This is a genomic window from Chroococcidiopsis cubana SAG 39.79 (assembly GCF_003991895.1).
Taxonomy (GTDB): Bacteria; Cyanobacteriota; Cyanobacteriia; order Cyanobacteriales; family Chroococcidiopsidaceae; genus Chroococcidiopsis; species Chroococcidiopsis thermalis.
The window spans coordinates 1-50,805 of record NZ_RSCK01000048.1; the positions used below are offsets into that span (position 1 = coordinate 1).

Annotated in this window: 51 protein-coding genes and 1 pseudogene; 24 read left to right on the forward strand and 28 right to left on the reverse strand. The window is 45.6% G+C overall.

Going from position 1 to position 50,805, the window contains the following annotated elements:
• Positions 1-116 precede the first annotated feature (116 nt).
• Entirely contained in the window at positions 117-998 is an 882-nt protein-coding gene (locus DSM107010_RS23280) for an ABC transporter ATP-binding protein/permease (RefSeq protein ID WP_241994314.1), read from the forward strand.
• Positions 999-1,076: 78 nt separating this feature from the next.
• Here the strand turns inward: DSM107010_RS23280 and atpC are convergent, their stop codons facing one another.
• Together atpC and atpD are read right to left on the reverse strand one after the other, a co-directional pair.
• Entirely contained in the window at positions 1,077-1,496 is a 420-nt protein-coding gene (atpC, locus tag DSM107010_RS23285) for an ATP synthase F1 subunit epsilon (protein ID WP_015153842.1), read from the reverse strand.
• Between the two features lie 123 nt (positions 1,497-1,619).
• Positions 1,620-3,068 (reverse strand): F0F1 ATP synthase subunit beta, encoded by a 1,449-nt coding sequence (gene atpD / locus DSM107010_RS23290; protein WP_015153841.1) that lies wholly within the window; start codon positions 3,066-3,068, stop codon positions 1,620-1,622.
• Here atpD and DSM107010_RS23295 point away from each other — a divergent pair.
• Positions 3,061-3,318, forward strand: a complete 258-nt coding sequence (locus tag DSM107010_RS23295) for a hypothetical protein (RefSeq protein ID WP_127024054.1) — start codon at positions 3,061-3,063, stop codon at positions 3,316-3,318. The two genes, atpD and DSM107010_RS23295, sit on opposite strands and share 8 nt — an antisense overlap.
• A gap of 114 nt (positions 3,319-3,432) precedes the next feature.
• Here the strand turns inward: DSM107010_RS23295 and minE are convergent, their stop codons facing one another.
• The 4 genes from minE to DSM107010_RS23315 all read right to left on the reverse strand — a co-directional run bounded on the left by minE (position 3,433) and on the right by DSM107010_RS23315 (position 5,635).
• Positions 3,433-3,708 (reverse strand): cell division topological specificity factor MinE, encoded by a 276-nt coding sequence (gene minE / locus DSM107010_RS23300; protein ID WP_041462942.1) that lies wholly within the window; start codon positions 3,706-3,708, stop codon positions 3,433-3,435.
• Between the two features lie 38 nt (positions 3,709-3,746).
• Positions 3,747-4,553, reverse strand: a complete 807-nt coding sequence (minD, locus tag DSM107010_RS23305) for a septum site-determining protein MinD (protein WP_015153839.1) — start codon at positions 4,551-4,553, stop codon at positions 3,747-3,749.
• Entirely contained in the window at positions 4,550-5,341 is a 792-nt protein-coding gene (gene minC, locus DSM107010_RS23310; RefSeq protein WP_015153838.1) for a septum site-determining protein MinC, read from the reverse strand. The genes minD and minC overlap by 4 nt, the downstream gene beginning before the upstream one ends.
• Positions 5,342-5,449: 108 nt before the next feature.
• A complete protein-coding gene (locus DSM107010_RS23315) occupies positions 5,450-5,635 on the reverse strand; it encodes a hypothetical protein (RefSeq protein ID WP_127024057.1) in 186 nt (61 codons plus the stop codon).
• 49 nt (positions 5,636-5,684) lie between these two features.
• On the opposite strand from DSM107010_RS23315, the gene DSM107010_RS23320 reads away from it, so the two are divergent.
• From DSM107010_RS23320 to DSM107010_RS23345, 7 genes are all read left to right on the forward strand, one after another.
• Entirely contained in the window at positions 5,685-6,755 is a 1,071-nt protein-coding gene (locus DSM107010_RS23320; protein ID WP_015153837.1) for an AI-2E family transporter, read from the forward strand.
• Positions 6,752-7,543, forward strand: a complete 792-nt coding sequence (locus DSM107010_RS23325) for an alpha/beta fold hydrolase (protein ID WP_106168840.1) — start codon at positions 6,752-6,754, stop codon at positions 7,541-7,543. Before DSM107010_RS23320 ends, DSM107010_RS23325 begins: the two co-directional genes overlap by 4 nt.
• Positions 7,544-7,716: 173 nt before the next feature.
• Positions 7,717-8,148 (forward strand): DUF6335 family protein, encoded by a 432-nt coding sequence (locus DSM107010_RS23330; RefSeq protein ID WP_015153835.1) that lies wholly within the window; start codon positions 7,717-7,719, stop codon positions 8,146-8,148.
• Positions 8,149-8,179: 31 nt separating this feature from the next.
• A complete protein-coding gene (locus tag DSM107010_RS23335) occupies positions 8,180-8,986 on the forward strand; it encodes a PD-(D/E)XK nuclease family protein (RefSeq protein WP_373425487.1) in 807 nt (268 codons plus the stop codon).
• A 96-nt stretch (positions 8,987-9,082) separates the two neighbouring features.
• On the forward strand, positions 9,083-9,196 hold the full coding sequence (locus DSM107010_RS43075; protein WP_199197710.1) for an MGMT family protein: 114 nt from the start codon (positions 9,083-9,085) through the stop codon (positions 9,194-9,196).
• A 25-nt stretch (positions 9,197-9,221) separates the two neighbouring features.
• On the forward strand, positions 9,222-9,383 hold the full coding sequence (locus DSM107010_RS43080; RefSeq protein ID WP_199197711.1) for a hypothetical protein: 162 nt from the start codon (positions 9,222-9,224) through the stop codon (positions 9,381-9,383).
• On the forward strand, positions 9,380-10,753 hold the full coding sequence (locus DSM107010_RS23345) for a glutamine synthetase family protein (RefSeq protein ID WP_241994315.1): 1,374 nt from the start codon (positions 9,380-9,382) through the stop codon (positions 10,751-10,753). The genes DSM107010_RS43080 and DSM107010_RS23345 overlap by 4 nt, the downstream gene beginning before the upstream one ends.
• 63 nt (positions 10,754-10,816) lie before the next feature.
• On the opposite strand, the gene DSM107010_RS23350 is transcribed toward DSM107010_RS23345, so the two are convergent.
• The gene (locus DSM107010_RS23350) at positions 10,817-11,500 is read right to left on the reverse strand and encodes a hypothetical protein (RefSeq protein WP_106168838.1); all 684 of its coding nucleotides are present in this window, start codon (positions 11,498-11,500) and stop codon (positions 10,817-10,819) included.
• A gap of 269 nt (positions 11,501-11,769) precedes the next feature.
• Between DSM107010_RS23350 and DSM107010_RS23355 the strand changes: the two genes are divergently transcribed.
• On the forward strand, positions 11,770-12,279 hold the full coding sequence (locus DSM107010_RS23355) for an allophycocyanin subunit beta (protein WP_015153831.1): 510 nt from the start codon (positions 11,770-11,772) through the stop codon (positions 12,277-12,279).
• 25 nt (positions 12,280-12,304) lie between these two features.
• On the opposite strand, the gene DSM107010_RS23360 is transcribed toward DSM107010_RS23355, so the two are convergent.
• Both DSM107010_RS23360 and ubiE read right to left on the reverse strand, forming a co-directional pair.
• Positions 12,305-13,543, reverse strand: coding sequence for a DUF445 domain-containing protein (locus tag DSM107010_RS23360; protein WP_015153830.1), 1,239 nt, complete (start codon positions 13,541-13,543; stop codon positions 12,305-12,307).
• Between the two features lie 174 nt (positions 13,544-13,717).
• Positions 13,718-14,410, reverse strand: coding sequence for a bifunctional demethylmenaquinone methyltransferase/2-methoxy-6-polyprenyl-1,4-benzoquinol methylase UbiE (gene ubiE / locus DSM107010_RS23365; RefSeq protein ID WP_015153829.1), 693 nt, complete (start codon positions 14,408-14,410; stop codon positions 13,718-13,720).
• 317 nt (positions 14,411-14,727) lie between these two features.
• Here ubiE and DSM107010_RS23370 point away from each other — a divergent pair, with 317 nt between their 5' ends.
• On the forward strand, positions 14,728-15,789 hold the full coding sequence (locus DSM107010_RS23370; RefSeq protein WP_127024060.1) for a RuBisCO accumulation factor 1: 1,062 nt from the start codon (positions 14,728-14,730) through the stop codon (positions 15,787-15,789).
• 254 nt (positions 15,790-16,043) lie between these two features.
• Here DSM107010_RS23370 and thrS read toward each other — a convergent pair whose 3' ends face one another.
• Complete coding sequence (gene thrS / locus DSM107010_RS23375; RefSeq protein ID WP_015153827.1) at positions 16,044-17,900, reverse strand: threonine--tRNA ligase; 1,857 nt, start codon at positions 17,898-17,900, stop codon at positions 16,044-16,046.
• A gap of 256 nt (positions 17,901-18,156) precedes the next feature.
• Between thrS and DSM107010_RS23380 the strand changes: the two genes are divergently transcribed.
• From DSM107010_RS23380 to DSM107010_RS23390, 3 genes are all read left to right on the forward strand, one after another.
• Positions 18,157-18,492 carry a DUF2605 domain-containing protein gene (locus DSM107010_RS23380; protein WP_015153826.1) on the forward strand — a complete coding sequence of 112 codons (336 nt, stop codon included), beginning with the start codon at positions 18,157-18,159 and terminating at the stop codon, positions 18,490-18,492.
• A gap of 189 nt (positions 18,493-18,681) precedes the next feature.
• Entirely contained in the window at positions 18,682-19,008 is a 327-nt protein-coding gene (locus DSM107010_RS23385; protein ID WP_106169280.1) for a DUF2973 domain-containing protein, read from the forward strand.
• 596 nt (positions 19,009-19,604) lie between these two features.
• A complete protein-coding gene (locus tag DSM107010_RS23390; RefSeq protein WP_127024063.1) occupies positions 19,605-20,135 on the forward strand; it encodes a DUF1269 domain-containing protein in 531 nt (176 codons plus the stop codon).
• Positions 20,136-20,206: 71 nt separating this feature from the next.
• Here the strand turns inward: DSM107010_RS23390 and DSM107010_RS23395 are convergent, their stop codons facing one another.
• Positions 20,207-20,806, reverse strand: a complete 600-nt coding sequence (locus DSM107010_RS23395; protein ID WP_199755707.1) for a hypothetical protein — start codon at positions 20,804-20,806, stop codon at positions 20,207-20,209.
• A gap of 488 nt (positions 20,807-21,294) precedes the next feature.
• Here DSM107010_RS23395 and DSM107010_RS23400 point away from each other — a divergent pair, with 488 nt between their 5' ends.
• Positions 21,295-21,924 carry a DUF1802 family protein gene (locus DSM107010_RS23400; RefSeq protein WP_106169282.1) on the forward strand — a complete coding sequence of 210 codons (630 nt, stop codon included), beginning with the start codon at positions 21,295-21,297 and terminating at the stop codon, positions 21,922-21,924.
• Here DSM107010_RS23400 and DSM107010_RS23405 read toward each other — a convergent pair.
• The 3 genes from DSM107010_RS23405 to DSM107010_RS23415 are packed head-to-tail and all read right to left on the reverse strand — an operon-like array spanning position 21,858 to position 24,178.
• Entirely contained in the window at positions 21,858-22,925 is a 1,068-nt protein-coding gene (locus tag DSM107010_RS23405) for a WD40 repeat domain-containing protein (RefSeq protein WP_106218559.1), read from the reverse strand. The genes DSM107010_RS23400 and DSM107010_RS23405 overlap by 67 nt on opposite strands.
• 3 nt (positions 22,926-22,928) lie before the next feature.
• Positions 22,929-23,219, reverse strand: a complete 291-nt coding sequence (locus DSM107010_RS23410) for a hypothetical protein (protein WP_127024066.1) — start codon at positions 23,217-23,219, stop codon at positions 22,929-22,931.
• Entirely contained in the window at positions 23,207-24,178 is a 972-nt protein-coding gene (locus DSM107010_RS23415; RefSeq protein WP_106170153.1) for a CobW family GTP-binding protein, read from the reverse strand. The genes DSM107010_RS23410 and DSM107010_RS23415 overlap by 13 nt, the downstream gene beginning before the upstream one ends.
• Before the next feature lie 877 nt (positions 24,179-25,055).
• Between DSM107010_RS23415 and DSM107010_RS23420 the strand changes: the two genes are divergently transcribed.
• The 3 genes from DSM107010_RS23420 (at position 25,056) to DSM107010_RS23435 (ending at position 28,639) form a co-directional block, all read left to right on the forward strand.
• Positions 25,056-26,504, forward strand: coding sequence for an ATPase domain-containing protein (locus DSM107010_RS23420; protein WP_015153819.1), 1,449 nt, complete (start codon positions 25,056-25,058; stop codon positions 26,502-26,504).
• Positions 26,497-26,868, forward strand: a complete 372-nt coding sequence (locus DSM107010_RS23425) for a response regulator (protein ID WP_015153818.1) — start codon at positions 26,497-26,499, stop codon at positions 26,866-26,868. The genes DSM107010_RS23420 and DSM107010_RS23425 overlap by 8 nt, the downstream gene beginning before the upstream one ends.
• 214 nt (positions 26,869-27,082) lie before the next feature.
• Positions 27,083-28,639, forward strand: coding sequence for a sensor histidine kinase (locus DSM107010_RS23435; protein ID WP_015153817.1), 1,557 nt, complete (start codon positions 27,083-27,085; stop codon positions 28,637-28,639).
• Here DSM107010_RS23435 and DSM107010_RS23440 read toward each other — a convergent pair.
• The 6 genes and pseudogenes from DSM107010_RS23440 to DSM107010_RS43085 all read right to left on the reverse strand — a co-directional run.
• On the reverse strand, positions 28,636-29,547 hold the full coding sequence (locus tag DSM107010_RS23440) for an alpha/beta fold hydrolase (RefSeq protein ID WP_015153816.1): 912 nt from the start codon (positions 29,545-29,547) through the stop codon (positions 28,636-28,638). The two genes, DSM107010_RS23435 and DSM107010_RS23440, sit on opposite strands and share 4 nt — an antisense overlap.
• A 208-nt stretch (positions 29,548-29,755) precedes the next feature.
• Positions 29,756-29,914 (reverse strand): hypothetical protein, encoded by a 159-nt coding sequence (locus tag DSM107010_RS38690; RefSeq protein WP_158631851.1) that lies wholly within the window; start codon positions 29,912-29,914, stop codon positions 29,756-29,758.
• 142 nt (positions 29,915-30,056) lie between these two features.
• Positions 30,057-31,469: a cation:proton antiporter gene (locus DSM107010_RS23450; protein ID WP_015153815.1), complete on the reverse strand. Its 1,413-nt coding sequence runs from the start codon at positions 31,467-31,469 to the stop codon at positions 30,057-30,059.
• Positions 31,470-31,597: 128 nt separating this feature from the next.
• A complete protein-coding gene (locus DSM107010_RS23455) occupies positions 31,598-31,930 on the reverse strand; it encodes a P-II family nitrogen regulator (RefSeq protein WP_015153814.1) in 333 nt (110 codons plus the stop codon).
• 96 nt (positions 31,931-32,026) lie between these two features.
• Positions 32,027-33,157 (reverse strand): sodium-dependent bicarbonate transport family permease, encoded by a 1,131-nt coding sequence (locus tag DSM107010_RS23460; protein WP_106169398.1) that lies wholly within the window; start codon positions 33,155-33,157, stop codon positions 32,027-32,029.
• 138 nt (positions 33,158-33,295) lie between these two features.
• Positions 33,296-33,513 (reverse strand): annotated as a pseudogene (locus DSM107010_RS43085) (SulP family inorganic anion transporter); the annotation flags it as partial.
• A 493-nt stretch (positions 33,514-34,006) separates the two neighbouring features.
• On the opposite strand from DSM107010_RS43085, the gene DSM107010_RS23470 reads away from it, so the two are divergent.
• Positions 34,007-34,402 (forward strand): nuclear transport factor 2 family protein, encoded by a 396-nt coding sequence (locus tag DSM107010_RS23470; protein WP_127024069.1) that lies wholly within the window; start codon positions 34,007-34,009, stop codon positions 34,400-34,402.
• 436 nt (positions 34,403-34,838) lie between these two features.
• Positions 34,839-35,945: a hypothetical protein gene (locus DSM107010_RS23475; RefSeq protein ID WP_106169057.1), complete on the forward strand. Its 1,107-nt coding sequence runs from the start codon at positions 34,839-34,841 to the stop codon at positions 35,943-35,945.
• Here the strand turns inward: DSM107010_RS23475 and dapF are convergent.
• Positions 35,935-36,795, reverse strand: coding sequence for a diaminopimelate epimerase (gene dapF / locus DSM107010_RS23480; RefSeq protein ID WP_106169058.1), 861 nt, complete (start codon positions 36,793-36,795; stop codon positions 35,935-35,937). The two genes, DSM107010_RS23475 and dapF, sit on opposite strands and share 11 nt — an antisense overlap.
• 235 nt (positions 36,796-37,030) lie before the next feature.
• Entirely contained in the window at positions 37,031-38,944 is a 1,914-nt protein-coding gene (locus DSM107010_RS23485) for a transketolase C-terminal domain-containing protein (RefSeq protein WP_106169059.1), read from the reverse strand.
• On the opposite strand from DSM107010_RS23485, the gene DSM107010_RS23490 reads away from it, so the two are divergent.
• Both DSM107010_RS23490 and DSM107010_RS23495 read left to right on the forward strand, forming a co-directional pair.
• Positions 38,943-39,122: a hypothetical protein gene (locus DSM107010_RS23490; protein WP_127024072.1), complete on the forward strand. Its 180-nt coding sequence runs from the start codon at positions 38,943-38,945 to the stop codon at positions 39,120-39,122. The two genes, DSM107010_RS23485 and DSM107010_RS23490, sit on opposite strands and share 2 nt — an antisense overlap.
• Before the next feature lie 118 nt (positions 39,123-39,240).
• Positions 39,241-40,008: a DeoR/GlpR family DNA-binding transcription regulator gene (locus DSM107010_RS23495; protein ID WP_127024075.1), complete on the forward strand. Its 768-nt coding sequence runs from the start codon at positions 39,241-39,243 to the stop codon at positions 40,006-40,008.
• Between the two features lie 497 nt (positions 40,009-40,505).
• Here DSM107010_RS23495 and tkt read toward each other — a convergent pair whose 3' ends face one another.
• From tkt to acpP, 3 genes are all read right to left on the reverse strand, one after another.
• Positions 40,506-42,536, reverse strand: a complete 2,031-nt coding sequence (gene tkt / locus DSM107010_RS23500; protein WP_127024078.1) for a transketolase — start codon at positions 42,534-42,536, stop codon at positions 40,506-40,508.
• Between the two features lie 181 nt (positions 42,537-42,717).
• Entirely contained in the window at positions 42,718-43,968 is a 1,251-nt protein-coding gene (gene fabF, locus DSM107010_RS23505; protein WP_015153805.1) for a beta-ketoacyl-ACP synthase II, read from the reverse strand.
• Positions 43,969-44,133: 165 nt separating this feature from the next.
• Positions 44,134-44,385 carry an acyl carrier protein gene (gene acpP / locus DSM107010_RS23510; RefSeq protein ID WP_015153804.1) on the reverse strand — a complete coding sequence of 84 codons (252 nt, stop codon included), beginning with the start codon at positions 44,383-44,385 and terminating at the stop codon, positions 44,134-44,136.
• A 373-nt stretch (positions 44,386-44,758) separates the two neighbouring features.
• Here acpP and DSM107010_RS23515 point away from each other — a divergent pair, with 373 nt between their 5' ends.
• Positions 44,759-45,664: a CoB--CoM heterodisulfide reductase iron-sulfur subunit B family protein gene (locus tag DSM107010_RS23515; RefSeq protein ID WP_106171577.1), complete on the forward strand. Its 906-nt coding sequence runs from the start codon at positions 44,759-44,761 to the stop codon at positions 45,662-45,664.
• 276 nt (positions 45,665-45,940) lie between these two features.
• Positions 45,941-46,909: a glutaminase A gene (gene glsA / locus DSM107010_RS23520; protein WP_241994316.1), complete on the forward strand. Its 969-nt coding sequence runs from the start codon at positions 45,941-45,943 to the stop codon at positions 46,907-46,909.
• A 76-nt stretch (positions 46,910-46,985) separates the two neighbouring features.
• Here the strand turns inward: glsA and xseB are convergent, their stop codons facing one another.
• The 3 genes from xseB to xseA all read right to left on the reverse strand — a co-directional run bounded on the left by xseB (position 46,986) and on the right by xseA (position 50,727).
• Entirely contained in the window at positions 46,986-47,234 is a 249-nt protein-coding gene (xseB, locus tag DSM107010_RS23525) for an exodeoxyribonuclease VII small subunit (protein WP_015153798.1), read from the reverse strand.
• A gap of 120 nt (positions 47,235-47,354) precedes the next feature.
• The gene (locus DSM107010_RS23530) at positions 47,355-49,367 is read right to left on the reverse strand and encodes a glycoside hydrolase family 55 protein (RefSeq protein WP_106169838.1); all 2,013 of its coding nucleotides are present in this window, start codon (positions 49,365-49,367) and stop codon (positions 47,355-47,357) included.
• A 124-nt stretch (positions 49,368-49,491) separates the two neighbouring features.
• Positions 49,492-50,727 (reverse strand): exodeoxyribonuclease VII large subunit, encoded by a 1,236-nt coding sequence (xseA, locus tag DSM107010_RS23535; RefSeq protein ID WP_106169835.1) that lies wholly within the window; start codon positions 50,725-50,727, stop codon positions 49,492-49,494.
• Positions 50,728-50,805 lie beyond the last annotated feature (78 nt).

The following is a 50,805-nucleotide window of genomic DNA, read 5'->3' on the forward strand; positions in this document are numbered from 1 at the left end:
GTCACCCATCAGCAATACTTTACTTTTGACAAGGCATTTATGTATGGATAACCATACATCCTATTTAGGATTGCTATACTAGCTACAACTACTTTGTTTACGCACTGCCTTATTTAGTGGTCGCACCAATTTACTTTGCCGGAAACACGGAATTCGGGACGTTTGCCCAAGCAGCGATCGCCTTTCGACAAATTTTCGATGCCTTATCTATTGTCGTAGATCAGTTTGAGAACTTAACAGCTTTCGCGGCGGGAGTCGAGCGTCTCAGCAGCCTTACCAATGCTTTAGAAAACCCATCTCAGGTACAGCCTGGATCGACGACAATCGACGTAACAGAAGCTGCCAAACTAGCCATGCAGCGCGTGACGCTGCTGACTCCCAACCATCAAAGAACTTTAGTTGAAGATTTATCGCTCAGTTTAGAGCCAGGAGAAGGGCTAGTATTAGTGGGGAATAGCGGTAGCGGTAAAAGTTCGATTTTACGAGCGATCGCAGGGCTGTGGAATGCGGGTACAGGTCACCTTACCCGTCCGCAGCTCCAAGAAATGCTGTTTTTGCCCCAACGTCCCTACATGGTATTAGGTTCCTTACGCAGCCAGTTACTTTATCCCCATACAGATCGCCAAATTGATGAGGAGCAATTGCGTCAAATATTAGCACAAGTCAACTTAACAGATTTACCAGAAAGGGTAGGGGGATTTGATGCTCAATTAGACTGGGCGAACGTACTTTCTTTAGGGGAGCAGCAGCGGCTTGCGTTTGCGCGGCTTTTACTGACTCAACCAGCCTACGCGATCTTGGATGAAGCAACAAGCGCGTTGGATCTGGCTAACGAAAAACGTCTTTACCAACAACTCAAAGCAATGGAAACTACGACAATTAGTGTCGGACACCGTGCTAGTTTGTTGCAGTATCACAAGTATGTACTAAACTTAGCAGAAGACACTCGCTGGCAGTTGATGCTAGCTGAGGAATACCAGCAGACCCAGCAAATTTGATTTTACGTTCTGAGAAGCGTAGAATTCTTAGGGGCGCACAGATGTGCGCCCCTACATAGAAATATCGGCAAGAAACGATTAAACTGTAACCATACCACCTGCGGCTTGAAACCTAGCCCGAGCGCGTTTAAACGCTTGAGTTGCTTGGATCTGTTCTTGACGAGAAGCGCCTTGAACCTGGTTGAGCTTAGTTTGAGCTTCGTTATATGCAGCACGGGCGGCTTCCATATCGATTTTGTCGCCACGTTCTGCACCGTTGACGAGAATTGTCACCTCATCGCTCTCGACTTCGGCAAATCCACCCATCAGGGCGATCGCCACCCAACTTTGCCCTTTTTCAGGACGAACGCGCATCACGGCAGTATCGAGGGCAGTTAATAAGGGAGCATGTCCGCTGAGAATACCCAGTTGTCCAGTGGTACTGGGTAAAATCACTTCTTCAGCTGAAGCATCCCAAACAGTCTTGTCTGGGGAAATTACACGAACTGTCAATGTCATAGAAAAGTGAGTAGTGAGTAGTAAATAGTGAGTAGGGGCGCACAGCTGTGCGCCCGTACAGGAGTAGCGAGCAGTGGTTAGTGGTTAGTCTTTTTCTAGCCACCAGCCACTAGCCACTAGCCACTAACCTTTCATTTTTTCCGCTTTGGCGACTGCTTCTTCAATGCTGCCTACCATGTAGAAAGCCTGTTCTGGCAGGCTGTCTAATTCTCCAGACAGAATTGACTTGAAACCTTTAATTGTTTCTTCTAGCTTCACGTACTTACCAGGAGAACCAGTGAAGACTTCAGCTACGAAGAACGGCTGCGAGAGGAAGCGCTCGATCTTCCGCGCCCGTGCGACTGTCAGTCTGTCTTCTTCCGACAATTCATCCAACCCCAGAATGGCGATGATGTCTTGCAGTTCTTTGTAACGCTGGAGGGTCGCTTGAACGGCGCGAGCTGTACCGTAGTGATCGTCACCGACGATATTGGGTTGCAACATGGTGGAAGTAGAACCCAGTGGATCTACAGCCGGATAAATGCCCTTAGCCGCCAAACCACGAGACAGTACGGTAGTACCGTCTAGGTGAGCGAAGGTCGTTGCTGGTGCGGGGTCGGTCAAGTCGTCCGCTGGAACGTAAACGGCTTGAATGGAGGTAATAGAACCTTCTGTAGTCGAAGTGATCCGCTCTTGCAGTTCGCCTACGTCCGTACCCAGAGTGGGTTGGTATCCTACCGCTGAAGGCATCCGTCCTAGTAGTGCGGATACTTCCGAACCCGCTTGGACGAAACGGAAGATGTTGTCGATAAACAGCAATACGTCTTGCTTGTTGACATCGCGGAAATACTCAGCCATTGTCAACGCTGATAGTCCCACCCGCATTCTGGCTCCAGGTGGTTCGTTCATTTGACCGTAAACCAGAGCGATTTTCGACTCGTTGAGGTCATCTTTATTGATTACCCCAGATTCTATCATTTCGTTGTAAAGGTCGTTTCCTTCGCGGGTGCGTTCGCCCACGCCACCGAATACAGACACACCGCCGTGTTGAGTTGCAATGTTATTGATCAACTCCATCATGATTACGGTTTTGCCGACACCAGCACCACCGAACAGACCGATCTTGCCACCACGTCGATAGGGTGTGAGTAGGTCAACCACTTTGATCCCCGTTTCAAACACGGAAGGTTTGGTTTCCAAATCTACGAGTTTGGGTGCTTCGCGGTGGATGGGGAATTTTTCTTCTGTGTTAACAGGTCCTCTGTTATCTACGGGTTCGCCCAAGACGTTGAAAATTCGACCCAAGGTAGCCTTACCTACTGGTACGGAAATGGGAGCGCCTGTATCAACCGCTTCCATCCCGCGAACTAGACCATCGGTGGAACTCATGGAAACTGTACGCACCTGTTGATCGCCCATAAGTTGCTGCACTTCACAGGTGACAGAAACTTCTTGTCCAGCTTCATTGGTGCTTTTGATAGTCAGAGCGTTGTAGATCGCTGGCAGTTTGCCTTCTGGGAATTTTACGTCTACAACAGGACCAATGATTTGTGTAATGTATCCAATACCTGTTTTTTCTGCGGTGGTGACCATTCTCTCGCCTAAGTTCGATTTCAGCTATGTTTTAGATCCGGTCGGACAGTTTATCTACAAACTTGCCATCATTCAGACGGATGCGAGTTTGCCATCTTTACAGACAGACATAAACTTGCCATCTTCCAGAGTACCACCGATCAGTTATCAGTTATCAGTTATCAGTTATCAGGGAGTCGGGAGTCGAGAGTCGGGAGTCGTAGGGGCGGGTTTAGCCAGCAGATTCACGGCTTCCGTCTATAAATTGTGACTTAAAACCCGCCCGTACAGGGGAGTCGGGGAAGAGAGCTTCAGGTGCAGAGGGGTACAGGAGCAAGAACTATCAATCGTCAATTACCAATTACCAACTACCAATTACCACGTTTCATTCGTCTGTTTTCACTCGCCGAATTGGTAAATTAGCAATTAAAGCCGTAGCTCTTTGGTTGTTTTCTAAAGAAAACTCCATCCCTTCTACATCCAGTTCGACGTACCGACCAACCACTTCTAATATTTCCCGCCGCATTTTTTCGATTGTTTGCGGACTCAAATCGCTGCGATCGTGGGAAATTACTAATTGCAGCCGTTGCTTGACTTGAGAACGACTGTTGTTATCGTTCGGATTATTAGAAAAAATTTTATCTAAAAGATCGCTAAACATGGCATCTGGATGCAGGTTGCAGGTTGTTAAATTGGGGCTTAAATTAGTTTCGTCCACAACAATTTGCGCAGACGAGAAAGAAAACCCTCATGCACGGGATGGAGATCGAGAAATTCGATTTTTTCGCCTTCTAATCGGCGGGCAATATTATCAAATGCCTTACCAGCTAGGGTAGGGTCTTCAGCTAAAACCAGGGGTTCGCCTCTATTAGTGGAAACGATCACGCGCTCGTCTTCTGGGACTACGCCTAATAGGGGAATGCCCAAAAGTTCCTGCACGTCCTGCACTGACATCATATCATTCATTTGCACCATCGCGGGGCGCAGGCGGTTGACAATTAACTGAATCTGCTTGACTCCGTTCGCCTCCAATAAACCGACTACGCGATCGGCATCGCGGACTGCGGCGATTTCTGGTGTAGTGACAATGATTGCTTCTTGCGCTGCCACGATCGCATTTTTAAAGCCCGTTTCAATTCCGGCTGGGCAGTCTATAACTATGTACTCATAACTTTTGGTCAAAGTCCCCACCAGTTGTTTCATCTGTTCTGGGGTTACTGCCTCTTTGGTACGATTTTGGGCGGCTGGTAGCAGGACTAGTTTTGGTTCGCGTTTATCTTTAACCAAGGCTTGTTCTAAACGACATTCTCCAGTGACAACTTCAACGGCAGTGTAGACTATCCTGTTTTCTAGACCTAGCAGTAGGTCTAAATTACGCAGCCCGAAATCCGCATCGACTAGGACAACCGTGCGCCCCATGCGGGCTAGTGCCATGCCAATGTTGGCTGTGAAGGTAGTCTTACCCACCCCTCCTTTTCCAGATGTTGTGACGATGATGCGAGTCATGGCTTAGATATAAACTGGGACTTAGAAAAATCAGCGGCTTTTGTGATGCGGATGCCTTCGGGTGTAACGTAGGCAACTTCAGGATAAAACCGATCTGGTATCGTTGTTGGCGCTCTAGCTACAGAATCGGCAATTCTTAACTGCGTGGGTTCCATTTGCAGGGCAACAATTAGGCATTTAGTATTACCGCTGGCTCCTGCGTGGGCAACTCCCCGCAATCGCCCCCAGACTAAAATGTCTCCATCGGCAATGACGTTTCCACCTGGGTTAAGATCGCCCAAAATCACGACCGTACCAGGGTGGCGAATTTCCGTCCCCGATCGCACGGTCATTTGTAAGTACAGCGGTTCTGCTAAAGGCACGGGCGATGCTGCCGGGAGTTGATTGATTGCCGATACTGGTGGGGCTTGTTGCTCGACGCAATAACCTGCGGTAGCGGCGGCTACAGCAGTTTGACGGCGCGTCGTACAGACACGTCGCAGTTGCAATTGGACTTCCCACAAGGCATCAGCGATCGCCTTCAGTTGTCTGCCATCCAGCAACCGATCCGCTGCCATGAGATCGACAGTCGTATTTGGTTGCCAGAAGCGATCGCCTCCCTGCAACCGTTGTTTTAACTGTATCCAAAGATCCGACCAGTTGAGCGCCGAGGGTTCTCCTTCTGCTGGTAGCGTTAACACCAGCCGTCCTTCCTCACTTTTGAGGCGAACTTGTAAACTAGCGATCGCCTCTGGGGAAGGCGCAGTAATAGTTGGAACTAGTTCTGAATGGGCAGAATCAGATGTCATGTAGTATCAGGTCAGCAGAGGCACGCGAACCGACTTACCAAATATCCATATATCCATAACATATTAAATGGATTGAAGCGGAAAACTTTTTAGGGAAGTTAATAATTGTCATTTGTTGATAATTATTCTCCCTTGTCCCCCCTGTCTTCCTTGTCCCCCTTGTCCCCCCTGTCTTCCTTGTCCCCCTTGTCCCCCTTGTCCCCCTTGTCCCCCTTGTCCCCCTTGTCCCCCTGCTCGTGCGCTCGTGCGCTCCCTTCCCCCTAAGGAGGAAGACACCGATCGCGGCAAGGGCATACAGTAACAGCAAAATTGCTGGCAATAGCCAAAAAATGGAGGCGGTGCTGTGCGGATCGGGCAATGGATTGGTTTTCTCGCCCTGATTATCTCTCTCTACGTTCTGTGGCAACTGCGACAAGTTGTTTTGCTCATATTCGCTGCTGTTGTCTTGGCAACGGTTCTCAACCGAGTCGTGCGGTTGCTTCAGCGCTATCGTATCCAGCGCGGGATTGCCATAGCAATTACGGTTATTGCCTTACTCGCGATCGTGGCTGGGATTTTCGCGATCGTCGTGCCGCGCATTGTAGAGCAATTGCAACAGTTGGTAAAGCTCTTGCCAGAAATATCGGATCGGGTGCTTGGCTGGTATAACTGGGTACGCAGCTTAATTCCCGGACGAGTTTTAGAAGCCGCCCCACCCTTGAGCAATCTGACTCAACAACTTCAGTCTTTTGTAGGGGGAATATTAGGTAACTTTGTCACCGTGTTGAATAACTCTTTGGCAGCGGTGGTGAATTTCCTCCTATTTTTTGTCCTCACGATTATGCTGCTACTCAATCCCGTCCCCTATCGCCGCACGTTGATTCTTGCTTTTCCTGCTTTCTATCGTCGTCGAGTGGACGAAATTCTTTCAGAATGCGAAGACTCTTTAGTTGGTTGGATTAAAGGCACTCTCTTTGCAATGGTAGGGATTGGAGTCGTCTCTTTTATTGGATTATCTCTTTTAGGAGTTCCATTACCTTTAGTGAATGCTTTAATAGCAGGCTTATTGGAATTTATTCCTAACGTGGGACCTACTTTAAGCGTCATTCCTCCGGTTTTACTGGCGCTTTTAGACGCTCCTTGGAAAGCTGGAGCGGTTATTGTTTTATATCTAGCAATTCAGCAGTTTGAAAGTTTAGTACTCGTACCAATAATCATGCAACGGGAAGTTTCTTTATTACCTGTATTCACTATTCTTGCTGTCGTTGTATTTGCCAGTTTGTTCGGCTTTTTAGGCTTATTTCTTGCTATTCCATTATTAATCGTGACTCAAATTTGGTTAAAAGAAGTTTTGGTTAAAGATATTCTCAACCGATGGCAAGGAGAAAAAGAAAGTAAGGAAGACAAAGAAACAAGAGGACAAGTTGAAATATGAGTGCTAAAACTTTAAATCATTTTGTTGACTATCGCATCCAAGTGCAAGATTGCAGCATTTTTTATCAGCAAAGCGTTCGGCATTCTTCAACTCCCATTCTGTTTTTACATGGCTGGGGAATCTCATCCGAGCCTTACCAAGAAGTTTTAGAACTCATCGCCGAACAACACGCTGTCATCGCTCCCGATTTACCTAGTTTTGCTCGTTCCTCCTACCATAATCTAATTCCTGATTACCACAGCTATGCAAAATTCATTGTTTCATTCTTAGAAGCACTAAATCTTCCACAAGTGCATCTAGTGGGACACTCGTTAGGTGGAGGAATTGCCATTACTTTAGCTACTCTCATTCCAGAGCGGGTAAAAAGTCTGGTTTTATTAGATAGCACGGGAATTCCATCTGTATCTATTCCAGAAATTGTACCGCGTAGAGCAATTGAGATGACCGCTCAAATTTCTATTCCCAAGCTAAAGTTACAGTTTTTTGATATTCCTAAAGTCTTTACTCATAATCTCTTATTTAATACTGGAAATATTATTTATGCCTTACTCATTTCATTGTATCAAGACTCGACACATTTATTACCTAGTATTAAAGCCCCTTGCTTAATATTATGGTCGGAGAAAGATCTAACTACACCATTATCTGTAGCACGAGACATGGCTAATCTCATTCCAAATTCCACGCTAACTATTGTTAAAGAAGGTTATCATGAATGGATGCTTTGGCATCCCGAAAAACTTGCATCGATCGCGCTTGATTTTATTAAGCAAGTTGAGTTAGATTGAGGCGATCGCCTGTTAGTTTAATGACAAATGACAAGCGACAAATGACAAATGACAAATGACAGCCATAACGCTAAGTATTACAAATTACTGAGAGCTGGCATAGTTAGGGTTAAAATTGTAAGTATCAAGAGACAGAGAACCATCTCTTATCTAGGCTGCAAGGAGCGAGTCTTATGGCAGGTACAAATCCTTCTGATGCAGTCAACCCTTCATCAAAGCCATCAGTTGAAAATGAAGAGTTGTTATTAGCAGATCTCATTGGTACGGACAATATCGACATAGTCTTCGAGGAATTGAGCGATCGCGACGCGGAAATCGGTACGATTCTGAAACGTTTGAAAAATCCATCGATCTATGGTGAAGACGTGACGGGCGGCGATCTTGACGATGATTGGTATCAAGCCGAGGTTGTCGGCGAAGAAGCAGTTGGGGGAGACAATCCCACCCCCGATCAAAGCGTGACTGAAAATCTGTTGCATTCAATGGGGATTACCTCAATAGACGGACAGCCAGTAGAAACCTGGAAAAATTTGCAGCAACGCGATCTCGAACGCTGGGAACTCAACCCTGAATCGTCAGAAGATTATCGAGAACACGGAGAATAATTTGAATCAAATCGCCTGCGATCGCACTATGATGCGTCTATCTCAAGGACAACTCAACTTGCTAGAACGTTGCCCGCGTCAATTTCAACATACCTATTTAGATCTATTCGGTTCGCCTACGACATCGGAACAACAAGAAAGACAAGCTTGGGGAAGTCGGTTTCACTTGCTGATGCAACAGCGAGAATTGGGCTTGCCAATTGAATCTTTAGTGCAGGAAGACATCCAGTTACAACACTGGATGAATGCCTTTGCGACTGCTGCACCAGAAATTTTAAATCTAGATGCAAATCGGCAGATTTTTCGCGAAAGCGAACATTACCGCACGCTGCAAGTGCAAGATTATTTATTATCGGTTATTTACGACTTATTAATCGCAGACGATCGCCAAGCCCAAATTTTCGACTGGAAGACAAACCCCAAATTACCAAAAAAAGCTCAGCTCGAAAAGAATTGGCAGACAAAGCTATATTTATATGTCTTAGCCGCAACCAGCGACTACCTGCCAGAACAGATTTCGATGACTTATTGGTATGTCCCATCTTCTTTAGAAGTAGCGCAGCCAAAATCGTTACACCAGATTAAATTTACCTACAGTCAAGCCAAACACGAAAAAACAGCTAAAGAATTACAGCAGTTATTACATAGATTTACCTATTGGTTGAAATGCTACGAACTAGGCGAACCATTTCCGCAAATTCCAGAAGGAAATAAAAACTGCGAATATTGTCAATTTGCCACTCGTTGCCAGCGCGATCGCGATCGCGACGATTCAGCAGCTAGCAGTCAAAATTGGTTGCCCGATTTAGTAGATATTCCAGAAGTTTCTCTTGGTTGAGATTTAACGCCATCTATTACAACTAGCCGATGCACGAATACGTCAAAGGTAGAATCTTTAACAAATTATCTCAGTGGTCGTTCGCTCTTCCCCGATTTGCCTTATGATGTCAAAGCTACTGCATTTCAACTGCAAGTTTGGCAGGCGCTACAAACCATTCCCATTGGTACGACCGTAACATACAGCGATATTACCCGCAGTATCGGGTAGCCAACTGCCATCCGCGCCGTTGTCCGTGCCTGTGCGACTAACCCAATTGCCCTCATTTTTACCTGTCATTCGGGTAGTTACTACAGGTAGTTTAGAAGGCGATCGCTGGGGAATTACCTGCAAGCAAGCACTACTGGAGTTAGAGCAAAGGTATTCAAAGCAACAGTATACGGAACCTCAAAAATGAATTTCCACGGCAATGCAGGAAGCGCCATGATGCAAGACACGATTTATAAAACCTTACAGGCAAGTAGGGTGCAATTTATTCGTATTCTCTGGTGCGACAATGCCAATATCATTCGTGGCAAAGCAATACACATCGGCGCGTTATCTCAGCTAGTGGATTATGGAGTCGGCATTAGTGCGGCACAGCAAGCGGTTCCCGTGATGCACGACGCGGTAGTGGCGGAAACGGGGTTGAGTCCTGTAGGTGAAATTCGCTTAATCCCAGATTGGAATACCTTGAGCGTACTGCCTTATTCTACAGGTCACGCTCGCGCGATTGGCGATATGATGCAAGATGGCATTCCTTGGGCTTACTGTCCGCGAGACTTTTTGAAACGAGCGATCGCGGCGGCGCAAGAAGCAGGGATAGAGGTGATGGCAGCGTTTGAAAATGAATTTTATCTACTCCATCCCGCTGAGAATGGATTGGGAGTAGAACCAGGCGATCGCACGGTCTTTGCTTCTACTTTCGCGATGGATGCTAATTTAGCAGTTATTAACGAAATTGCTGAAGCCCTCCTCGCCCAAAATATCCCTGTAGAACAGTACCATCCCGAATCTGGTGGCGGACAACATGAAATTTCAGTGCGTTACACCCGCGCTTTGTCAGCAGCAGATTACCAAATTGCTTTTCGGGAAACCGTGCGTGCAGTAGCATTGCGCCACAAACTCAAAGCCTCGTTTCTACCAAAAATCTTTGCCGAACAAGCGGGTAGTGGTTGTCACCTGCACCTGAGTCTCTGGCAAGATGGTAAAAATCTGATTTCCGACACTGGGAACGCGCCTGGAATCTCAAAAATTGCCCGTGCTTTTATTGCTGGCATTTTGGAGCATTTACCCGCCTTGATGGCACTGACTACCCCTAGTATCAACTCCTATCGTCGCATTCGCCCTCACTCCTGGAGTGGGGCTTTTCGCACTTGGGGATACGACAACCGCGAAGCCGCGATCCGAGTCCCTAGCGATCCTGCAAGTCCCAGTCCGACGCAGATTGAAATCAAAACTGTTGATGCTTCTGCCAATCCCTACATCGCTCTAGGCGCAGTCATTACCGCTGGATTGGACGGCGTGCGTCGTCAACTCGAACCAAAAGAGGCGATCGCAGTTGACCCAGGATCTATGTCCCAATCGGAACGAGCAGCGAAGGGAATTGATGCCCTACCAACAAATCTAGGTGAGGCGATCGCGCATCTCCAAACCGATAAAGTTCTCCTCGATGCTTTAGGCAAAGAACTCGCTCAAGCATACATTGCCGTCCGTCTGGCTGAGTGGGAAGCCATGAAAGATTGGGCGTTGAAAGAAGAAGTAAAGTTGTTATTGGAAAGATATTAAGGAAGTCAAAAGTCAAAAGTTCAAAGTCAAAAGTTCAAAGTAGGGTGGACAATGCCCACTTTACTAACTTTGAAATATGCTTTTATCAATATTTGAAAAGACTTCAGGCTGAAAATTTGTGGGAATATCTTCTGTGGCAATTTGATTTGAGCTAAGAATTGATAGAGCTTCGCGCATCAACTCGTTTTGCTCTTGATTAAGCAGGGCTAACTTAGCAGAAATTTCTAATAGTCGCTGGTGTTGGTCGGTATAATTTGTTTGCGCGTCTGATGTCGGTACGACGTGCATTTGATGCATGTTTCTTCGAGTAGATTTTAGGCTAAATCGAGCGAATAATTTATGCAGCGATCGCCAGCTCATTTGAATTAAAAAATACCCTAATTTCAGCGGCATTTGTAATACGGACAAACAGAACTTTTCAAGCAAGCGTCCGATAGATTTAATTAAACTCCAGGCAATCGCAATGACAAATAACAGTATAATTACACTTATAATGGGGTGTTCTATTGCCCAATTCAGAACTTGTAGCGATCGCTCTACGGTTGGATGTGCTTCTAACCAACTCTGAAACACAGTCGCCTGCGTGGAGGCAATCGGTGCGATCGCCTTATCTGCTAGACTGCCAGCAGCATCTTGAGTTGTGGTAGTTATCCGCGCGATCGTATGGCTAAAAGTATCGCCAGCCGCAGCTACCCAATCTTTTGTTCGCTCCAGAATTGAAGTGCCATTTTCTGCTTGAGATCTCATCCTCAACAATCTCCTGCGATCGTGCTATCTCAAGCCTATCTCTGCCAACTCATTTTGAGCAGATGGCATAAATTTGTAGAGAGTCACTATGCAGCTACGCTACAGATGAATACCAATAATCTCATTATAGTTAGAGCAAAATAGTTAGAGCAGATCGTTATGGTAGACTCAATCCTAAGACCCAATTTTTAGAACGATATATCACTCTTTTAGCTTCAGGTTTCCAGCGGAATAGTTGTTTTAATATAAACGTTTCGGAGAGGAATCTAATGCAAGATAAATTAACAAGCGTAGCCAAGAATTGCGATTTAACGGGTAGTTCTTTAAATCGCGAGGTTGTTGAGACTCTGAAAGAGTTTCTAGCTGATGGTGAGAAACGGGTACAGGTAGCAGGCGTTATTGGTTCCAATGCAGCTGAGATTGTCAAAACAGCAGTTAGTCTATTATTCCAAGAATATCCAGAGCTAGTTAGTCCAGGTGGCAATGCTTACACAACACGCCGCTACAATATGTACGTGCGAGATATGAACTACTTCTTGCGATATTGTAGCTATGCGATCGTGGCTGGAGATGCTAGCGTCTTAGACGAACGATTGCTGGCTGGTTTGCGAGATACGTTCAACTCTCTAGGAATCCCTTTAGGTCCCACTGCTCGAAGTATCCAGCTGATGAAAAATATCGTCAAAGAAAAGTTAGTGACGGCTGGAATGACTAACATTACGTTTGTCGATGAACCATTCGATTACGTCGTGCGTGAGATTAGCGAAACGGAAATTTAGCAAAGTGTGGTGGGCAATGCCCACCCTACTGAATTTGTTGGAAAAATAACAATCCGGCTTGAAATAGTCCCACGACAAAACCGAGAACACCACCTAAGTTAACAATTGCCTGTAACTCATTTTTGACAATTCCTTCGATCGCAGCTTCTAATTCGGCAGGAGAGGTAGATTTGACGCGATCGATAATTACCTGGTCGATCGATAGAATTGGAAGTGCCTGTGCCACCAAATTTTCTAAATCTTGCTCTAAATAACGCTCCAAAATTAAAGATAACTCTTGACCGATCGCGGTTAGAGAAGAACTGAAAGCAGGAGAGTTACGCAAACGATTGAGCAGCACGCTAGCAGTATTTTCCCAATCAATCGAATCGCTAAATCCTTGAATAAACTCTGGTCCGTGAATTTGAGAATAGCCGATTGCTGTTTCTCGAATTGTATTGCGTAATTGCTTTACAGTAGAAACAGGTAAATTTTGCAACGATAAACTTTTCAACCAAACTTTAAGGCGCTCGCGGACTTGAAGCTCTTGAATTAACTCCTTAATCCGCGCATTCGTAACTTCTCTTTCGTCCAAACAAAACGTTCGCAGGCGCGCCAAAGTGTTACGCAAACCAAATAAGTTAGCAACTACCCAATACGTACCGCTCGTTTTTTCGCGAAAACTCTCATCAATAATTTGAATTGTGCGATCGGTTAAAAGATCGATGACTAACTGCCGAATTGCGTCTGGTGGAAGAACGACTTGCAGCAACCAATCAGCTAACCTCCCCGCTTGCTCGTCGCTGAGTTGAAACTCAAGTAATACCTGGTCGAAAATTTGATTGAGTTGAGTGCCTAAAAACTCTTCTCGTCGCAACAACACCTTAAACAAACGCGGTAAAGATTCCCCAACCAAATCGCGTAAAATTCCCGCCAGAATTTTGGTTGCTCTTTGATCTCTATCAGTACGAACCTGTTCGATCGCCAGTCTTAACAGCCATTCTATCCCTCCTCGCACTCGCTCCGGTTGCAGCAATCGCCGCGTCAACTTCTGCAATTCCTCTGGTGTCAGCAGAGAACCCATGATCGTGTCCGACACCCGCTTTGCCAAGCGTTCTTGGTTGCGAGGAATTAAACCAGGAGTAAAAGGTAATTGTCTTCCGGCAAAATAACGCGCTCGGTAGGGACGAAACAGCATTTTAATGGCTAAATCGTTCGTGAAATAGCCAATAATTGCTCCCGCGATCGGCGGACTAACATAAACCCAGAAATGAGACCAATCCATACAAGCAGGAGATGAGAGTTAGGGAGTGGGAAATGGGGAGTCGTAGGGGCGGGTGCGCGCAAATAGATAGTAACTGAGGCAATGAATTCTCGGTCAAAACCCGCCCGTACAGAAGTCGGGAAAGAGTGTAGTGCGTGTTTTAATTCCGAATTCCGAATTCCGAATTCCGAATTCCTAACCCCATCCCTTAGTTAAGACCAATATCCCCATCATACCGTTGGCAATTGGGTAGTGAGTGGCTGTTGCAAACCCTACTTCTTGCGAGAGTTGAACTTGTGCTTTACCTGAAGGAAATCGATCTAAACTGGGGCTGATATAGGCGTATTCTTCCGTGAGATTGAAGTGACGGGCGGCGGGAACGACGAGATTATCTAAGTACCATTGTTGAAAAGCTCTAAATTGAGGATTTTCAGGACGATGAAAGTCTAAAATTGCCGCTTTAGCGCCAGGTTTGAGAACTCGATGCAGTTCTTTTAAGCAACAAGGAATATCGATAACGTTGCGCAGTCCATAGCCCATCGTTGCAGCATCAAAATGATTATTGGCAAAAGGTAAATTCAATACATCTGCTTCTACCCAAGAAATCGGGGGTTGGGGATATTGGCTTTGGCTGCGTTGTTGGGCGATCGCCAGCAGTTGCGATGAAAAATCTACCCCGTATACTCGTCCGTTAGCTCCTACTTGACGGGCGAGACGCAGCGCTAAATCGCCGCTACCACAACATAGATCGACACAGGTATCCCCCAAGCTTGCTTGGCTCCACTTAACTGTCATTTGCTTCCAAATGCGGTGCTGACCTAAACTCAGCAAGTCATTTAAGCGATCGTAAACTGGGGCAATGCGATCGAATATCTGTTGAACTTCCATATGAGGGGTGAGGAGTGAGGAGTGAGGAGTGAGGGGATAAGGGAGAGGGGGAAGATAAGGGGGATAAGGGGAACAAAATTCAAAATTCAAAATTGGGACAAGGGAGACAAGGAGGACAAGAAGGAGTAGACAAGAGGAAGTAAAAGCTAGTTACTATCCTCTAAATTAGGATAAGGCTGGTTCTGACTAGGCAAACATTTGCACTGCAAGAAATTTTAAATAGGTCAATCTAATAAAACTCTTACATATATAATCAAACAACGGATAATAAACGTTTTGTTCCCTCGCTCCTCACTCCTCGCTCCTCACTCCTCATCATGACTGAATCGCCCTCCAACCAACTCGACATCGAAGCCACGCTGACATCCCTGCGGCAAAAACAAGGTAGTTGGGTGGAATGGGGTCAAGCGATCGCCCAGTTGCAAAAAGCAGGGCAAACACCACAGCAGATCTTTGAAGCGACGGGATTTGAACCAGTGCAACAAAATCAGGTGATTGTAGGCGCGCAGGTTTATACTTCTTTAGAAAAAACAAATGCTTCTGAGGCAGTGCGATCGCGCTTTACTCAAAAAGGCAGCGATATTTTGTACGAACTGCGGTTGCTCAATAATGCAGAACGAGTCGCCGCAGCAGAATTTATCTTGGCTCACAACTTAGATGCGGATATGGCTAAGGAAGTGGCACGGGATATGAAAGAATTTTCTCGCCTGCGTAACTTACCCGAAGGATTTGCCGATCGTCCAGGGGATGCAATTGCTTATCAGTGTTGGCGACTGGCACGACAAAAATCAGATTTACAAGAGCGATCGCGATTAATTGCTAAGGGGCTAAGGTTTGCCGATTCGGATACGGCAAGACAAAAGATCGAACAGTTGCTTGTCGATTTTACCGTCGTTCCCAAGCGTCCGGCTCCAACCATCCCTTTTTATCGTCCAGACTCCGAAGATCAATTACCGCGATTGATTGCAGTTGTTGGGGAAATGCCGTTAAAATCGGCTGAAGTTCAAGCTGTACCAATAGTAGAAGCAGTAGAGCCTTTTCGGATTGTCAAGTTTGCTGGGGAACAGGCTTGGGTAGCCTTACCAGGTTGGCAAACAGTCCGCAGTGCTGAAGATCCGATCGCAATTTTGTGTCAAAGCGATCGCCTCCCCAATCAATCAGCTACAACATCGGAACCAGTTCTAGTCATTGCCGACCGTCACGCTAGAGAATGGGATGTCAATAGTTATTTTGTCTATGATGCAGCGGGGGAAGTTGACTTTGGTTGGTTTGAAACTCAACCAGATGTCAAGTTACTGGGAAAAATTGTTGTTGTCGTGCGTCCCAAGCACATTATTGATGAAGAGTTAACGAAGGATTCTTGGCAGATCGACGAGTAAAAAGTTACGCGCTTGAAGTTGCAGATCTCGATCCCCCCTAGCCCCCAATACGGTTCAGTTAAAAGCGATCGCTCCTCGAAGATCCCCCCTAGCCCCCCTTTTCAAGGGGGGAAACAAAGCCCCCTTTTTAAGGGGGTTGGGGAATCGAGTCCGATTCAAAAGGGGAAATTTAACGCCCCCTTTTTAAGGCGGTTGGGGGCTCGAGGCTGACGGTGTGTCGTTTCCGCTTTTTAATGGGGGCGTAATACTCAGGATTAGAAATTAGTGTAGTTGGCGATCGCCTTTTGCATCCTTTCCAACACCGCAGGGACAGAGATCGTGCCGAGATCTGCCGATGGTTTACCAGCAGTACGAACGCGGAGACTCAAACTATCGGACTCCACTTCTTTCGCCCCTACAACCGCCATGACGGGAATTTTTGCCTTTTCAGCATTGCGGATCATTTTCGGCAAGCGATCGCCACTGGTATCGACTTCTACGCGCATGTTGAGCGATCGCATCTTGTCTGCGACTTCTTTAGCAAACATCAATTGAGCATCGCTGACGGGCATTAATCGAGCTTGGATGGGTGCTAGCCACAAGGGAAAGTCTCCTGCATACTCTTCAATTAAAATCCCAATTAACCGTTCTAACGAGCCGAATGGAGCGCGGTGAATCATTACTGGGCGCTGGCGCGTGCCATCCTCTGCAACATATTCCAAGTCAAAGCGTTCGGGTAAGTTGTAATCAACTTGTACCGTACCTAACTGCCATTCCCTTTCCAAAGCATCTTGGAAAATAAAATCGAGCTTGGGACCGTAGAATGCTGCTTCCCCAATTCCTTCAAAGTGGTTCATTTCTAGCTTTTCTACAGCGCGGCGAATTGCTCCTTCAGCTTTTGACCACGCCTCGTCAGAACCAATGTACTTATCCGAAGCCGGATCGCGGAAACTCAGTCTTGCTTTGAAATTTTTCAGTTGCAACTTGTTAAATACCGACAGAATCAAATCCACCACATTGAGAAATTCGCTGTCGAGTTGTTCTGGAGTCACGAATAGGTGAGAATCATCTACCGTAAAACCACGCACCCGCGTCAAACCTCCTAATTCGCCCGATTGTTCGTAACGGTATACAGTTCCAAACTCTGCCAACCGCATTGGTAATTCGCGATAAGAACGTAATTCGCTCTTGTAAATTTGGATGTGAAACGGGCAGTTCATCGGCTTGAGAACGAAACCCAATTCGTGGGCTGCTGCTTCCTCATTCTCTGCCATCAATGGAAACATATCCTCTTTATATTTCTGCCAGTGACCAGAGGTTTTGAATAAATCGACTCTGGCAATGTGGGGCGTTACCACAGGAAGATAGCCGCGTTTGAGCTGTTCTTGTTTGAGAAAATCTTCTAAAAGACTGCGTAATAGTGTTCCTTTGGGAGTCCACAGGGGTAAACCCGGTCCCACCTCATCGCTAAAGATAAATAGTCCTAGTTCTTTACCTAAGCGGCGATGGTCGCGTCTGAGGGCTTCTTCCTTACGACGCTTGTACTCAGCTAATTGCTGTTCTGATTCCCAAGCCGTGCCGTAAATTCGTTGTAGCTGCGCCTTGGTTTCATCACCGCGCCAGTATGCCCCAGCAACGCTTTCTAACTCAATTGCTTTGGGTTGCAACTCTGCCGTGTTGTTAAGATGGGGTCCAGCACACAAGTCCCACCATTCATCCCCCAAATGGTAGATCGTGATTGGTTCCTGCTTAATATCTGCCAGGATTTCTAGTTTATACGGCTCTTTAATTGCCTGAATCCGCTGTTCGGCTTCCTCGCGGCTGACTTCTTCCCTAATGACAGGCAATTTACGATTGATAATCTTCACCATCTCTTTCTGGATGGCTTTGAGATCTTTTTCTGTAAACGGTTCGGGATTGTCAAAATCGTAGTAAAATCCATTCTCAATCCAGGGTCCAATAGTCACCTGTGCTTTAGGAAATAACTTTTGCACCGCCATCGCCATGACATGAGAGGTAGTGTGGCGAATTTTCTGCAATGTCTCTGATTCACTGGTGCGAGGGAGATAAATTTTTTCCTGCGGTGCTTGTTCCTGCTGTTCCGGTTGACAATGGGATTCTGAACTAGACATTTTAATTACAAAACTATGTTGATGAGACTGTAAACCAATACCGTTTGCCTTCTATTGTAAGGAGTCAGGAGTCGGGAGTGGTAATTGGTAGTTAGTAGTTGGTATTGGCTCCCTCAGCTCCCTCAACCTCCTCAGCTTCCTCAGCTCTCTTTTCTCTGCTCCCTGCTCCCTGCTCCCAGTTACTTCTAATGACAGAATGTAAAGAATCTTGAACTAAGTTAAAATTAGTGGTAGGTTAGTAATCTACTTTTCATTCATGCTTAATCAAAACTTGCCAGAACCTGAGTTGTTAAAAACCTTACTCCAACCGCTACTTGAAGATTTTAAGTATTGGTTCGGGCGATCGCAAACGTTTTTAGAAAATGAGAAAGTTTCATTTTTAGAACCGCAACAGCAATCTGAATTGTTGGCAAGAGTTAAGCAAGCCCAGCAGGAGGTAAGTACAGCACAGCTCATGTTTCAGGCAACTGGGGGACAAGTAGGCATTGACATGGCAACGCTCGTACCCTGGCATCAATTAGTGACAGAATGTTGGAAAGTCGCAATTCGCTTCCGGTCGGAGCAGGCAACACAGCCAGAGGTAGAACTTTAAAGAATTTTATTTAGATAAAGTGTTCCTTGTAATATACATGCTTGACTGAAATATTCTGAGTAGACGATTGTATATCGAAGCAAATTCTGTGATGCTAGAGATAACGGTCAATGCCTTTAGCAAAGCGGTAAAAGTTCGTAAAAACTCGCAAAAAACTGTATAGACTGGCTGGCTTGGAGAAAAAACTCGATGTTACACTTACTTTACATCCTTGCTTTTACTATCCTAGCGTTGATAGCTGTAAGCAATCTAATTCGCAACTTAATTATGTTCAGTTTCGAGCGCGATCGCACGTTTGCTGCACCGCGATCGCCCATGCAAAATAGAGGAAATCTTTCCTATATCTCAAATCGCTCCGTACCTCACCCTGAATTACTGGACGCAGCTGGTAACCCTATCGGAGAACCGCTGTTAGTCATGCGGTCTATTGATGTTGAAGATGCCCGCGCCCAATTAGACGCACTTTATGAGGCTTCTCCTGGTTGTAGTAGCGAAAGCAAGGAGGAAGAAGCATAATTTGAATCAACTCTGTCTGCTTTACATCAAGTAAAAACTTTTTAACTACAAACTTTAACTATATACATCAACTCCTATTTATTCAGGGCAAAGCCCTGCGTGATAAATGGAGTTTTTTTATGGTCATTGGATAGTTAGGAGTGAGGGGCGATCGATTTTGACTTCTGTACAGGCGGGGTTATCAAACAATTTTGAATAGGGCAAATATTTTCAGTGAACCCGCCCCTACAACTTTTGACTGTCTACGCGATCGCAGATATTTTGCATAAGAAACATTTTTATCCTTAACTTTGATACATGAAATAATTTGAGGAATTAGATATTTGTACTTAATTTCAATCGTAGCTCGGACACCTTAATATCTCTTAACTTCAAGATTGAAATCTCAAAGAAATTAGCGATAAAGCTTATCATTATATTTCAATTCTTCTCTCGACTACTTTGTTCGATCTAAGTTGTTTTTAGCAAGATATAAAAACGAAAAATAAGCCTAACTCTAAGTAGGTGCAACTGGTAATGTTGCCTGTATGACTGAGTGATGGTGGCTAAACAACAGTTAATAACTATCGAACAAAGCAGATTTAGAGGAGGAGCAGATGGTTTTAGTAAAACATAGATGCACCGTGGGTACATTTACAACTCGTCAGGAAGCAGAACAAGCATTTGCCAAATTATATTGTACGGGTTTTCCTATTAGTCATATTTCTGTAGCCAGTAAAGATGCAGCATTATTGGCAGATTTGAGAGCGGCAATTCAGAGAACTCAAGCTGGCGCACTCGCAACAGAACAAACAGAAAAATCGCCCTGTGCCATGATTGTCGGTAGCACAGTCGGCGCGATCGGTGGTTGTTTAGTAAGTATTGGTATTTTACTGGTACCAGGAGTTGCTCCAACGTTAGCTGTTGGCACGGTAGGAACAACTTTAGCTGCGACTTTATTCGGTACGGGAATTGGATTGGCTTGTGGTGGTGCGATCTCAACCTTAAACTGCGCTGACAGACTGACAGTAAGTCCAAATGTAGAAAGCGATCGCTCTTTCCCACAAGAGTATTTAGTCATCGTAGAAGGCACGGATGCAGAAGCACGCCGCGCCCAGAGAATTTTGACAAATGGGGCTAGCGGTTAGGTAGAATTCGGAATTCGGAATTCGGAATTCGGAATTAAATACTTGTTGACTGACTGCTAGCCGCTAATGTTTTATCGAGGGGTTGTCTGAGAACCACTTTGAGATGGAGTTTTCTTAGAGCCACTGGGCTTGCTGCTAGGGGTCATCTCCGAATCACTAGAACTATTAGGGCTAGTCATGCTACCGCTACCTGGAGTGGTGCTGCTACCCGGAGTCATCGTGCCGCTACCAGAGTTAGAAGGAGTCGTAGTGCCATTGGAATCAGAACCAGTACCCGGATAAGTGGTAGTACCTGGAGTCGTGCTGCTGCCTGGAGTCGTGCTGCTGCCTGGAGTCGTACTGCCAGGATAAGTGGTAGTACCTGGAGTGGTGCTGCTACCTGGAGTCGTGCTGCTGCCTGGAGTCGTGCTGCTGCCTGGAGTCGTGCTGCTGCCTGGAGTCGTGCTACTACCTGGAGTCGTGCTACTGCCTGGTGACATTTCTGTACCAGTAGAAGAACCACTGCCACTACTAGGGCTAGAAGTAGACTGAGCTAAAAACTGTCTGGTATTTCCATCGGAGGAATTAGGTAGAGCAAACGCTGGTAAACCGAGTAAAGCGCTAGCACCAGCAATTCCAAGTAAGCTAAAAAGTTTTGTATTCAAGCTTTTCTTAGTTATATTTCCGCCCATTTTTATTTCCTCACTTGCTGTGGTGTTACAGTCAATAACTTTGTAACTGTCTTGGCAATACTAACAAAGAAATTTCAGTGCTGACGACGATAATTATGATTTCAAATCAGCCAATTTGCTTAAATAATTGAGTCAGAAAATCATCGAAAAACGTTGCTGTGTTTGATTTAGTTCCCAATTGTTTTATAAATTGCTTTAAAGTTATACAGTAGTTTTATTTAGCTGTGCTATCGATCGCCATTCGTCTTGACCAAACCATTACTAGGATGGAGATCGAGAGAAGTACTATGCTGTTCCACAACAAAAAAAAGACCGCATCAGTGAATGCGATCGCAGGTTATGAGAATACTTAATTAGACAATGTTTTCAGGAACTTATCGTCACTTACCCTAGTCGAATTATTGTTTAGCAAATTATTGTTTGAATTGATGGCAGCAACACAATAGAAGTGGTAATTATTAGAGAGGGCAAATTATAGAGATTTACCGATGTTACTAACCACAATCCACGCACTTAAGGAATGGGCGGTTGCTGTTAACGCGATCGAACGGGGCGAAACGCTCTTGCTATTGCGTAAAGGTGGTATCCGTGAAAGTGGCGGACAATTTCAAGTCGATCGCGACGAGGTTCTGCTTTACCCCACTTACGAACACCAACAGCCCGAATTACTCAAGCCTGAGTATGCTGCGCAAGTGACTCCGGTAGCATCTGGTTGGCATCCAGATACAATTAAAATCGGCAGTTGGGCAAAGATTACTGATATTGTGCCAGTGTTAGACGAGACAATTGTGAATGCTTTGCTACCGTTCCATGTTTGGAACGAAAAATTTATTCGCGATCGCCTCAAATGGAAACCCCGTCAACCCGTGTATGTCTTACTTTTGCGGGCTTATAAGTTATCCCGATCGCGTCAAATTTCCTATCGTGTTGAATATGGGGGTTGCAGATCGTGGATCGATTTAAATGAAGCGATCGATCTTGAGGCTGCTAAACCAGTTTTAGATGATGTCACCTACGAGCAAAAAGTTTCAGAAATTCGGCAGGCGATCGACTATTTACCGCGACCAAATCCAGTTCCTCGCGAAGCTTTTGACCACAGCAACAATTCCCCTGCTTGACTCCCTGCTGCTAATTTTTGCCCTTGGGGATGCCAAGCTAGACAAGATAACCCATCAGTTGCATCGTCGATTAACTGCGCGATACGCTTGGCTTTTTGCCACAAACACAGCCAACCATCAACCGCCGCCGAAGCGAGAAGTAGACTACCAGGTTGAAAGGCGATCGCTTGTACGATATCTGTATGTCGCTGCAACAATCTACTATCCCAGCCTAAATTTTCATCCTCTAGTTTTTCCCATACCACAATCCCTTCAACGCTAGCTGAGGCAAGTAGCGGTGCGTCTCGTTGCGTCTTAATACTTGACCAAGCTAGGTGACGAATCTTACCAGGAAAGCCCCGCATCACCCAGGGATTGGGATTGCCCCATTCTAAAACTGTAATCGTCCGATCCATGTTTCCAGAAGCGATATATTTGCCATCAGGTGACCAAGCGATCGCCAGACTTGCCGATGGTATATCAATAATATACGGATCGTCATCCCAATCTGTTGCATCCCAAACCTTTGCCCCCTGATATCCCGCGATCGCCAAATACTGTCCATCTGGATGCCAGTCTATTCCTAATACAGAAGAATTCTCAAAATTGAGAGTAACAACAATCTCCTCTGTATTTGCATCCCACACTTGGACGTAGCGCCCCAAACTAAAAGCTAGTTGGTTACTTCTAGGATTCCAAGCCAACTTATCCACCCAAGCAGGAGCATTTTCCAAAGTGGCAATCAATTGGCGATCGCACCAGCGCCAAATTCTAACTCGTCCATCCTGTCCTCCTGTAGCCAGAAATTGCCCGTCATGAGAGAAGGCGAGACAATCAACTGATGTACCACTATTTGTCTGTAGAGGAACGAGTGTTTCCCCATCCCACAGTGTCACCCCTCCCGCCGCGTCGCTAGCAACGATTTGACCGTCACTCGACCAAGCGATCGCGGTGACGTAATCCTCCAGAGTTGTGCATGTATGGAGTTCGAGTAATTGGTTGCTAGTTGTGGGGAATTTCATAATTTAGAAAATTGGTAATGGGTAATGGGTAGTTGGTAGTTGGTAATGGGTAATAGGTAATAGGTAATGGGTAGTTGGTAATAGGTAATTGGTAATTATTCCCCCTTGTCTCCCTTGTCTCCCTTGTCTCCCCCCTCTCCCTTGTCTCCCCCCTCTCCCTTGTCTCCCCCCTCTCCCTTGTCTCCCTTCCCCGATTCCTGTACAGGCGGGTTTAGATAGCGGAACTATTTGTTGTTCGCCAGGATCTTCAAAAAAACCCGCCCCTACGACTCCCGACTCCCTTAAATCAAACAAGCCCGAAAATCTTCTTTCAGCTTGTCTGCATCTAAATTGCGCCCGATAAATACTAATTCGTTTTTTCTTTCGTCGTCAGATTTCCAGGGGCGATCGCGCGTACCTTCAAATAGCATGTGTACCCCCTGAAATACGTAGCGGTGGTCGTCTCCAGCAATATTTAAAATACCTTTCATGCGAAAGATATCGGGTCCCTGTGTTTGCAATAAGTAAGATAACCAATCGTTCAACTTTTGCATATCGAGAGTCCCTGGTTCGACAATGGCAATGGAACCTACAGTTTCATCGTGTTCGTGGGCATCTTCTCCTAAAAAGTTTGGATCGATCTCTAGGGCACGTTTGAGATCGAAGGCTTGCACGCCTAAGAGTGCATCCATACCCAATTCAGAGTTACGGGTGTGGTAGATTTTGGCGATCGCATTCATGCCACGAATTCGCCGTTCCAATTCTGCTAACTCTGCTGCTGAGACTAAATCGATCTTATTGAGCAATATCACGTCGGCAAAAGCAATCTGTTCTTGAGCTTCATCTGCTTCCCAGTGCTGCCAAATGTGCTTGGCATCTACCACTGTTACGACTGCATCTAAAGATAGCTGGGTTTGCATATCTTCATCGACAAAGAATGTCTGAATCACGGGCGCAGGATCGGCTAACCCAGTGGTTTCAATTACCAAATGGTCAAATTTATCGCGCCGCCGCATTAAATTACCAATAATCCGAATTAAGTCACCGCGCACGGTACAGCAGATGCAACCATTATTCATCTCAAAGATTTCTTCGTCTGCATCAATCACCAATTGGTTATCGATTCCTACTTCCCCAAACTCATTGACAATTACAGCTACTTTCTTACCGTGTTCGTGGGTCAGAATGCGATTGAGTAGGGTTGTCTTACCCGATCCGAGATAGCCCGTCAGTACGGTAACGGGGACTACATTATCTGCTGCTGTAGTTACCATAGCTCAACTTGTTTACCTTACATAATTTAGAATGATAACCATTCCTATACAATTTTACAGCCTGACGCGCACTACAATTTGCGCCGTAATTACTGGAGCGAGTAGCAGCCTGCGCTACAGCGACTTAAAATTAAATTTGGGCAGGCGAGCTAAATCTCTCTAACAGATAGAGACAGGGAGACAATTTCATTGTAGGGTGGGCAATGCCCACGATTAACTCAAATTACTATAGCACTCAGGGCGATAATTGTTTTCCAAAAATAATATAACAAAGATAAAATGAAGAAAGCATTCAATACTGGAAATTAAACAACAAATTTAATTCCACTTCAAGTTGTTCAAACAATTAATTAAGCCAGTCATAAAGTTATATAGCAATCCTATTTGATTCATGAACGTGGAGTGGGCTTCTAGCCTACGGCTGGCTAGAAGCCCACTTTACAAATCATTGAGAACTGCTATGTATTGCCTAATTTTAAAAAAATCGAATATTCTTAGCTCGAATATAGATTTATTAGTCGCCGGGCAATGCCTACCCTACTAAAATCTGAAACCTTCTCACTCAGTAGATGTAAATCTCAGTTGTAGCCATAAATTGAATGACAACAAACTTAAAAAAAACATACGAGCTGTTGTAAAGTAATAAAATTCTAGACTTTTAATTCTTATTTTAATAAATTTTTCGATTAAATTTTTATTTAAACCTAACACATAACAGTTTTCAAAAAGCCGACGATCTAATATAGATATCTATGAAAAAATCTCATTTAAAAAAAATGACTTTTAAAGTCTAAAAAATTCAATTAAAATTAAAACTGAAAAAAATCGAACCAGAAAATACAGAAAATGGTGGGTACTGATTTGAAGGACTTGAGCAATGAGTGAACGCATGTCCACGGGCATTTCAGGATTAGACGAAGTGCTGCATGGTGGATTAATTCCAGTTCGAGCTTATCTGGTGCGAGGAGGATCGGGCGCGGGCAAGACAACACTTGGACTCAGTTTTTTGGTTGAAGGCGTTGCTAGCGGTGAAAAGCCGCTGTATATAACTTTAGGGGAATCCGCAGAGCAAATTCGCAAAAATGCCGAGCGTATAGGTTTTGATACCCAAGGAATTACCTTCCTCGACCTCAGCCCAACATCAGACTTTTTTAGCCAAGTCCAGACTTACGATATTTTCTCGGCGGCGGAAGTCGAACGAGAACCGATGACGCAACAAATTGTAGAGCAGGTGCGATCGCTGCAACCGCAGCGGGTGTTTTTAGATGCGATGACTCAATTTCGCTATTTATCTAGCAATACATTTCAGTTCCGCAAACAAGTGTTGTCGTTTTTGCGGTTTTTATTAGAGAAAGGCGCAACGGTACTATTTTCTTCTGAAGATGGCGGCTCCGCACCAGATGACGATCTACAGTTTATGAGCGATGGAGCAATCCATCTCCACCAAAACTTGGAGGGACGTAGCATCAGCGTTACGAAATTCCGTGGCTCTGACTTTCGATCTGGTTTACATTTTATGCGCTTGACTGACAGAGGTATGGAAATCTTTCCTCGCCTCCAGCCCGAAGTCCATAAGCGAGAATTTAAGTTAGAGATGATTCCTTCGGGAGTACCAGACTTAGACGAGCTAATGCATGGTGGGATAGAGCGGGGAACAGTAACGTTGTTTACAGGTCCAAGTGGAGTTGGCAAGACAACCATCGGACTCCAATTTATGAAAGAAGCCGCAGGACGGGGGGAGCGATCGGTTGTTTATATGTTTGAGGAACCGATTGATGTCATGCTGCATCGTTGCGAAGCCATCAATATTCCAGTTTATGCCATGATGCAGCGACAAACACTTTCTGTCATCCCGATCGAACCACTCCTCCACAGTCCCGATGAGTTTGCCAATATGGTGCAACAGGAAGTAGAGCAGCAAAAGGCTCGGATTGTGATGATTGACAGCGTTTCTGGTTATCGAATTTCCCTGCGCGGTCGGGACGAGGATTTAGTGACTCACTTGCACGCCCTTTGTAAGTATTTGCAAAATATGGGAGTGACGGTGATTTTAGTGAACGAAACTGAAAGCATTACGGGCAACTTTCGGGCGACAGACATAGGTATCAGCTACATGACAGATAATATTGTTTTTCTGCGTTATTTGGAGATTCAAGGCGAGATCCGCAAAGCAATTGGCGTACTAAAGAAACGGTTGTCTAGTTTTGAAAAAACTCTGCGAGAGCTAGAAATTACTCGTTACGGAATCAAGGTTGGAAAACCTTTGACTCATTTACGCAACATCCTTAGCGGTACTCCCGAATGGATTGATAAAAACGGTGAGTGATGAAAAGCCAATTATACTGAGTGTAGATCGCAATCGTCGTAATTCAGAATTGTTAGCTCAGTTTTTAGCGAAACAGGGATATCAAGTTCTTAGCGCGGCAAGTCAGGCAGAAATCAAGTCCGTGTTAGAAAATACGAATAAGATCGAGTTAGTGTTATTAGATATTTCTGGGTTCGATCGCCAAATTTTGTCTTTATGCCAACGGTTACAAGAAAAAGCTATTCCCTTCGTCGCGATCGCAGCACCTCATCAAGCTGGAATGCAGCAGGCGTGTCTGGCTCGCGGCGCACTCGGCTTGCTAGTTAAACCATTGACTGCTCAAAACCTATTACAGTTAATTCGCAATCTGCTACAGCGAGCGTGATGATTTTACGATTAACTATTAACCCCATGTGCCACTTTTTCATCGCCCCCGAATTCGCGGGGGTTGGGGGATTGAAAAACTGCGCCACTCATCCAAAGATCCCCCCTAGCCCACGCCACTTTGCTCAAGTCGGGAAACCCGCCCACGCAAGTGGCTCCCCTTAAAAAGGGGGGAACAAGAGGAAGTTGCACCGAAGCGTCATTAACTATTAATTATGGGTCGAATTCTACTGCTGCTCGAACATCAAGAAAATCGTCGTCTGTTATCGGAGTGGCTAGCACCTCGTTATTCGGTCATTCTACCGGAAGTGGCAGCACAGGTAACGGAGCCAGCAGATTTAGATTCGCAACCCTTTGACCTATGTATCCTCGATGCTAGAGCATTAGACCATTTTTGGGAATGGGTGCAAGCGACAAGAGCTGCTGAAAAGCCAGTAATTTTACCCTTTTTACTCATAACTACGCGTCAGGATGTAGGATACGCGACTCGGCATTTATGGCAAAGTATCGACGACTTAATTACCAAACCGATTGAAAAAATAGAGTTACAGGCACGGGTAGAAATTTTACTGCGATCGCGCCAATTTTCACTTCAACTTCAGACCACAAATCAGCAACTTCAGCAACAAATAGTCGCCCGTCAGCAAGCCGAGGCGGGAGAAGAACGAGCGATCGCCGCCCAGCACCAAAGTGAAATCCAGTTTCAGCGCTTAATTAACTCTAATTTAATTGGGGCGATCGCTGCCGATATAGAGGGGAACATTACAGATGCCAATGATGCCTTTTTAAGAATGGTCGGTTATACCCGCGAAGACTTAAAGCAGGGAAAGATCCGTTGGAATGATATGACTCCACCAGAGTATCGCGATCGCGATCGCGATTCGATCGAGGAGTTAAGAAATACGGGTGTTTGTAATGCTTTTGAGAAAGAGTATATTCGAGCTGATGGCAGTCGGGTGCCGGTGCTAATTGGAGTTACTGTGGTAGAACGCTCTCCCCGTTTAAATTGTGTTGCTTTTGTCCTCGACATTACCCAACGCAAGCAAGCAGAAGCAGAAATGCGTAATGCTTTAGAAAAAGAACGCGAATTGAACGAATTGAAATCTCGGTTTGTTTCAATGGTTTCTCATGAGTTTCGCAACCCACTGAATTTGATTTCTGGTACAGCTCAACTGTTGGTTCGCAGCAATAACAAACTATCCGAGCCGAAAAAACAAGAATTGCTCCAACGTCAGCAAGCCGCAGTCAATCGGTTGATCGAACTGTTAGATGATGTACTTACGCTCGGTCGCGCCGAGGTTGGCAAATTAGAGTTTAATCCAATTGAGCTAGAATTAGAAGCATTTTGCCGTCAGTTGGTAGCAGAAATGCAGCTGACAGCTAAAGAAGCACACGCGATCGCACTTGTATCTCCAGGCAAACGTTTCACCGCCAAAGTGGATAAAAAGCTTTTACAGCAGATATTGACCAATTTACTCTCAAATGCAATTAAATATTCACCCCAAGGTGGTGATATCACGCTTGAACTTACTTGTCAAAAAAACGAGGCGATTTTCCGTGTCAAAGACGAAGGGATTGGAATTCCTCCCAAGGATCTACAAAGGCTGTTTGAATCGTTTCATCGCGCTAGTAATGTCGGTGGTATTCCTGGGACTGGATTGGGGCTAGCAGTCGTCAAGCAAGCGGTTGAATTGCATCAAGGCGCGATCGCGGTTGAGAGTGAAGAGGAAGTTGGTACTACATTTACAGTTACGCTACCGATGGATCGCTAGAGTAGAAAAGGCAAAACGATCTCTGCTAGTTCGGCGGCATACTCTTCATACAAACCCAGCGAACCTGGTAGTGTCTTTGTCTGGACTCCTGGTAAAGTTGCCAAAGCTTCCATTTCTGCCCGCGACTTGGGTGGAGACTGTTCCCCAATAACGACTAACACGGGTATAGATCCTTGAAACCAATTGAGAAAATCTTCTCGTTGTTGCACCGGATCTAAATTCCCAGTCACGAAAGCAGCTGGAGCAAATCGCGCCCCTGGTTGCTGGGTAATTTCCCATTTTTGTTGAATGAAATCGTCTGTCAGCTTTGTCTTGTCTGCATAGACGTGACTGCCGTACATGTAGCGCAAAAAGCCAGGTGTGGTATTCATCTTATACAAAGCCTGACCGAGAACAGGCGATCGCACGGCTTGCCTCACCGTCCCAGCGACTTGCTTATTGACACCCATTACTGTTAAAGGACCCCGCCAAGTAGGTGCGACGAGGACAATTTTTGAAAAAGCTTGTGGTTGACTGGCTGCCAGTTGCATTGCATAACCAGCAGCATGACCAGCAGCGATAACGATAATCGGAGTTTGAAACGTGCTATTAACAAAGTCTTTTAACAACTGCTGATATAACTCAGGGCGATAGTCGAGTGGAAGGCGAGACGATACGCCAAAGCCAATCCAATCGATCGCTACAGCTTGAAAATGCGGAGATAATAACTTTGCCAGTTGCGCCATTTCTCCTCTAGTAGAAACGGTGCTAAAGGCAGGTAAGAGTAGAACGGGCGTTCCTTGTCCCAGAGTTTCGTAGACCAACTTGAGGGATTGTCCTTGCCAAGACCAGGGAAATTCGCGCACTTCCCCACCCATAACGCTAGCTGGTTGAGTAGAGGATAGATCGGTCGATTGGGTAACAGTCATAAGACAGAATACTAAAAATGATTCTCAACACCTCTATTGTATCGGGAGTCGTAGGGGCGGGTTTTTACAGGAGATTTATGAAACAACCCAGAATTCTGTGGATAAACCCGCCCTTATAGGAGTCGGGAATGAGAGGCGATCGCATTTTTACATTTCAGCAAATTTTGAACGCCAGAACTTGTAGAAGCGGGTTCACTTAAAACACTATTTATACAGAAAAATTCCGTTTAAGATTTGCGATCGGATGTTGTTGTGGCTGGTATGAAATGTTACTGGCTGGGAACACTAAATCCATCACCAGCCACAACAACGATTGAGTATTGGTGAGGACGTAACCGACAGATAGGCTGTCGGTGTCTAGAGTCAAATGAACACGAGGTCATCGGCATTTACTCAGCTACCGTTGATTGGTGTAACTTGGTGCTAGAAACTCTGCAATTTCTCGATCGTTTACCCAACCTCGCACCACAATCATCTATTGAGTAAACAGCCGTAATCTCGTAAAACCGTTACTCACTTGCTGTTTCTACAGCCGTGGTAGATTCTGGGATGGGATTCGTGGATGAACCAAAAGCAACCCGTAAAAAAGGTGGAGCCAGAAAAGTTGTCAAAATTACCATGATAATAATCGACACCTCCAACGGCTTATCCAAAATGCCGCTAGCTGAGCCGATGCCAGCAAACACTAGACCCACCTCACCTCGAGGGATCATCCCAACCCCGATCGCGAAGCGATTGATTCCGGGTAGTCCAAACACTGCCCAGCCCGTCACCAGTTTGCCAACGATCGCCACCCCTACCAAAAAGACAGCAATTAATAGTCCTGCTCGATTCTCCGGTACTGCCGGGTTCAAAACACCGAGGTCGGCACGCGCTCCCACCGTCACAAAGAAGATTGGTACTAGTAAATCGGCGATTGGTTTGATTAATTCATCTAACTCGTTCCGGGCATCGGTTTCATCGAGCACTAAACCCGCTGCAAAGGCACCCAAAATCGCTTCGAGATGAATGGCGTTACCTAAAAATGCCATAAAGAAAGCGAAGATGAATGCCGGAATAACAATATTTCCACGGGTTTTGAGCCGATCTACGATCGCCACAAAACTTTTGTTAAAGACACCCCCCAACAAAATTGCTCCAATCAAGAATGCTGTAGCACTGACAATCAAGTAAATGACATTGGCGACATCAATCTCACCGGTTTTGGCTAAGCTGGCGACTACAGCCAAGACAATAATGCCAAGGACATCATCAATCACCGCCGCGCCAACAATGATTTGCCCTTCTTTGGATTTGAGTTGACCTAACTCTGCCAACACTTTAGAGGTAATGCCGATACTCGTTGCCGTTAACGCAGCTCCCGCAAAAATCGCTGGAATTGCAGCTACATGAAAGAGCATCATTAACCCTGCCGTACCCGCCGTAAAAGGTGCTGCGACTCCGACACAGGCGACAACCGTGGCTTGAATGCCCACTTCCTTCAGTTGCCGCAGATCGGATTCCAGTCCAATTTCAAACAGCAGAATAATCACGCCGATTTCAGCTAGAACCGAAATCACTTCACTTTGCGATTCAAAGATTCGGGTCAGCGCATCCGGTGCCAATTGATTTAACCCTTGCAACGCCGTCATAATTACCGAGTCAGAGGCAGACAGCCCCCCTTCGGGAAAAATCACCAGGTGCAACGCCGAAACGCCGACAATCACACCAGCGACCAGTTCCCCCAGGACGGGTGGAAAATCCAATCGCCTTGCGACCTCTGCGCCAAACTTGCTGGCTAGATAAATTACTACCAGCGTCAGCAATACGCCAGACAGAATAATAGGTGAATCCTCAGCAACAACGGTCGCCAGGAATGGTAGCGGAGTCATGAGAGCGGCTATCCCCCCACTGAAAGGAGGCAGAATGTTGGACAAAATCATGAGTTTAAAGCAATGAAGGTTAAGGGTTTGAGGGAGTCATAAAACTGCGGGGGGTACTAAAGTTTGGAGTAACGGCTACCAAAAAGCCGGGGTCATGACCCGGCTTTTTGTGTCTAAGTCGTCTCGATTCAACAGCCGTCTGGACCGCAGAAGCTGTGCCCGTACAGGACCTCCGCGTCACAGATGTAGATAATGCCTGCATAATCGAGGAAAAACTTCACTCCGACCTGATCCGCAATATTCTCAGCCATATCCCGATCTGGGGTAAGTATCTCGAACTTTATATTCGCCGTGGTGTCGGAAACGCTGGGTTGACCTGACGATCGCACGTTGCGACTGCCTTTACCGCCAGTCTCCACCACCGTATAACCAGTCGCCCCGGATTCATCGATAATATTGGCGATCTTTTTCAGCAAAATCTTTTCTGTGACGATGACAAGCTTTTTCGCTGGCTTAGCCATGTTAGTTACCTTCTTACCTCTGTATCTCGATCTTATATGTTGATCTACTTGGTCTGCCGAGACAAGGGAGCGCCGACAGACTGCGCCCGACTGGGACTAGCCGCCGCCGATTGCCTGGGCAAGCCCGAGGAAAAACGGTATACACAAGCCGATCGCAACGGGCGTACCGATGGCTGTGGAGGCACCGATGTAGGCGGAGGGATTAGCGGACGGGATACCAGCTCGCAACGTGGGCGGGCCTGAGATGTCTGAACTGGAGGCGGCGATGACGGCTAGAATCACGACACCGCCAAGGCTGAATCCTGTGGCGTAGTGGGCAATCAGACCGAGACCGAAGGCGATTAGCCCATGCACAAACGGTGCCACCAGGCTATACACGACATACCACTGGGCAACCTTGCGTAGTTCGCCAATCCTTGACCAAGCCTCCATACCCATAACCAGCATCAAGACCGAAAGCAAGCCGCGGAAGAGGGGGTCGTAAAAGCTTTCATAGACACTTTCCGGTCGGGTGAGGATGCCAAGAGCAATGCCGAGCAACATTGCCGATAGGGCAGGTCCCTGGAGGCTTTCCTGTACGATCGGCCAGATCTTGACTCGATTATCCGCAGAATCCTTCTGCTTGCGATACTCTTGTCGGTTGCCGGGATAATCTTGCCGATCGGGATAATCGCCTGCCGCAACGGGCTGCTTGCTGAAAGATTCCTGCTTGCTGAGATACTCGTCTGCTGTCCTACGCTTCTTCCGGTTGAGATAAATGTTGGCAACCACAATTGCAGCGACGAGTGCTGGGATATCCATGAAGGGATAGAGTGCGGCAGCCCATGCCTCATAAGACATTTTTTGTTCTTCCAGGAGCGTTAGGGAGGCAGCCATCGTAGAGCCACTCACGGCACCAAACAACCCTCCAGTCGCGATCGCATCCACGGTTTTGACCTTTGGCAGCTTGGCCAATGTATAGCGCGCGATGAATACAATGAGAATCCCGACTGCTACCGAAAACGCTGCAGGTAAAATCATTTCCGTCAGGTTGGAATTGCGGATCGCAATACCACCGGTCAGACCGATTTTGGTGAGCAGCATGAAGACGATGATCTTAACAATCGACTCTGGAATTTGCAGTTGGCTGCCGAGAGCGGCAATGACCATACCACCAATTAAAAAGCCGAGTGTTGGGGACTGCAACTGCTTAACGAAGTCCATTAAAAAATAGGACAAAAAATCCACGAGTACCTCCTTATACCTCCTCTAACGAGAAGTATTGCAATGAATGAACTAAATGAACTTTAGCGAGTTAAAGAGAGTAAGAGTGAGGCGCTTCACCCCTACAGCACAGGTGTTGCACGAGAACCTGTAGACAGGGCTTACGGCTATTGACCCGGTCGGTTCAGACGACGTTGGGGTACCGCCAAACAGAGCGGCAAAAAAGCCGCCACAAACTGCCCCATAGAGTCCACCGCGGAGACCCACCCCAAAGGCAACGCCGAATGCACAGCCGGGGGTAATGAGACAACGGCAGCCGTGACACCGCCGAAGATATCGCCCCGGAGGTTATTAAACTGGATGAGATTGGTGATTGCCATAATTGAGGTAAACGAACGGTAGATCGAACTAACTAGAAGCGACCCATTTCATAGCAAGGATCGGCTATAGATAAAAATCGGCTGGAGAATGGAACTTGGCATCTGCGATCGCGCTTAAAGAAGTCTCAACAGCAGACTGCCGAGAATGATTGTCGAACGACTTCAAGTTCTGAAAAACTAAATCGCAATAGTTAAATCATTTGTATATTTTTAACTGTACGCCACTCTGAGTAAGCTTACTTATTAATCAATCAAAAAAAAATCTTTTGTTTGCATAGAAATTTATCTATGGTTTTTAGATCGCTAGCACCGCGAAGCCAGCGGTCGGGGACAGCAGCCCAACAAGTCGTTGCAGCGGCGGAATAAAGGTTATTGTCAGAAATCATAAGTCACTAGCCGCCGCTGATTTGAGCCGTTGTGTCGCTTTCTTGTTTTGACACAGTTCGTGTCGCTTTCTTGTTTTGACAAAGTTCGTGATGTATATTCAAGAACTATGAGTTCAAATCAACAACAATTTCTACAAAATCTTTACAATGCTTTCAACAAGCGCGAAATTGAAACAATCATTTCGTTTATGCAACCGGACGTAAAATGGGCGAACGGAATGGAAGGCGGTTTCGTTTACGGGCGCGACGCAGTGCGCGAGTATTGGACGAATCAATTCAAGATTATTCAACCGCAACTCGAACCATTAAATTACGAAACGGATGATAACAATAGAGATGTCGTAACAGTTCATCAAATCATTAGAGATTTGCAAGGCAATTTGCTCGCGGATATGACTGTTCGGCAAATCTTCACAATCGAGAACAATTTGATAAGTCTTTATGAACTCGGCGAGAGCGAAACAATACAAGCGACAATTCAGAAGGCTGGAACATCCGATTAGCGACGAAATCTTGAGCTGTTAGTTGTTCTGACAATCGCACTTCATAAGATATTTGCTTTTGAAAATAACGGTGCGGCACAACAAATCAATGGACGTGAGGGCGAAACAGCGACTTTGTTATTTACGTCTTTCATAAAATTTTGCGTTGACACTGGCGGTTTCACCCCAAGTCATCTCAACCGTTAAACCGCGCCAACCACTGTGAGTGTATGGGTTTTGAGCGAACTTGAGCGATCGCTATGACAAAAAAGTGAATTCTGTATAGTAAAGCAGATCGGCAAGTTAATCGATAGTTAACGCAATCTAAACTCTCCACGATTTGGCAGGGCGATCGCTTACAATTGCTGTGTCAATCGGCACATCATCAATCGCATTTCAAACTCAGCTTAGTCTATTGATTTTGTCTCCTCAATTTAGTTCTAGAGGAACTAAAACTATGAAAAGACTACTTGCCCTGCTGCTGTCTAGTTCGGTACTCGCTTCAGTGCCGCTAGCAATCTCACCTCGCGTCCTAGCTCAATTTTCCACCTCCGCTCAAACGACTCTTGAAGCCGTCCATCCTAACGGCACGAGCTTACAGCTGGCAGACGTAAAATTTACCAAAACCAACATCTCGCTGAATCTTACTGCGGTCAATCGTAGCTCCCGTAAAATTCAACTCAATAGCACTAAAGGGATGGTTTTAATCGATAATTTGGGCAATCGATACTTTATGGAACCCCCAGAAACAAATCGATATTTAGCGATGAATCCTGGTAAAACCTCCCAAGGTTGGCTGACCTTTCGGGGTGGACTTGCACCTCAAGCAACCTCCCTCATGTTAGTCACAAATAGTCGCAGGGGGTTAAAGACCGATCCTGAAACTCAGTATCCGCTCCTGACCCTGCAAATTCCCATCAAACAGACCGTTACTCGCGGGCAAACTGCGCCGCCTCAACCGAGACGTTCTGCGAATGCTGGATGGGTGATTCCGCCATCCTACACCATTAACGGACGCAAAATTCAGCCTCCTACGGGTAATTTTGACATTCGATTACGAAATGGTGCGCGGCTGCACGTCAGGTCGCCCAACGTTAGCTCCTCTAACACCCATTCAATTCGGACGAATCGAATTAGCACTGCGTCAGCGACTGCTCCGGTGAGAACCGAACGGGCGGCTCTGTCCTACTCGGAGCAGGGCTTAAAAGTTCAACATCCCAATGGAACAGTATTACAAGTGATGGGAGTTCGCTTTGCGCCCGATCGCATCATTGTGAATGTAGCTGTCGTCAATCGATCGCCTAAAACAATTAAACTCAACACGAATCCTCAAAATTTGATTCTGATTGACAATTTGGGCAATCAATACGATGTTATTCCCGCGATCGACAATCCCAGAGTAGAAGTGGCTTCCTACAGTACATTTAACGGTGACTTGACCTTCGCCACTCGCTTAGATTCAAACGCGACTTCACTCACCCTGATTACAAATCAAGAATTTCATGGTCTACAAAGAGATACAACTTCACCTCGATTCGTCGTCGCGTTGCCACTCAATCGATGAGAAGATTCAGGCAGCTCAAAAAATCCTTCGCAAATTCACCCTGAGCCACAGCCGACACACCACCAGTCATAAAAACGCGATCGCCTACTATCTCAATATCAATTTCTCCTCCTGGCATGTGTACTTTAACCCGATCGTCAACCAAACCTAATTTATAAGCAGCACTCGCAGCCGCACAGCTACTACTACCAGAAGCCAAAGTATAACCAGCGCCTCGTTCCCAAATTTCTATTTGAATATTTTGGCGATCGAGTACTTGCAAAAACTGCACGTTTATGCGTTTAGGAAATAGCGGATGATTTTCAATTTTTGCCCCTAAAGATACAGCAAGCTCCTGAGAAACTTCCGATCCTGGGATAACGCAGTGAGGATTACCAATAGATAAACAAGTGGCTTTCAAAGTTAAATCGTTTACAGGTAAATCGATCGCAACTGTTTGGCGAGGCGAACCAGTCACCGGAATCAATTCACTTTCAAAAGTAACAGTTCCCATATCCACTTTAAACAGCGTTGCTTCTGGGTTTAAAACTTCGACAGCAACCTCACCGCCTAAAGTTGTTAATTGAAATGTTTTTGTCTTGATGTATCCAGCATCAACTAAATATCTCGAAAAAATCCGAATTCCATTACCACTTTTTTCAGCTTCATTACCATCAGGGTTAAAAATTCTCAGTTCTATCTTATCCCCTGTAAAAATAGGTCCATATAATATCCCATCTGAACCAATACCAAAATTGCGATCGCAAATTAATTGAATTGCTTTTTCACTTAAGTTAAAGTTAACTATATTTGGGTCGATAACAATATAATCGTTTCCCAAAGCATGGTATTTATAGAAATCAGTTGTCATACTAGCAAGTCAAAAGTTAAAAGTTAAAAGTTAAAATATTTGATTCTATCGGTATTTCTGTGGTGGATACTATTTTTTATCGGTTTTGCGATCGCATCAAAAACTCATGATTGAATTGATTTGGATCGGATCGATGCTTGATGACTACGGCGGAGAAGATCCCCCCAACCCCCCTTAAAAAGGGGGGCTAAGAGCGTGAGGGGGCTAAGAGCGATTGATTAGTGCAAGGATAAGATTATTTCGCCAATTCCTTGACTTTATTCATAATTCCTGCTGGGTCAATTCCCTGATGTGGGTATTGTTCCCACAAACCGCCACAACCTTCACGATAAGTACCGAGGTGAGCGTATTTAGGAGTATAGCCGCGCTCTAATAACCAAGAACCGAAACGACTACCCAAGCCAGTGCGACGGTTAAAGGCTTCCGCAACCACTACAAAGGAAGTTTTGCCGATTTTTGCCATCGTCTCCTCATCGACAACATTCAGCGTGGCTTTATTAATTAAACCCACATCTATTCCTTCCTGCTTCAGACGCTCTACAGCATCGAGGGAGCGGTACAAGGCATCACCAAAGCTGACGATGTAACCCGCAGTTCCTTCCCGCACGACTTCATCTTTACCAGGGACGAATTTGTAGTTGCTGCCAAATAAGTCGTTACCGTTACCGTCGAGAATGTTTGGTACTTTGGAACGTGTAGAGAAGATGAAACGCAAACCAGGATCGCTAAATACAGCATTCACGCAAGCTTTCATCTGATTGGCATCGGCGGGGAAATACAGCCGTGTTTCGTGACCGTCATCCAAGCCATTATCGGCAAACATATTGTTGATGCCAAAATGACAAGTATTATCTGCCATGTCATCAACACCCGCATGGGAAAAATGGCACAGAACGTTGGAATAATTCAGCCGCGCCATCGTAATTTCAGAAATGCACATTTCTAGGAAGGCGCTGAATGTGGCAAAAACTCCTTGCTTGCCTTTTTCCATGCCAAATCCAGCCGCAGCCGAAAAGTTACCGCGCTCCATAATCCCAGAAGGAATGAAGATTTCGGGGTAAGCATCGTGAATCTTCTTCAGACCGCAGGAACCTTCTAGGTCGCTATCGATGACCATGACTTTTTCCTTGCGTTCCGTCTCGCTCATCCGACCGAGAACTTCTACCATTGCTTCGCCAAATATGTTGCGGTTAGCGCCTAATTTGTCGCCAGAACCGAGGAAAGTGTAACTATCTTTGGGTTTTTGGATGCTCTTGATATGTTCGACAGCCGCCGCTTGTCCGCGAGATTCGAGATATTTCAGCGCCAAGTCTACCGAAATCACGTCATGACCGTGGGTAGAGCCTTCTAAGCCTTCAATTCCGGGACACATGGGACGCTTGTTAATCACCGCGATCGCACCTGGTGTAGTTACAGCTTCGCACAGACGACGGTACAAATCATCAATATCTTCACCATCTCCCTCAAGTACTTTCAACCCATGACCTTGTAGGGTTTTGGCAACGCTAAAACCAGGCAAATATTTAGAAGGATGTCCGGCGATTGTTACATCATTATCGTCGATAATTAGCTTCACGTTGAGGTATTGGGCGATCGCTAACCGTGCTGCTTCCGCGTCATTGCCTTCTTGCTGCGAACCGTCCGAACCCAAGCAAAATACTGCTTTGCCAGGATTTGCCATTGCCACACCGTTAACATAGGGCCACATATGTCCTAGCCGTCCCGAACTAAACTGCACGCCAGGAGTTAATCCTAGTTCGGGGTGTCCTGGTAGTTTAGAATTTGCTTCGCGATATTTCAGCAGTTGTTCGGCTGGTAATTCACCGCGTAAAGCTGCCATTAAATATTGAGTGCCGACTCGGTGTCCCGCTTCATCAAAGAAAATTGGCACGAATTTATCCGGCGCTCCCCGAAAGAAGGCATCGAGAATCATGACTTCTGGTACGGTGTCGTAGGGTCCACCTGTATGTCCGCCAACTCCTTTCGCAGCTCCAGTTGCCGTAAATAAAACGATCGCATCGCGACAAAGTTGAATATTTGCTTTTAAAGTTTCTCGCTGTTCGTTTGTGAGAACGGGGTTGCTTGGATCGAGTTTCAGAGGTTTGTATGCACCGAGATCGATAGGGAATTTAGTAGCGGTGATAGTCATGGCTAATATTTTAGTGAGGAACTATTACGGACGGGTCAATCGCACGAGAAGGTTGTCAGCAGGATTGCAATTCGATCGCTACAAACAGCAAAGCAGTCTGTGGGGATCGAGTCAATCGCTCGTGGCTACAAAAGCGCTGTCAAGCACGATACACTCAAACGTGCATAAGTATGCTTGAATTATGCTTGAATTCAGTTATAAGCACTGACTAACATGCAAAAACCTGCATGTTTATGAGTTTATACTTATAAGGGTGCAATTTCAAGATCGAAAACGCAATTTCAGGCAGAGCAACTATGCTAACCGCAGAGAGACGGCAATACATCTTAGATATTCTGCGCCGCGATAAAAAGGTGCTGTCATCGGAACTCAGTACGGCGCTGAATGTTTCTGAGGATACGATTCGTCGAGATTTGCGGGAATTGGCAGAGTCGGGTTTGTTGCAACGGGTGCATGGTGGGGCGCTTTTGGCTTCACCCGCGATCGCGAGTTACGCCGATCGCCAAAAACAAGCACCGAAAGAAAAAGAGGCGATCGCCCGTGCTGCGGCAAAATTAGTTTGTGCGGGGCAGGTGGTAATTTTGGATGGGGGTACGACGACGCTTCAGGTAGCCTGTCATTTACCGCTAGATTTACAAGCAACTGTCGTCACAAATAGCCCGCCAATCGCTGTTGCGTTGGCAGATCATCCCTATATTGAAGTCGTGATGTTGGGCGGACAGCTTTATAAAAAAGCCATAGTTAATGTTGGTGCGGCTACTGTTGAGGCGTTACGGATGATTCGTGCCGATTTGTGCATGTTGGGGGTGTGCAGCCTGCATCCAGAAATTGGCATAAGCGTGACGAATTTAAATGAGGCATACATCAAACGAGCGATGATTGCAAGAGCGGCGGAGGTGGTAGGATTGGCAACGGCTGCGAAGCTAGATACGGCTGCGCCTTATGTGGTGGAATCGATTCACGCTCTGACTTATTTGGTGACTGCACCAACGGTAGCGAATGAGGCGTTGGCTGCTTATAAGGATTTGGGGTTGGCGATCGTGCGTGAGGAGTCTATAGATTAAATTGGTTGTTGGTTGTTGGTCGAAATCACGTTAAACTAAGCCGCAGGAGTGGCTCTGCGGCTTAGTTTAACTACATGCCAGTAAATTTAATCCCTTATTTTTAGTCTGGGCTTTTCTCCCCCATGACAGGGATGAGAGAGCGACCGATCGTAGTAAACTACGATCGGTCGCTCTCTCATCCCTTATAGCTGCCCTGCCTATGCATTCTCTTAAAAAGCCATCCTACCAAGAACTAGACTTAAGGAATCAATGTATTATAACTAGGCTCATACACACTCAAGCTTTGCAATTATGCGCTGAGGCTAAGTTGCTGCGCTATCAAGCTCGTAGAATTCGTGATGAACGTCGGAATCTCAGCGCGCTCGCTCAGAAATGGGTAGTCAAAGAACGTGGCAAGCAAGTAATCGATTCTGATTTTAAAGTATAGAAATTCTCACGAGAACCCCATCAGACCATAACAACAGGGACGCACGGCTGTGCGCCCCTATAATAGGCATTTAGCCCAACAAAGATTTAGCTTTTGTCAATACATTATCGACGGTGAAACCAAATTTCTCCATACAAACATTGCCAGGAGCAGAAGAACCGTATTGATCGATGCCGATCGCAATACCTTCGGAACCAACGTAACGACACCAGCCAAAGGTCACGGCTGCTTCTACGGAAACCCGCTTTTTCACGGCTTTGGGTAGCACGGATTCTTTGTATTCTGGAGTCTGTTCTTCAAAAATTTCCCAGCAAGGCATGGAGACAACTCGCACTTTTTTGCCTTCACCGCGCAGTTGCTCGGCTGCTTTGACGCAAAGTTGAGTTTCGCTACCCGTGCCGATTAAGATGATGTCGGGCGTACCATCGCTGTCTGATAGGATGTAAGCGCCTTTGGTCACGCCTTCAATCGAGCTACCAGCTAGGTTGGGTAAGGCTTGGCGAGTTAAGGCGAGTACGGAAGGACGTACTTTGTTGCCCGATCGCTTGCCTTTAGCTGCTTCGATCGCGACTTTGTAAGCTCCCGAAGTTTCGTTACCGTCAGCCGGACGAAGCACGTACAGATCGGGTATGACTCGCAAAGCTGCCATGTGTTCCACTGGTTGGTGGGTGGGACCATCTTCACCTAGCGCGATCGAGTCGTGAGTCATGACGTAGATTACGCCTGCTTCCGACAGTGCCGAAAGCCGAATCGCCGCCCGCATGTAGTCTGTGAAAACTAGGAATGTAGCGCAGTAGGGAATTAGCCCCGATCCATCTAGGGCAAGACCGTTACAAATAGAACCCATACCGTGTTCGCGCACGCCAAAGCGGATGTAGCGATTTTGGTATTGTCCTTTTTGGAAGTCGCCCGAATTCTTGAGTAGGGTATTGTTAGAAGGAGCCAGGTCAGCAGAACCACCAATCAATTCTGGCAGCACTTCCGCGATCGCATTCAAGCAATTACCGGAGTGAACGCGGGTAGCGATCGCTTTATCTTCTGGCTTGTAGGTGGGCAGAACTGAATCCCAGTTTGGGGGCAGTTCGGCTTCGTGCATCCGTTCTAGGGTGCGAGCTTCGTCAGCATATTGCTGTTTGTAGCGATCGAACATTTGGTTCCACTCTTGTTCGAGTTTTGCACCGCGATCGATCGCTTTACGCCAGTGGTTGAGTGCATCTTCTGGTACTTCAAACGGCGGGTGGTTCCAACCTAAATGTTCGCGGGTGGCTTTAACTTCATCTTCGCCTAAAGCTTCGCCGTGAGCGTGGCGAGTATCGGCTTTCTTAGGCGATCCGTAACCAATGGTTGTCCGCACTTTAATCAGAGAAGGCTTATCAGTGACAGCTTTTGCTGCTTCTATGGCTTTTTGAATGCCATCTAGATCTGTGTTACCGTCTTCTACTACCTGGACGTGCCAATTATAAGCCTCAAACCGTTTCCCAACATCTTCTGTAAACGCTAGGTCGGTGGAACCGTCAATCGAAATGTGGTTGTCGTCATATAGAGCAATTAGCTTACCCAGTCCCAAGTGTCCGGCTAAAGAACAAGCTTCGCCAGAAACACCTTCCATGTTGCAACCGTCGCCTAAGATGACGTAGGTGTAGTGGTCGATGATGGGGAAATCGGGTTTGTTGAATGTGGCTGCTAGGTGAGCCTCAGCCATCGCAATTCCCACACCATTCGCGATTCCCTGTCCCAATGGACCAGTGGTAATTTCTACCCCTGGATTCATAAAGTTTTCTGGATGACCTGGGGTTTTTGATTCCCATTGACGGAACTGCTTGAGGTCATCTAAAGTTAAATCTTCATATCCAGTTAAATAGAGCAGGGCATACAGCAACATACTGCCATGTCCCGCCGACAGCAAAAAGCGATCGCGATTCAACCAAGCCGGATTTTTAGGATTAAACCGCATGAAGCGATCCCAAAGCACGAATGCCATCGGAGCAGCACCCATCGGCAGCCCAGGATGACCCGACTTTGCCTTTTCTACGGCATCAATTGCCAGAAAGCGGATTGAGTTAATACAAAGTTCTTCAAGGGATTGGGTTGCAACAGCCATAATTTCTAGTTTGTTAACGACAGTTCAGCTCGCAGTTGCGGCTCAATACATAAGATGCTAAATGCTTGGCATCGCCCTCGGCACGCATAAGCGATCGTCCCATACTTCGAGATCGCCATGCAAGCCTTTTTTTGAGGGAGCAGTGTAGAGACGTTGCATGTAACGTCTCTACACTGCTCCCTTAGACATATTTTTTAAATGCCAGGGTAACGTTGTGTCCGCCGAAGCCGAAGGAGTTGGATAGGGCAACGTTGACGGTGTGGGCGCGACTTTGATTTGGGATGTAATCTAAATCGCATTCTGGATCGGGGTTTTCCAAATTGATTGTAGGCGGAACCCGATCGTGGGCGATCGCCATGACTGTCGCAACTGCTTCAATTCCTCCCGAACCGCCGAGTAAATGACCCGTCATTGACTTGGTGGAACTGATGGCAACTTGATAAGCTGCTTCACCCAAGGCTGTTTTAATTGCCGCTGTTTCGCTCGGATCGTTGACTGGGGTACTCGTACCGTGAGCGTTGATGTAGTTTACTTGCTCTGGCTTAATTCCACCATCTTTGAGACACAGAGCGATCGCCCTGGCTGCGCCTTCTCCTTGAGGGGCAATTCCCGTCATGTGGTAAGCGTCGCAAGTCATGCCATAGCCGACAATTTCCGCATAAATTTTGGCTTTCCGACTCAGGGCGTGTCCTAATTCTTCCAGCAATAAAATTCCCGACCCTTCTCCCATCACAAAACCATCCCGATCGCGATCGAACGGACGACTGGCGTGGGTTGGATCGTCGTTGCGGAAAGATAGCGCCCGCATCGAGGCAAATCCCGCTACCGATAGGGGTGTAACAGCGGCTTCCGTACCACCACAAATCATCGCTTGGGCGTATCCGTGCTGGATCAGTCGAAATGCCTCGCCAATTGCGTTAGAACCCGCAGCACAAGCTGTTACAGGACAGGAGTTCGGTCCTTTTGCACCGACGTGAATTGCCGTTAACCCCGCCGCCATATTCGCGATCATCATGGGAACCATGAAAGGGCTACAGCGATCGGGTCCGCGATTGAGATAAATGGTTTGCTGTTCTTCTAAAACTTTAATCCCACCAATCCCCGTACCGAGCATGACACCGACTTGTTCGGCATTTAACTCGTTAATCGTAAACTGGGCATCGGCGATCGCCTGTAAACTTGCAGCAACGCCAAATTGTGCAAAACGATCCATTCGTTTCGCATCTTTGCCATCCATGTATTGCTGCGGGTCGAAACCTTTCACCTCTCCGGCAATCCGGCATCTATGCTGTGATGGATCGAATAATGTAATCGAACCAATACCATTGCGACCGCTTTGCAATCCTTCCCAGAATTCAACTGGATTATTGCCAATTGGCGTAATCGCGCCAACACCAGTCACCACAACCCGTTTTTTTTCCAAATCTGTCATAGCTCAATTCTCAGCCAGCTTCTTCACCCGTGAACTATTTGTCATATCCTTCGGGAAGGGCTATTCTTCGAGAAGCCCCCCTTCGGGTGTCTACGCCCTACGTCATTCGTCATTTGTCATTGCTGGCGAACAAAGGACAAATGACAAAGGACAAGTGACTAACACTTACGCGGATGTAGCAACTTTATTGTTGATGTAGTCCACAGCTTCTTGTACCGTGGTGATCTGTTCGGCTGCTTCATCAGGAATTTCAATATCAAATTCTTCTTCTAGAGCCATTACCAGCTCTACTGTGTCCAGAGAATCGGCATTGAGATCGTTAGCAAAATGAGCCGAGGGCGTGACCTTACTGGCTTCAACGCTTAGTTGCTCGGTGACGATTTTCTTTACTTTTTCAAAAATTTCCGTTTCGCTCATACGATGACTGTCCTTAACCAGTTGCTAGACCTTGAACTTAGGTAAAATACTTTTGAGCATATTCATCTTATCGAAAAGCGCGATCGTATATCTCTCCACATGGTCTATTTTCTTTTTGTCACTAAATGAGAGGTGAGAGAGAAGGGTAGCCAGGATATCCTTTTCAGGCTCGATCTATCAGCGAACTCTGGAAGAATTACGACTCCAATCTGTTTCTGTGATGACAAAGACTGTACGGGTTAACGTAGAAACCTAGTGGAAATACTAGCGATCGCCCAGGGCTATCAAACAATCACCTGCGACTATCAAAGCGTTAGCTTAGAGTTATATTCTTCTTACCCCTGACTCCTAAACCCTATTGACTATATTTACCATGTCATCTACAGCTTTAAAATACGCATATTACCCTGGTTGTGTCGCTCAAGGTGCTTGTCGGGAATTGCACCTATCAACTCAAGCGCTAACTCAAGCTTTAGGAATTGAACTAATAGAGCTAAAAAAAGCCGCTTGCTGCGGTTCTGGTACGTTTAAAGAAGATTCGCAATTGCTAGAAGATACTGTTAATGCCAGGAATATTGCTTTAGCAGAAGAATTAAACTTACCTCTTTTAACTCATTGCAGCACTTGTCAGGGTGTCATCGCTCACGTTGACGATCGCCTTAAAGAATCTCAACAAAGCGATCCAGCTTATCTAGATAAAGTTAACGGTTTTCTCCAAAAAGAAGGCTGTTCCCCCTATCGTGGCAGTACGGAAGTCAAGCATTTACTTTACGCGCTGGTGACGGATTATGGTTACAAGGCAATTCAGCAAAAAGTCACCAAGTCTTTGAGCGGTTTAAAGTGTGCGGCTTTCTATGGTTGTTACCTACTGCGCGCTCGTAAAACTATGCCCTACGACGATCCATTTAATCCTCAAGCAATGGAAAATATGTTTGAAGCAGTGGGAGCAACACCAGTCTATTATCGCGGACGCACGCAATGTTGCGGTTGGCCTCTTTCCAGTTATGCCACCGAACAATCATTTAAAATGGCAGGAATGCACATTCAAGATGCGATCGCCTCTGGTGCAGATTGTATGGTGACACCTTGTCCTTTGTGTCATTTAAATCTCGATTCTCGTCAACCAGAAGTTGAGAAAGTTATCGGGAGAAAACTTGGTTTACCAGTCTTACATTTTCCCCAATTAATTGCTTTGGCGTTAGGAGTTGCACCGAAACAATTAGGATTAGAACGACATATTGTTTCTACCCGTCCGGTGTTGGAAAAATTGGGATTGTGATTTTTGGATAAAAGAGGGCGGGTTTGTGAAGATCCTGACGTGAAAGAGGGCGGATTTGTGAAGCTCTTCATTTTTATCAAAGCTCGTCAATAAACCCGCCCCTACAGCATTACGGACAAAATTATGTATTTTGACTTTTAAATTTCAACTTTTAACTTTTTACAAATGGTAACTGATTTTTATAAATATCATGCTTTAGGTAACGATTATATTGTTATCCTGATGTCGATCTCATGGCAAAATCGAGTGTAGAAGGTTGCGTTTTCACTCGTAAAGATGGCAACTTTTACAGTTAAGGATTGTAGACAACTACCAACTACCAACTATCAATTACCACATTTGAAGCCTTTAACTCCAGCGCAACTAGAAACTTGGGTAATGCAAGCACGCAGGCATACTCAAGAAGGAAAACTACCTAACTACATTCCTCTCTTAGCCCAAGCTAATCCAAATTGGTTAGCAGTGCAAATTCAAACTGTGACAGAACAAAGCTATAACGCAGGCGATACTCATTGTACTTTTCCGTTAATGAGTGTTGTCAAGCCCTTTATTTTGCTATTTTTGTTACAGCAATTAGGTGCAAAAGTAGTCTTCTCTCATGTAGGAATGAAACCATCCGATCTGCCTTTTAATTCTCTAACTCAACTGATAGCAGATGAAGGTTTTCCTCGCAATACAATGATCAATAGTGGCGCGATCGCACTTTGTTCTATCCTCCCAGGTATCAATGCATTTTCTCGCTGTGAAAATCTCCGTTTGTGGCTGAATCAAACCGCAGGTTGTCAGCTAACTCTAGATAACCAAATGCTTGATTCCGTGCGTTCTTTACCCAACGATCGCAACCTTGCGATAACTCGACTATTAACTAAAGCTGGCAATATTCACTCGCCAGAAACTACTCTAGATGCATACAATCATGTTTGCTGTTTAGCTGGTACGGTAGCTGACTTAGCACGGATAGGAATGTTACTCGTACAAGCTCATGACGCGATCGCGCCCCAAAACCGTCGTATAGTAAATGCAACTATGACGACTTGTGGTTTATACCAAGCTTCAGCACGTTTTGCCTCAGAAGTAGGCTTACCGACAAAATCGGGAGTTAGTGGGGCAATTTTATCAATTGTACCGACTCAAGGTGCGATCGCGTGTTACAGTCCTGGTTTAGACGAAACAGGTAATTCCAAAGCTGGTATATTCTTAATACAGCAACTCGCTCAAAATTTGAATTTAAGTATATTTGGCTAACCTTTATTTTTTGACGATAAGTTTTACCCAAAACACTCTACCAGTTTTTGACTTCTCACTTTTGACTTTTGACTTTTTAAGATTCATTATTCAAAGTTTCAATTAACAAATCCACTTGTTGCTGTCGTTGTTGCAAAAAAGTTTCGCACTGTTTCAACTGCTCTACAGCTTGAGTAAATTGCTCGAACACCTCTTCCAATTCTAACTCGCCTGCTTCAATCCGAGAGATAAGTGACTCAACTTCTGCTACAGCTACTTCATATTTCCAAGTATCGGGTAAAGGTGAAGTGTTTGATTTAGTTTTGGAATTGGAGTTACGAGACATACCAAAAGAATTTGCGAATAAGAGAGTTTGCTAAACGAACTTTTATTTTACATATTAGTAAGCTTACTTCAATAATAGTATAGGTGGGCAATGCCACCCTACTACTTTTGAATTTTTTCGCTATTTATACCCCACAAACAAAGGCATTCTACCAGGAAAATCCTTACTCAGTAGTTGGCGCTTCACGCCGTTCCGAGTCTCTTCTACTTGAATATCATAGTTTTTGTTCTCACCATAAGCACTGACAGAATAGATTAATGACTGACTAGAGTTATTGCTAATAAATGCAGCTTCCTGCTTTTCTTGAGCAGTAAAGTCATGTACTGGATAGATTAAAGTTCCCAAAACTTCTGTTTTACCACCTTTAGTAGTATTGATTACAGAACCCTTACCCTCCGTTTTTAGTCCCAAAATCCAGAGCGTCCCGCCTTTATTTTCAATTTTAGTACGTGCTGCATCTAAAGTTTCAACATTTAACTGCCTCGCCCAAACTTGATGAGGGTAATTAATCCGTAAACTAACTCCTACATCTTCTAAAAATAGCTTGCCAGATTTGGGAAAGTCTTTGTACTCGTAGCCACCATGTTGAATAACAACAGTGCGCGGTGAAGCGTGTTCTATTGTGACTCCATAACCAAATTGTTCGATAATCAAAGGCTTGTCGCTATTTTGCTCGACGCGAAATACAATTCCACCGCCATTCACAATAGACGAAAAGCCGACAATACGTCGAACTGAAGCCGGAACCTTGAAAACTTTTTTATCATGAGAAAAGTACGTACCGAAAGGAAAATAAATAGTCGATTTACCTGAATTGAGTGCATCTTGTAAAGAATCAGTTTCTCCGTACCATTGAGGAGAAAAAGCCATCCAATTAGCTAAATTTTTATCCTCGAAAACTGGTGTTTCTTCAATTGGTAAATTGAGCGATCGCATTGGACTATCAAACAGATTATATATTTTGTCAGAGACATATTCACTTACACTTGTACCAGAAACTATAGTTTCTTTGTGATGAATTGCCGATTTATAACCGCTAGTATTGATATTTCTCGCATATAAATAACCGTTGTTTTCAATAGCACTGGCTTTTGCCGCACCACCTTGAAAATTGCCATCTATAACAATTATCATGCCCGCTGGTGCTTGATTTTGAATGACTGGTACAGAATTTTTACTCTGAAGTTTACGAATTGCTAATGTATTACCATCATTCAAAATACCTGCTACTTTTTGCTGTTGAAGTGTAATTTCCTCGAACGTAGGACCATATTCTAAGTTTTTAGTGACAATGCCGTAGTCAAATCCATTAATTTGTACGTTCTTAATTAAACAAGGTCCTGCCCATTGTCTCGACATATCTAAACCAACTTTTCCTTGTCCGTCACCAGAGCGAATTAAAACATTCCACAGAGAACCAAAATTATTAGAAATATAGTCTATCCCGATCGCGCCTGGATTATTTTTTCCCGTATCTACGGTTAAATCTGTAATATTTTGGCGGAATGACATATTACCATCTATAGTCTGTATGACTGGTTTAGGAGCATTGCGATCGCCAAAACTTTTCGTCTTGTCTTTGAGTTTAATAATACTAATTCCTGCTCCTTGTCCCTGCCAACTCATACAGCAACCCTTCCAATTTAAAGTATTGCTGATTAAATAAGTTCCAGCCGGAAAGTACAGAGCTTTTGGCTTGCCAAAATAATCTTGTTCTTCGTCGCGTTCATCATTTAGAGCTTTTTGAATTGCTGCCGTATCATCTGTAACGCCATCACCTTTTGCGCCATATTGAGTTTTAACATTAGCTGAGATAAAATCGCTCGGAAAAACTTTTTTTATCGGATTGCGATCGATTGTTTTATTAGTAAACGTAGTTGGCGTGATGGCATTACTAGATACTAAAATTGGAGGTTTACTCGAACTGGATTTTTCTGTGGGTGATGGAGAAATAGGCTTTTTTGAAGAATTGGTGTTAGTTATATTAGAGCTAGCTATATCTACCACTTGTAAAGGTGTGGGTCGTGAAAACTTTAGAGCTAATTGCGGGACTAGAAAAATTGCTGCTAATGCTACCCATACAAATAAAATGAACAACCAAATAAATCTACGTAGTTTTGCGGAAATTCTCATACAATAATTCTTCCTAAGCGAACGAAATTCGTGACGACAATAACTCAATTTATCTACACGAACTCAACATACTGTAGAAAGTTTTAACCTGTGCCAGTAGCTTTTGTCTGTAGGGCTAAGAATTTTAGATTTCAGATTGAGAATTCTCGATAATTTTAACTTTGATTTTTCCTTGACTGAGCTGAATTAATAACTCTTGTCCTGGCGCTAACTGAGCAGCCGAACGAGCGATCGCACCGTTTTCTTGCCGAACTACAGCGTAACCCCGTTTCAACACCGCATGAGGATCGAGGCTAGCAAGTTTCTGTGCTAATAAATGACAGTGTTGCCGTGCTTTTTGCGATCGCTGTTGAGTTACCTGAATTAACTGCTGCTTTTTCCAATTTAAAAACTCAATCTCGCGCTGAATTTCTCGGTCTAAACGCAAACGCCCCAACCGACTGCTGAGAGAATAGTAGCGATCGCCTGCTATATCTAATTGTTGCTGTACAACTGCCTGTAGCGTCTCTATCCTCTGCCGATGCTCGGCATACACAACCGCTAAATCTGGTACAACAAGTTCCGCTGCTGCTGTAGGCGTATGGGCGCACACGTCAGCCACCAAGTCTGTTAAAGTCTCGTCTCGCTGATGCCCAATCCCCGTAATCACGGGTATAGAACACTCAGCTACCGCTCGCACGACTCGTTCGTCGTTAAAGCAAGCCAACTCCTCCACTGCGCCCCCACCACGGGTAAGAACCAACACCTCCGCCCTTCCGTCTCGTTCCACGCGCTCGATCGCTTTGACAATAGATGCTGGTGCTGGCTCTCCTTGCACGGTAGCAGGCGAAAACAGAACAGATAAACCAGGATAGCGGCGTTTAAGCGTTTTTTGAATATCGCCCCAAGCCGCTGCTGTTGGTGAAGTGACAACGGCGATCGCCTGGGGATGAGCTGGCAGAGTTCTCTTCCATTCTAGATCGAATAAACCTTCTGCCTCCAGGCGATCGCGCAACTGCCGCAGTCTCAACGCCAGCAATCCCTCCCCCGCTGGTAAAGCCTGCCACACTGTCAGTTGATATTGTCCCCGCTGAGGATACAAACGAATACTACCCAAAACTACGATCTGCTCCCCTTGTACTGGTAGTTGAGCCAAGCGCGACAACTGGCTATTCCACACCACACACTTAATCTCAGCTTTTGTCTCTGGGTCTTGCAGCGTCAAAAACAAACCTTTAGAGTGACGGCTAAGACTCGAAACCTCCCCCACAACCCACACTTGCCGCAACACCTCATCATGTTCCAGCAATAATTGAATATACGATGTTAGACCAGCCACCGAGATGACTGCCTCTTCTAATTGAGACTCTGTATAGGACATGAGGACAAGGGGGCGAAGGGGGACAAGGGGGACAAGGGGGACAAGGGGGAACTCGCTCTTCCCCACTCCCTTCGGTCG

Bases quoted from the DNA above. Each gene is read 5' to 3' on its own strand.
- atpC (WP_015153842.1), bottom strand. From the start codon at position 1,496: ATGACATTGACAGTTCGTGTAATTTCCCCAGACAAGACTGTTTGGGAT.
- atpD (WP_015153841.1), bottom strand. From the start codon at position 3,068: ATGGTCACCACCGCAGAAAAAACAGGTATTGGATACATTACACAAATC.
- minE (WP_041462942.1), bottom strand. From the start codon at position 3,708: ATGTTTAGCGATCTTTTAGATAAAATTTTTTCTAATAATCCGAACGAT.
- minD (WP_015153839.1), bottom strand. From the start codon at position 4,553: ATGACTCGCATCATCGTCACAACATCTGGAAAAGGAGGGGTGGGTAAG.
- minC (WP_015153838.1), bottom strand. From the start codon at position 5,341: ATGACATCTGATTCTGCCCATTCAGAACTAGTTCCAACTATTACTGCG.
- DSM107010_RS23315 (WP_127024057.1), bottom strand. From the start codon at position 5,635: ATGCCCTTGCCGCGATCGGTGTCTTCCTCCTTAGGGGGAAGGGAGCGC.
- DSM107010_RS23325 (WP_106168840.1), top strand. From the start codon at position 6,752: ATGAGTGCTAAAACTTTAAATCATTTTGTTGACTATCGCATCCAAGTG.
- DSM107010_RS23330 (WP_015153835.1), top strand. From the start codon at position 7,717: ATGGCAGGTACAAATCCTTCTGATGCAGTCAACCCTTCATCAAAGCCA.
- DSM107010_RS23335 (WP_373425487.1), top strand. From the start codon at position 8,180: ATGCGTCTATCTCAAGGACAACTCAACTTGCTAGAACGTTGCCCGCGT.
- DSM107010_RS23345 (WP_241994315.1), top strand. From the start codon at position 9,380: ATGAATTTCCACGGCAATGCAGGAAGCGCCATGATGCAAGACACGATT.
- DSM107010_RS23350 (WP_106168838.1), bottom strand. From the start codon at position 11,500: ATGAGATCTCAAGCAGAAAATGGCACTTCAATTCTGGAGCGAACAAAA.
- DSM107010_RS23355 (WP_015153831.1), top strand. From the start codon at position 11,770: ATGCAAGATAAATTAACAAGCGTAGCCAAGAATTGCGATTTAACGGGT.
- DSM107010_RS23360 (WP_015153830.1), bottom strand. From the start codon at position 13,543: ATGGATTGGTCTCATTTCTGGGTTTATGTTAGTCCGCCGATCGCGGGA.
- ubiE (WP_015153829.1), bottom strand. From the start codon at position 14,410: ATGGAAGTTCAACAGATATTCGATCGCATTGCCCCAGTTTACGATCGC.
- DSM107010_RS23370 (WP_127024060.1), top strand. From the start codon at position 14,728: ATGACTGAATCGCCCTCCAACCAACTCGACATCGAAGCCACGCTGACA.
- thrS (WP_015153827.1), bottom strand. From the start codon at position 17,900: ATGTCTAGTTCAGAATCCCATTGTCAACCGGAACAGCAGGAACAAGCA.
- DSM107010_RS23380 (WP_015153826.1), top strand. From the start codon at position 18,157: ATGCTTAATCAAAACTTGCCAGAACCTGAGTTGTTAAAAACCTTACTC.
- DSM107010_RS23385 (WP_106169280.1), top strand. From the start codon at position 18,682: ATGTTACACTTACTTTACATCCTTGCTTTTACTATCCTAGCGTTGATA.
- DSM107010_RS23390 (WP_127024063.1), top strand. From the start codon at position 19,605: ATGGTTTTAGTAAAACATAGATGCACCGTGGGTACATTTACAACTCGT.
- DSM107010_RS23395 (WP_199755707.1), bottom strand. From the start codon at position 20,806: ATGGGCGGAAATATAACTAAGAAAAGCTTGAATACAAAACTTTTTAGC.
- DSM107010_RS23400 (WP_106169282.1), top strand. From the start codon at position 21,295: ATGTTACTAACCACAATCCACGCACTTAAGGAATGGGCGGTTGCTGTT.
- DSM107010_RS23405 (WP_106218559.1), bottom strand. From the start codon at position 22,925: ATGAAATTCCCCACAACTAGCAACCAATTACTCGAACTCCATACATGC.
- DSM107010_RS23415 (WP_106170153.1), bottom strand. From the start codon at position 24,178: ATGGTAACTACAGCAGCAGATAATGTAGTCCCCGTTACCGTACTGACG.
- DSM107010_RS23420 (WP_015153819.1), top strand. From the start codon at position 25,056: ATGAGTGAACGCATGTCCACGGGCATTTCAGGATTAGACGAAGTGCTG.
- DSM107010_RS23435 (WP_015153817.1), top strand. From the start codon at position 27,083: ATGGGTCGAATTCTACTGCTGCTCGAACATCAAGAAAATCGTCGTCTG.
- DSM107010_RS23440 (WP_015153816.1), bottom strand. From the start codon at position 29,547: ATGACTGTTACCCAATCGACCGATCTATCCTCTACTCAACCAGCTAGC.
- DSM107010_RS23450 (WP_015153815.1), bottom strand. From the start codon at position 31,469: ATGATTTTGTCCAACATTCTGCCTCCTTTCAGTGGGGGGATAGCCGCT.
- DSM107010_RS23455 (WP_015153814.1), bottom strand. From the start codon at position 31,930: ATGGCTAAGCCAGCGAAAAAGCTTGTCATCGTCACAGAAAAGATTTTG.
- DSM107010_RS23470 (WP_127024069.1), top strand. From the start codon at position 34,007: ATGAGTTCAAATCAACAACAATTTCTACAAAATCTTTACAATGCTTTC.
- DSM107010_RS23475 (WP_106169057.1), top strand. From the start codon at position 34,839: ATGAAAAGACTACTTGCCCTGCTGCTGTCTAGTTCGGTACTCGCTTCA.
- dapF (WP_106169058.1), bottom strand. From the start codon at position 36,795: ATGACAACTGATTTCTATAAATACCATGCTTTGGGAAACGATTATATT.
- DSM107010_RS23490 (WP_127024072.1), top strand. From the start codon at position 38,943: ATGGCTAATATTTTAGTGAGGAACTATTACGGACGGGTCAATCGCACG.
- DSM107010_RS23485 (WP_106169059.1), bottom strand. From the start codon at position 38,944: ATGACTATCACCGCTACTAAATTCCCTATCGATCTCGGTGCATACAAA.
- DSM107010_RS23495 (WP_127024075.1), top strand. From the start codon at position 39,241: ATGCTAACCGCAGAGAGACGGCAATACATCTTAGATATTCTGCGCCGC.
- tkt (WP_127024078.1), bottom strand. From the start codon at position 42,536: ATGGCTGTTGCAACCCAATCCCTTGAAGAACTTTGTATTAACTCAATC.
- fabF (WP_015153805.1), bottom strand. From the start codon at position 43,968: ATGACAGATTTGGAAAAAAAACGGGTTGTGGTGACTGGTGTTGGCGCG.
- acpP (WP_015153804.1), bottom strand. From the start codon at position 44,385: ATGAGCGAAACGGAAATTTTTGAAAAAGTAAAGAAAATCGTCACCGAG.
- DSM107010_RS23515 (WP_106171577.1), top strand. From the start codon at position 44,759: ATGTCATCTACAGCTTTAAAATACGCATATTACCCTGGTTGTGTCGCT.
- glsA (WP_241994316.1), top strand. From the start codon at position 45,941: ATGGCAACTTTTACAGTTAAGGATTGTAGACAACTACCAACTACCAAC.
- xseB (WP_015153798.1), bottom strand. From the start codon at position 47,234: ATGTCTCGTAACTCCAATTCCAAAACTAAATCAAACACTTCACCTTTA.
- DSM107010_RS23530 (WP_106169838.1), bottom strand. From the start codon at position 49,367: ATGAGAATTTCCGCAAAACTACGTAGATTTATTTGGTTGTTCATTTTA.
- xseA (WP_106169835.1), bottom strand. From the start codon at position 50,727: ATGTCCTATACAGAGTCTCAATTAGAAGAGGCAGTCATCTCGGTGGCT.